58 protein-coding genes and 1 pseudogene (1 of these 59 running past the window's edge) are annotated in these 53676 nt (G+C 72.6%); 35 read left to right on the forward strand and 24 right to left on the reverse strand.

What is annotated here, in order from left to right:
* Positions 1 to 649 carry the 3' portion of a glycosyltransferase gene (locus SCATT_RS28090; protein WP_014152040.1) on the forward strand. Its footprint begins 575 nt before the window's first position, so the window shows 649 of its 1224 coding nt (coding positions 576-1224); its start codon lies off the left edge, out of view; the stop codon is at positions 647 to 649.
* Positions 650 to 1054: 405 nt separating this feature from the next.
* The gene (locus tag SCATT_RS28095) at positions 1055 to 1561 is read left to right on the forward strand and encodes a DUF4232 domain-containing protein (protein ID WP_014152038.1); all 507 of its coding nucleotides are present in this window, start codon (positions 1055 to 1057) and stop codon (positions 1559 to 1561) included.
* A 44-nt stretch (positions 1562 to 1605) separates the two neighbouring features.
* Here SCATT_RS28095 and SCATT_RS28100 read toward each other — a convergent pair whose 3' ends face one another.
* On the reverse strand, positions 1606 to 2556 hold the full coding sequence (locus SCATT_RS28100) for a LysR family transcriptional regulator (RefSeq protein ID WP_014152037.1): 951 nt from the start codon (positions 2554 to 2556) through the stop codon (positions 1606 to 1608).
* 97 nt (positions 2557 to 2653) lie between these two features.
* Between SCATT_RS28100 and SCATT_RS28105 the strand changes: the two genes are divergently transcribed.
* Positions 2654 to 3499: an alpha/beta fold hydrolase gene (locus tag SCATT_RS28105; RefSeq protein WP_014152036.1), complete on the forward strand. Its 846-nt coding sequence runs from the start codon at positions 2654 to 2656 to the stop codon at positions 3497 to 3499.
* Positions 3500 to 3530: 31 nt separating this feature from the next.
* Here the strand turns inward: SCATT_RS28105 and SCATT_RS28110 are convergent, their stop codons facing one another.
* The 3 genes from SCATT_RS28110 to SCATT_RS28120 all read right to left on the reverse strand — a co-directional run bounded on the left by SCATT_RS28110 (position 3531) and on the right by SCATT_RS28120 (position 5901).
* Positions 3531 to 4388 (reverse strand): helix-turn-helix transcriptional regulator, encoded by an 858-nt coding sequence (locus SCATT_RS28110; RefSeq protein WP_041823755.1) that lies wholly within the window; start codon positions 4386 to 4388, stop codon positions 3531 to 3533.
* 139 nt (positions 4389 to 4527) lie between these two features.
* On the reverse strand, positions 4528 to 5445 hold the full coding sequence (locus SCATT_RS28115; protein ID WP_014152034.1) for an NADP-dependent oxidoreductase: 918 nt from the start codon (positions 5443 to 5445) through the stop codon (positions 4528 to 4530).
* Between the two features lie 30 nt (positions 5446 to 5475).
* Entirely contained in the window at positions 5476 to 5901 is a 426-nt protein-coding gene (locus SCATT_RS28120) for an ester cyclase (protein ID WP_014152033.1), read from the reverse strand.
* Between the two features lie 231 nt (positions 5902 to 6132).
* Between SCATT_RS28120 and SCATT_RS28125 the strand changes: the two genes are divergently transcribed.
* From SCATT_RS28125 to SCATT_RS28135, 3 genes are all read left to right on the forward strand, one after another.
* Positions 6133 to 7251, forward strand: a complete 1119-nt coding sequence (locus SCATT_RS28125) for a serine hydrolase domain-containing protein (protein WP_014152032.1) — start codon at positions 6133 to 6135, stop codon at positions 7249 to 7251.
* A gap of 7 nt (positions 7252 to 7258) precedes the next feature.
* Positions 7259 to 8035: a MerR family transcriptional regulator gene (locus tag SCATT_RS28130; protein ID WP_014152031.1), complete on the forward strand. Its 777-nt coding sequence runs from the start codon at positions 7259 to 7261 to the stop codon at positions 8033 to 8035.
* 132 nt (positions 8036 to 8167) lie between these two features.
* Complete coding sequence (locus SCATT_RS28135; protein WP_014152030.1) at positions 8168 to 9409, forward strand: arylsulfotransferase family protein; 1242 nt, start codon at positions 8168 to 8170, stop codon at positions 9407 to 9409.
* A 32-nt stretch (positions 9410 to 9441) separates the two neighbouring features.
* Here the strand turns inward: SCATT_RS28135 and SCATT_RS28140 are convergent, their stop codons facing one another.
* Entirely contained in the window at positions 9442 to 10443 is a 1002-nt protein-coding gene (locus SCATT_RS28140; RefSeq protein ID WP_014152029.1) for a hypothetical protein, read from the reverse strand.
* Between the two features lie 112 nt (positions 10444 to 10555).
* Entirely contained in the window at positions 10556 to 11014 is a 459-nt protein-coding gene (locus tag SCATT_RS28145) for a hypothetical protein (protein WP_014152028.1), read from the reverse strand.
* A gap of 223 nt (positions 11015 to 11237) precedes the next feature.
* On the opposite strand from SCATT_RS28145, the gene SCATT_RS28150 reads away from it, so the two are divergent.
* Entirely contained in the window at positions 11238 to 12137 is a 900-nt protein-coding gene (locus tag SCATT_RS28150) for a helix-turn-helix domain-containing protein (protein ID WP_014152027.1), read from the forward strand.
* A gap of 33 nt (positions 12138 to 12170) precedes the next feature.
* Here SCATT_RS28150 and SCATT_RS28155 read toward each other — a convergent pair whose 3' ends face one another.
* Entirely contained in the window at positions 12171 to 13055 is an 885-nt protein-coding gene (locus tag SCATT_RS28155) for a sigma-70 family RNA polymerase sigma factor (protein ID WP_014152026.1), read from the reverse strand.
* Between the two features lie 218 nt (positions 13056 to 13273).
* Between SCATT_RS28155 and SCATT_RS28160 the strand changes: the two genes are divergently transcribed.
* Complete coding sequence (locus SCATT_RS28160; RefSeq protein ID WP_014152025.1) at positions 13274 to 13855, forward strand: SMI1/KNR4 family protein; 582 nt, start codon at positions 13274 to 13276, stop codon at positions 13853 to 13855.
* Positions 13856 to 13910: 55 nt separating this feature from the next.
* On the opposite strand, the gene SCATT_RS28165 is transcribed toward SCATT_RS28160, so the two are convergent.
* On the reverse strand, positions 13911 to 15176 hold the full coding sequence (locus SCATT_RS28165) for an MFS transporter (protein ID WP_014152024.1): 1266 nt from the start codon (positions 15174 to 15176) through the stop codon (positions 13911 to 13913).
* A 117-nt stretch (positions 15177 to 15293) separates the two neighbouring features.
* On the opposite strand from SCATT_RS28165, the gene SCATT_RS28170 reads away from it, so the two are divergent.
* Together SCATT_RS28170 and SCATT_RS28175 are read left to right on the forward strand one after the other, a co-directional pair.
* Positions 15294 to 15746 (forward strand): winged helix-turn-helix transcriptional regulator, encoded by a 453-nt coding sequence (locus SCATT_RS28170; protein WP_014152023.1) that lies wholly within the window; start codon positions 15294 to 15296, stop codon positions 15744 to 15746.
* Positions 15747 to 15828: 82 nt separating this feature from the next.
* Positions 15829 to 16239: a cytidine/deoxycytidylate deaminase family protein gene (locus SCATT_RS28175; RefSeq protein WP_041824204.1), complete on the forward strand. Its 411-nt coding sequence runs from the start codon at positions 15829 to 15831 to the stop codon at positions 16237 to 16239.
* Positions 16240 to 16262: 23 nt separating this feature from the next.
* Here the strand turns inward: SCATT_RS28175 and SCATT_RS28180 are convergent, their stop codons facing one another.
* Positions 16263 to 16736, reverse strand: coding sequence for a DUF6069 family protein (locus SCATT_RS28180; RefSeq protein WP_014152021.1), 474 nt, complete (start codon positions 16734 to 16736; stop codon positions 16263 to 16265).
* Between the two features lie 228 nt (positions 16737 to 16964).
* On the opposite strand from SCATT_RS28180, the gene SCATT_RS28185 reads away from it, so the two are divergent.
* The gene (locus SCATT_RS28185; RefSeq protein ID WP_239013383.1) at positions 16965 to 17351 is read left to right on the forward strand and encodes a GNAT family N-acetyltransferase; all 387 of its coding nucleotides are present in this window, start codon (positions 16965 to 16967) and stop codon (positions 17349 to 17351) included.
* A 42-nt stretch (positions 17352 to 17393) separates the two neighbouring features.
* A pseudogene (locus SCATT_RS39835) lies at positions 17394 to 17899 on the forward strand (hypothetical protein); the annotation flags it as partial.
* Positions 17900 to 18003: 104 nt separating this feature from the next.
* Here SCATT_RS39835 and SCATT_RS28195 read toward each other — a convergent pair.
* A complete protein-coding gene (locus tag SCATT_RS28195; protein WP_014152018.1) occupies positions 18004 to 18645 on the reverse strand; it encodes a hypothetical protein in 642 nt (213 codons plus the stop codon).
* 56 nt (positions 18646 to 18701) lie between these two features.
* Positions 18702 to 19178: a MarR family winged helix-turn-helix transcriptional regulator gene (locus SCATT_RS28200; RefSeq protein WP_014152017.1), complete on the reverse strand. Its 477-nt coding sequence runs from the start codon at positions 19176 to 19178 to the stop codon at positions 18702 to 18704.
* Positions 19179 to 19246: 68 nt separating this feature from the next.
* Between SCATT_RS28200 and SCATT_RS28205 the strand changes: the two genes are divergently transcribed.
* Complete coding sequence (locus SCATT_RS28205; protein WP_014152016.1) at positions 19247 to 20170, forward strand: alpha/beta hydrolase; 924 nt, start codon at positions 19247 to 19249, stop codon at positions 20168 to 20170.
* Positions 20171 to 20181: 11 nt separating this feature from the next.
* Here the strand turns inward: SCATT_RS28205 and SCATT_RS28210 are convergent, their stop codons facing one another.
* Positions 20182 to 20757, reverse strand: a complete 576-nt coding sequence (locus tag SCATT_RS28210) for a TetR/AcrR family transcriptional regulator (protein WP_014152015.1) — start codon at positions 20755 to 20757, stop codon at positions 20182 to 20184.
* 104 nt (positions 20758 to 20861) lie between these two features.
* Between SCATT_RS28210 and SCATT_RS28215 the strand changes: the two genes are divergently transcribed.
* The gene (locus SCATT_RS28215; protein ID WP_041824200.1) at positions 20862 to 21755 is read left to right on the forward strand and encodes an NADP-dependent oxidoreductase; all 894 of its coding nucleotides are present in this window, start codon (positions 20862 to 20864) and stop codon (positions 21753 to 21755) included.
* 13 nt (positions 21756 to 21768) lie between these two features.
* On the opposite strand, the gene SCATT_RS28220 is transcribed toward SCATT_RS28215, so the two are convergent.
* Positions 21769 to 23076 (reverse strand): APC family permease, encoded by a 1308-nt coding sequence (locus SCATT_RS28220; protein ID WP_014152013.1) that lies wholly within the window; start codon positions 23074 to 23076, stop codon positions 21769 to 21771.
* Between the two features lie 179 nt (positions 23077 to 23255).
* Between SCATT_RS28220 and SCATT_RS28225 the strand changes: the two genes are divergently transcribed.
* Together SCATT_RS28225 and SCATT_RS28230 are read left to right on the forward strand one after the other, a co-directional pair.
* The gene (locus tag SCATT_RS28225; RefSeq protein WP_014626714.1) at positions 23256 to 23852 is read left to right on the forward strand and encodes a helix-turn-helix domain-containing protein; all 597 of its coding nucleotides are present in this window, start codon (positions 23256 to 23258) and stop codon (positions 23850 to 23852) included.
* Between the two features lie 103 nt (positions 23853 to 23955).
* A complete protein-coding gene (locus SCATT_RS28230) occupies positions 23956 to 25647 on the forward strand; it encodes a proline--tRNA ligase (protein WP_014152011.1) in 1692 nt (563 codons plus the stop codon).
* Between the two features lie 4 nt (positions 25648 to 25651).
* Here the strand turns inward: SCATT_RS28230 and SCATT_RS38215 are convergent, their stop codons facing one another.
* Positions 25652 to 26014, reverse strand: a complete 363-nt coding sequence (locus SCATT_RS38215; RefSeq protein ID WP_014626715.1) for a hypothetical protein — start codon at positions 26012 to 26014, stop codon at positions 25652 to 25654.
* A 342-nt stretch (positions 26015 to 26356) separates the two neighbouring features.
* Positions 26357 to 26677, reverse strand: coding sequence for a GatB/YqeY domain-containing protein (locus tag SCATT_RS28240; RefSeq protein WP_014152009.1), 321 nt, complete (start codon positions 26675 to 26677; stop codon positions 26357 to 26359).
* A gap of 179 nt (positions 26678 to 26856) precedes the next feature.
* Here SCATT_RS28240 and SCATT_RS28245 point away from each other — a divergent pair, with 179 nt between their 5' ends.
* Positions 26857 to 27123, forward strand: coding sequence for a DUF6332 family protein (locus SCATT_RS28245; protein WP_014152008.1), 267 nt, complete (start codon positions 26857 to 26859; stop codon positions 27121 to 27123).
* Between the two features lie 17 nt (positions 27124 to 27140).
* On the opposite strand, the gene SCATT_RS28250 is transcribed toward SCATT_RS28245, so the two are convergent.
* The 4 genes from SCATT_RS28250 to SCATT_RS28265 form a co-directional block, all read right to left on the reverse strand.
* Entirely contained in the window at positions 27141 to 28049 is a 909-nt protein-coding gene (locus SCATT_RS28250; RefSeq protein ID WP_014152007.1) for an aminoglycoside phosphotransferase family protein, read from the reverse strand.
* 36 nt (positions 28050 to 28085) lie between these two features.
* Complete coding sequence (locus tag SCATT_RS28255; protein ID WP_014152006.1) at positions 28086 to 28643, reverse strand: hypothetical protein; 558 nt, start codon at positions 28641 to 28643, stop codon at positions 28086 to 28088.
* A gap of 196 nt (positions 28644 to 28839) precedes the next feature.
* Positions 28840 to 29283, reverse strand: coding sequence for a phosphatase domain-containing protein (locus SCATT_RS28260; RefSeq protein WP_014152005.1), 444 nt, complete (start codon positions 29281 to 29283; stop codon positions 28840 to 28842).
* Positions 29273 to 29959, reverse strand: a complete 687-nt coding sequence (locus tag SCATT_RS28265; protein WP_014152004.1) for a nucleotidyltransferase domain-containing protein — start codon at positions 29957 to 29959, stop codon at positions 29273 to 29275. The genes SCATT_RS28260 and SCATT_RS28265 overlap by 11 nt, the downstream gene beginning before the upstream one ends.
* Between SCATT_RS28265 and SCATT_RS40815 the strand changes: the two genes are divergently transcribed.
* From SCATT_RS40815 to SCATT_RS28280, 4 genes are read left to right on the forward strand one after another with little or no spacing between them, the layout of a single operon-like run.
* Entirely contained in the window at positions 29958 to 30425 is a 468-nt protein-coding gene (locus SCATT_RS40815; protein WP_265736680.1) for an alpha/beta hydrolase fold domain-containing protein, read from the forward strand. The genes SCATT_RS28265 and SCATT_RS40815 overlap by 2 nt on opposite strands.
* The gene (locus SCATT_RS28270) at positions 30406 to 30705 is read left to right on the forward strand and encodes a YciI-like protein (protein WP_014152002.1); all 300 of its coding nucleotides are present in this window, start codon (positions 30406 to 30408) and stop codon (positions 30703 to 30705) included. The genes SCATT_RS40815 and SCATT_RS28270 overlap by 20 nt, the downstream gene beginning before the upstream one ends.
* Before the next feature lie 60 nt (positions 30706 to 30765).
* Positions 30766 to 31704, forward strand: coding sequence for an alpha/beta hydrolase (locus SCATT_RS28275; RefSeq protein WP_014152001.1), 939 nt, complete (start codon positions 30766 to 30768; stop codon positions 31702 to 31704).
* A gap of 10 nt (positions 31705 to 31714) precedes the next feature.
* A complete protein-coding gene (locus SCATT_RS28280; RefSeq protein WP_014152000.1) occupies positions 31715 to 32434 on the forward strand; it encodes a helix-turn-helix transcriptional regulator in 720 nt (239 codons plus the stop codon).
* A gap of 55 nt (positions 32435 to 32489) precedes the next feature.
* Here SCATT_RS28280 and SCATT_RS28285 read toward each other — a convergent pair whose 3' ends face one another.
* Both SCATT_RS28285 and SCATT_RS28290 read right to left on the reverse strand, forming a co-directional pair.
* Entirely contained in the window at positions 32490 to 32900 is a 411-nt protein-coding gene (locus SCATT_RS28285) for a VOC family protein (protein ID WP_014151999.1), read from the reverse strand.
* 109 nt (positions 32901 to 33009) lie between these two features.
* Positions 33010 to 33633 carry a TetR/AcrR family transcriptional regulator gene (locus SCATT_RS28290; RefSeq protein ID WP_014151998.1) on the reverse strand — a complete coding sequence of 208 codons (624 nt, stop codon included), beginning with the start codon at positions 33631 to 33633 and terminating at the stop codon, positions 33010 to 33012.
* Positions 33634 to 33820: 187 nt separating this feature from the next.
* On the opposite strand from SCATT_RS28290, the gene SCATT_RS28295 reads away from it, so the two are divergent.
* From SCATT_RS28295 to SCATT_RS28315, 5 genes are all read left to right on the forward strand, one after another.
* A complete protein-coding gene (locus SCATT_RS28295; protein ID WP_231904999.1) occupies positions 33821 to 34675 on the forward strand; it encodes an alpha/beta fold hydrolase in 855 nt (284 codons plus the stop codon).
* Positions 34676 to 34773: 98 nt separating this feature from the next.
* Positions 34774 to 35046, forward strand: coding sequence for a hypothetical protein (locus SCATT_RS28300; protein WP_157894792.1), 273 nt, complete (start codon positions 34774 to 34776; stop codon positions 35044 to 35046).
* 21 nt (positions 35047 to 35067) lie between these two features.
* Complete coding sequence (locus tag SCATT_RS28305; RefSeq protein WP_014151995.1) at positions 35068 to 35640, forward strand: hypothetical protein; 573 nt, start codon at positions 35068 to 35070, stop codon at positions 35638 to 35640.
* 330 nt (positions 35641 to 35970) lie between these two features.
* The gene (locus SCATT_RS28310; RefSeq protein WP_014151994.1) at positions 35971 to 36420 is read left to right on the forward strand and encodes a DoxX family protein; all 450 of its coding nucleotides are present in this window, start codon (positions 35971 to 35973) and stop codon (positions 36418 to 36420) included.
* Positions 36421 to 36422: 2 nt separating this feature from the next.
* Positions 36423 to 36692, forward strand: a complete 270-nt coding sequence (locus SCATT_RS28315; RefSeq protein ID WP_014151993.1) for a PASTA domain-containing protein — start codon at positions 36423 to 36425, stop codon at positions 36690 to 36692.
* Between the two features lie 126 nt (positions 36693 to 36818).
* Here the strand turns inward: SCATT_RS28315 and SCATT_RS28320 are convergent, their stop codons facing one another.
* Positions 36819 to 37748 (reverse strand): pentapeptide repeat-containing protein, encoded by a 930-nt coding sequence (locus SCATT_RS28320; RefSeq protein ID WP_014151992.1) that lies wholly within the window; start codon positions 37746 to 37748, stop codon positions 36819 to 36821.
* A gap of 275 nt (positions 37749 to 38023) precedes the next feature.
* Here SCATT_RS28320 and SCATT_RS28325 point away from each other — a divergent pair, with 275 nt between their 5' ends.
* Positions 38024 to 39694 (forward strand): beta-1,3-glucanase family protein, encoded by a 1671-nt coding sequence (locus SCATT_RS28325; RefSeq protein WP_014151991.1) that lies wholly within the window; start codon positions 38024 to 38026, stop codon positions 39692 to 39694.
* 30 nt (positions 39695 to 39724) lie between these two features.
* Here the strand turns inward: SCATT_RS28325 and SCATT_RS28330 are convergent, their stop codons facing one another.
* Together SCATT_RS28330 and SCATT_RS28335 are read right to left on the reverse strand one after the other, a co-directional pair.
* Positions 39725 to 40150, reverse strand: coding sequence for an NADPH:quinone reductase (locus SCATT_RS28330; RefSeq protein WP_231905002.1), 426 nt, complete (start codon positions 40148 to 40150; stop codon positions 39725 to 39727).
* Between the two features lie 154 nt (positions 40151 to 40304).
* On the reverse strand, positions 40305 to 41027 hold the full coding sequence (locus SCATT_RS28335) for an alpha/beta hydrolase (protein ID WP_014151989.1): 723 nt from the start codon (positions 41025 to 41027) through the stop codon (positions 40305 to 40307).
* Positions 41028 to 41193: 166 nt separating this feature from the next.
* Between SCATT_RS28335 and SCATT_RS28340 the strand changes: the two genes are divergently transcribed.
* From SCATT_RS28340 to SCATT_RS28375, 8 genes are all read left to right on the forward strand, one after another.
* Positions 41194 to 42054 carry a helix-turn-helix domain-containing protein gene (locus SCATT_RS28340; RefSeq protein WP_014151988.1) on the forward strand — a complete coding sequence of 287 codons (861 nt, stop codon included), beginning with the start codon at positions 41194 to 41196 and terminating at the stop codon, positions 42052 to 42054.
* Positions 42055 to 42421: 367 nt separating this feature from the next.
* Positions 42422 to 46726 (forward strand): discoidin domain-containing protein, encoded by a 4305-nt coding sequence (locus tag SCATT_RS28345; protein WP_014151986.1) that lies wholly within the window; start codon positions 42422 to 42424, stop codon positions 46724 to 46726.
* 106 nt (positions 46727 to 46832) lie between these two features.
* A complete protein-coding gene (locus SCATT_RS28350) occupies positions 46833 to 47855 on the forward strand; it encodes a LacI family DNA-binding transcriptional regulator (RefSeq protein WP_041823746.1) in 1023 nt (340 codons plus the stop codon).
* A gap of 123 nt (positions 47856 to 47978) precedes the next feature.
* Positions 47979 to 49328: an ABC transporter substrate-binding protein gene (locus SCATT_RS28355; protein ID WP_014151984.1), complete on the forward strand. Its 1350-nt coding sequence runs from the start codon at positions 47979 to 47981 to the stop codon at positions 49326 to 49328.
* An 8-nt stretch (positions 49329 to 49336) separates the two neighbouring features.
* Entirely contained in the window at positions 49337 to 50314 is a 978-nt protein-coding gene (locus tag SCATT_RS28360) for a carbohydrate ABC transporter permease (protein ID WP_014151983.1), read from the forward strand.
* Positions 50311 to 51195, forward strand: coding sequence for a carbohydrate ABC transporter permease (locus SCATT_RS28365; RefSeq protein WP_014151982.1), 885 nt, complete (start codon positions 50311 to 50313; stop codon positions 51193 to 51195). The genes SCATT_RS28360 and SCATT_RS28365 overlap by 4 nt, the downstream gene beginning before the upstream one ends.
* A 154-nt stretch (positions 51196 to 51349) precedes the next feature.
* Positions 51350 to 52984, forward strand: a complete 1635-nt coding sequence (locus tag SCATT_RS28370; protein WP_014151981.1) for a glycoside hydrolase family 13 protein — start codon at positions 51350 to 51352, stop codon at positions 52982 to 52984.
* A 116-nt stretch (positions 52985 to 53100) separates the two neighbouring features.
* Positions 53101 to 53610, forward strand: coding sequence for a GNAT family N-acetyltransferase (locus SCATT_RS28375; protein WP_014151980.1), 510 nt, complete (start codon positions 53101 to 53103; stop codon positions 53608 to 53610).
* Positions 53611 to 53676: the final 66 nt, after the last annotated feature.

Consider the following 53676-nt stretch of genomic DNA (forward strand, 5'->3'; position numbering starts at 1 on the left):
CGGCCGGCCGTGGCTGGCGGCGGACGCGACGTTGTGTCCGTCGCGGGGCATGACGGATCTCGACGTCGTGCAGACCGGGGCGTGGATCCTGCCCGACGACCGTCCGCTCCCGGCGGGGCTGGCGGCGTTCCTCGACGCGGGGGCGCCGCCGGTGTACGTGGGCTTCGGCAGCATGGCCGCGCACGCCCCGGAGGGCATCGCCCGGGTGGCCGTCGAAGCGTGCCGGGCGCTCGGCCGCCGCGTCGTCCTGGCCCGTGGCTGGGCGGGGCTGTCCCCGGTCGACGACGGTGACGACTGCTTCGTGGTCGGGGAGGTCAACCAGCAGGCGCTGTTCCGCCGGGTGGCCGCCGTCGTGCACCACGGCGGGGCGGGCACCACGACGACGGCCGCCCGGGCCGGCGCGCCCCAGGTGGTGGTCCCCCGGATCGCGGACCAGCCGTATTGGGCCTCCCGGGCGGCCGAGTTGGGCATCGGCGCCGCCCACTACGACAGGACACCGACCGTCGGTTCCCTGTCCGCCGCGCTCGCCACGGCCCTGACCGACGAGACCCGCGCGCGGGCGAAGGCCGTGGCCGGCACCATCCGCCCCGACGGCGCGATGGTGGCCGCGAAGCTGCTCCTCGACGCGGCCGGCCGGAACGCCGGGTGACGGCGCCGGAGCCCGCGTCAGCGGCCCCGGCCGCGCGTGCTCAGGCCAGGACGTGCTCGTTCACATGGAGCCGGACGCCGACCAACTCCCTGGCAACCAACCAGTTGGATGACCGCGATGTGATTCCGGCATGAGCGCCACCAGCCGCTCGCAGGACACCCGCACCCGCTTGCCGGCGGCGGCCCGCGCCGAGTTCTGGGCACCGTCTCCGCCGACCCCGCCGACCTGCGCGCCCATCTCGTCGCCATGGCGAACGCCCTGAGCGGTGGCGGGAGTTGCGCGGCGGGCGGCCGGGGCGATCGTGACGGTCCTATGACATTGTCCGGGACGATCATGGGCACGCAAGGAGGTGACGAGGTCCGGCGGGAGAGCCCCGGGCCGTCGAGGAGAAACGGAGTGTCCGTGATGGGCATCACTCGGAAGACCGCCGTCATCGCCGCCGTCACCGTGCTGGCGGGCGCGACAGGGGCGGGGTTGGCGCAGGCGGCGCCGCCCACGGGCGGCCATCAGGCGCCCTCCGCCTGCCGTCCGGCGAACCACACCGCCAAGGTCACGGTCGACCGCCCCTCCGCCGGGCACCGCCACTACCGGGTCACCCTGACCGCGGCGCGCGGGTACGAGCCGTGCCAGCTGGCCGGGTCGCCGACCGGCGTGCGCTTCTACCACCACGGTGCGCTCGACGGGGTCACCGCCGGCCACTACGGTCAGCAGAACAAGAAGGTGACGTTCGGCCCGGGCCACCCGGTGCACTTCGACATCCAGGTGCCCAACTCGCCCGGCGGTGCCCGCGCCGAGCGGACGACCTTCACCCTCAAGGCTCCGGGCGGGGTGATCCCCGGTGAGTCCTCCGCCTCCGGCCCGCTCACCGTCGACTTCGGTACCGTCGTCGGCCCGGTCCAGCCGGGGGCCTGACCCCGCGCGGCACGGCGCTCGCGGGCACCTGGGTGCCGTCGGCCTCAGGTGCCCGCGAGCCGTGTGGGACGCGGGCGGATCCGGTGGTCGAGGGCGGCGCCGACGTCGGGGCAGTTGACGCGGACGGTGTCGAGGAACGCGCTCAGCACCGGGGAGTCGTCCCGGGCGGCGAAGGAGAGCACCAGATCGGGCAGGGACGTACGCGGGGTGACCTCGCAGAACCAGGTTCCCGGCCGCGGAGCCGCCAGCATCCGCGACGGTCCCAGACCGACGCCCACACCACAGGCGGCGAGGCCGATGATGGTGTGCACGTCCCGGGCGACGGTCGCGCCGGCCAGGGCGGTGGAGTCCCGGCCCAGCAAGGCGAGCAGTCCGGCGGCCACGGCGGGTTCGTCCTCACCCGCCGACACGATCAGCGGCTGCCGCCGCAACTGGCCGACACCGACCGACGGCCGGCCCGCGTAGGGGTGGGCGGTGCTCACGACGGCGACGAGGTGGTCGTGTCCGATCGGTACCGAGACGAGGTGTTCGGCACCGGCACCGCGTGGCGGGCCGAGGGTGACGGCCACGTCGAGTTCCCCGGCGACCAGGGCGGCGGTGCTGCGGCTGGTCGCCATTTCATGGAGTTCCAGCCGGACGTCGGGGTGTTCGCGACCGAACCGGCCCAGCACGGCCGGGAGGGGTTCGAGCAGCGCCGAGGCGATGAAGCCCAGCCGCAGACGGCCCGTCTCGCCGCGCGCGGCCCGGCCCGCGTCGACCGTGGCCGCCGCGATCTCGTCGAGCGCCCGGCGGGCCCGGGTGAGGAACGCCTCCCCCGCGGCCGTCGGGAACACCCCGTGCCGGGTGCGGTCGAAGAGCCGGGCGCCGACCTCGCGTTCCAGGTCGGCGATCTGCTTGGACAGCGGCGGCTGGGCGATCCCGAGGGCTCGGGCCGCCCGGCCGAAGTGCTGGTGTCCGGCGAGGGCGACCGCGTACCGCAGGTGGCGCGCTTCCATGGCCTGCCGCCTCCCCGGCGATATCCCCGATGTATCGCCGACCAGCTTCTCAGATCTCGCACTGGATGACATCTCCGTCACCGTGTGGGGTGGGGGCATGACCGAAACCCCTTTGTCCGGCAGCGTTTTCGTCCTCGTGCACGGCGCCTGGCACAGCTCCGCGCAGTGGGCGCCGACACAGCGCGCACTGGCCGCGCTCGGCGCGGCGAGCGTTGCCGTCGACCTGCCCGGGCACGGCTTCGACGCGCCGCTGCCCAGCGGATACCTGCGGCCCGGCCAGCCCGGCCTGTCGACCGAGAGGTCGCCGCTCGCCGCCGTGACGATGGACGACTGCGCCGAGGCCGTGCTGGACACGCTGCGCCGGTCGCGCCGTTACCGCGACGTCGTGCTCGTCTCGCACAGCGCGGGCGGCGGTCCGGCGTCGCTGGCCGCGGAGCGGGCGCCCGAACTGGTCGACCGGATCGTCTACGTGTCGGCGTTCGTGCCCGGCGGACGTCCGCGGTTCTTCGACTACCTCGGCGCGCCGGAGAACGCCACCGCGCTGGGCGGCGGCCTCACCCTCGGCGATCCCGAGGCGCTGGGCGCGGTGCGGATCAATCCGCTCTCCCCGGACCCCGGTTACGTCGAGGAGTTGCGGCGGACGCACTACCACGACACGCCCGCGGACCGCTTCGACCGCTGGCGTCACGCGCTCACCCCCGATCTGCCGTGGGCGGTCCCGACGACCCCGGTGACCCTGACCGCTCGGCGCTGGGGACGCCTCCGGCGGACGTATCTGCGCTGCGCCGATGACCGGGCGCTGGCCCCGGCCGCGCAGGATCTGATGGTCGCCGAAGCCGACCGGGCGTTCCCCGCCGACCCGTTCACCGTCCGGACCCTTCCCGGCAGCCACAGCCCGTTCGCGGCCCGGCCGGACGACCTCGCGGCGGCGCTGGTGGCGTGAGCCGGTGCCGGGTCCCCGACGGTGGCGCGGTTCAGCCGACGCGGTGGTCGCCGGTGGTGACCTCCTGGCTGCCCAGGACGTCGAGCAGCGCGAGCTTCTCGGCCGCGTCGCCGCCGACCGGTGCGGTGAACCACAGCAGGCGTTGGCTGCCGTCCTCGCTGAGCAGGCTGAGGCAGTCCAGTTCGAGGACGCCGAGTTCCGGGTGGATCAGGCGCTTGCGGTCGGCCCGGCGCACGGCGACCTCGTGGCGTGCCCACAGGTCGGCGAACTCCGCGCTCACCGACAGCAGTTCACCGACGAGACCGGTCACCTCCTCGTCCCCGCCGCGCCGGGCCGCCACGGCGCGAAGGTCGGCGACGAAGACCCGGGACTGGTGGTCGTGCTCGTCCGGGTGGTAGCGGGCGCGGGCCTGGGGATCGGTGAACCAGCGGTGGACGAAGCCGGCCTCGCGGCCCTTGGCCTCGCTGACCGGGCCGAGGAGCGCGGTGGCGAGGCGGTTCTGGACGAGGGTGGCGTGCAGGTCGGTGATGACCGCCGCGGGTGTGCCGGGCAGCCGTTCCAGCAGGTCGAGCATGCCCGGGTGGACGTGCGCGGAGAGGCTGTGCCGTGGCGGGACCGGGCGGCCGGCCAGGAAGTACAGATAGTTCCGCTCGTCCTCGGTGAGCCGGAGCGCGCGGGCCAGCGCCGCCACCATCTGTTCCGACGGCTGCGCGCCACGGCCCTGCTCGAGCTGGTTGTAGTAGTCGACCGACGCGCCGGCCAGCACGGCCACCTCGTCCCTGCGCAGTCCCGGGACCCGCCGCCGCGCCCCCACCGGCAACCCCACCTCACCGGGGCGGACGCGGTCACGCCGTGACCTGAGGAACTCACCGAACTCACGCACGTCCATACCTCCATATCTCGGCCATCGCCGCTCCGGGAGGCAGGCGGTGCCGTCGCCACCCTGAGCCGGAACCTGGTGGGCCGCGACGCCATCCGAAGTGCCGCCGGGACGGAGGGGCCCGCTCCGCCCGGCGGCCACCGTCCGCTTACGGCCGCACGACGACCTTGCCCTTGACCTGGCCCGTGGCGAGGTGGTCGAACGCCTCGGCGGCCTCGGCCAGCGGAACCGTCCGGCCGATGACGATCTCCAGCCCCGCGTCGGCTTCGGCGACGACCTTGGCGAGGCGGCCGGCGTCGGACCGGTGGAAGAGGAACTCGGCGCGGACCCCGCGTTCGGCGGCGCGCTCGGCGTCCGGCGGCACGTTGACGCCGATGAGCAGGCCGGACGGGCGCAGGACGGCGAGGGAGGCGGCCTCGGTGTCACCGCCGACCGGGTCGATGACCACGTCCGCGCCGGAGACCTCGGGGCGGAAGTCGGTGGTGGTGTAGTCGATCACCTGGTGGGCGCCGAGCCTGGCGGCGATCTCGGCGCCGGCCGGTGAGACGGTGGTGACGACGCGGGCGCCCGCCCTGCGCGCGAACTGGACGGCGAAGCCGCCGACGGCCCCGGCGCCGCCATGGACGAGCACCGTCTGCCCGGGCTTGACCTCCGCCGTCTCGACCACCGCCTGCCACGCGGTGCCCGCCGCGGTCGCCAGGCAGGCGGCGCGGTCGAGCGGGACCGTGACCGGGGCCGCGGCGAGGGCGGTGGCGGGGACGAGGGCGTACTCGGCGACGGCGCCGCCCACCGTGGGATCGGTGCGGGCGATCACCGCGTCCCCGGCGCTCCAGCCGGTCACCCGCGGCCCGGTCCGCTCGACGGTTCCGGCGAGGTCGGTGCCCACCACCGAGGGCAGGGTGACCGGGAAGAAGTCCCGCATCGAACCGGTGCCGATCTTGACGTCCAGCGGGTTGAGGGCGGCCCCGGCGACCCGGACCAGGACCTCGCCCGGCCCCGGTTCCGGCACCGGGATGTCGTGCAGGACCGGTCGGACGCCGTACGCGGTGTAACGCAGTGCCTTCATGGGTGTCGCTTCCTCCTGGTGTCTGGTGGTTCAGCGGGCGGGGTCGGCGTCGACCTGCCGGAACCAGTCGAGCCAGTCCTCCAGGTGCCAGGTGCGGACGATGCGTCCGGCGCGGACCTCGTGGAACTCGTGGATGCGGACGCCGACTTCGCGGCCGGTCGGCGCGACACCGAACATCTCGCCGGTGTGCACACCCCGCATCTGCCCGCGGACGGCGACGAAGCCGTCGCCGTCGGCGCCCCGCCCGTCGACGATCTGGTGCACCACGATGTGGAAGCCGTCGAACGCCTTGGTGATCCCCTCGATGAGCGGGGTGGCCCCGGCACGTCCCGGCGGCTGACCGGGGTCCGCCGGGATGTCGTCCCAGTCGTCGGCGACGATGCCGTCGAGCAGTTCTGGCCGGCCGCTGAACGCCTCGTAGAAGGTGCCGATCAGCTTGTCGATGGTGTCCGTCATGACCTGTCTCCTGCGGTGTTCCGGCGGCTGTGTCGCACCCTGCCTGGGAACACCACGGTGGCCTGGCACGGCCGGCCCGGGAAGGCGCGGTCGACCCTGGTGACGCCGGCACCACCTTGGCCGTCACGTGGCTGTGACCTGGAACACCGTTGAGGTTGACCTCGGGGCAGGGTGGAGGCTCGTCGCAGCGGCCCGGTACCGAACCGGGCACGGCAGACGTGGAGGAGCACCATGTCCATCCCCTTTTCCGTCCAGGGTCCGGACCGCCCGGAGTTGCGGCAGGCGATCGAGGAGATCGTCGCCTCCGGTTTCCTCGGGGTGCAGTTGCGGGTGAACGACGAGCGGGGCGAGTGGGTCGGCGGCGCGGGGGCACGCCGACTCGAGGGCGACACGGCACCGTTGACCGACGGCCACTTCCGCATCGGCAGCAGCACCAAGAGCTTCGTCGCCACCACGGTGCTCATGCTGGTGGCCGAAGGCAGGATCGGCCTGGACGCCCCGGCCGCCGACCACCTGCCCGGCTTCGGACTGGACCGGCGGATCACGGTCCGGATGCTGCTCCAGCACACCAGCGGTGTCTTCAACCACACCGGCGAGCTCCACGAGGACGGTACCTTCGCGCCCGGCGTCCCCTGGCGTGGCAAGGAATGGGTGGACAACCGGTTCCGCACCTACCTCCCCGACGAGCTGGTACGGCTGTCGTTGTCCAGGCCGGCGAGGTTCGCGCCGGGCACCGGCTGGAGTTACGCCAACACCAACTACGTTCTCGCCCGGATGGTGGTCGAGCAGGTCACCGGCGTTCCGTTCGCCGAGGAGCTGCGCCGGCTGGTCCTGGAGCCGCTGGGGATGACCGGCACCGTGGCACCGGGCACCTCACCGGAGGTCCCCGAGCCGCACCACCACGGCTACTACCGCTACGAGGACGCCGGGCGGGAGAGGACGGTCGACGTCACCCGTCACAACCCCTCCTGGGTTTCGGCCGGCGGCGACATGATCTCGACCACCCGGGATCTGCACACCTACTTCGCCGCGCTGATGGGCGGCAAGCTCCTGCCGGCCGCACTGCTCGCCGAGATGCGCACGCCCGATCCCCGCGCCGGCTACGGCCTGGGGGTGTTCGTCCAGGACACGGGGGCGCGCGGCGGCGTGATCTACCACCACAACGGCGCCACCATCGGCTCCGCGGCGCTGATGTACAGCTCACCCGACGGCGGCACGACCCTGACCGCCGGGCTGAACCACGTGGACGACGCCGACGTGTCCATAGCGGCGGCGTTCCACGGCGCCCAACAACGTCTGGTCGGCGCGGTGTTCGGCGGTGGCCACGCCGGGCCCGGGCACGAGGCATGATGAGCGGATGACCAACGGAGTCACGATCGGGCAGGCGGCGGCGTTCGTCGGCGTCACGGTGAAGACAGTGCGGCACTACCACAAGCTCGGCCTGGTAGAGGAGGCGGAACGGGACGGCTCCGGTTACCGGCGTTACGGATCGGCCGACCTGCTGCGTCTGGTGCGGGTACGGACGCTGGCCGCCGCCGGGGTGCCGCTGGCCGAGATCGGGTCCCTGCTCGACGCCGGCGCCGAGCGGTTCGCCGCCGCCCTCGCCGACGTCGAGCGGCGGCTGACCGACCGGATCGCGGAGTTGGCCGCGCGCCGCGACACGCTGCACCGGCTCGCCGAGGGCGACCGGGCCCTGCTGCCCGACCGGGCGTGCGCCGTCCTCGACCGGATGCCCGGCCTCGGCTTCGGCCCCGACTACGTCGCCGCGCAACGCGAAGCGCTGGTGCTGGCCCGGGCGCTGGTGCCGGAGGGGTTCGAGGGCTTCCTGACCCAGCTGGAGAACGGGCTCGACGACCCCGGTTTCGTGGACCTGGCCAAACGCGGCTGGGAGGCGGAGAGTTGGGACCCGGACGACCCGAGGATCGAGGAACTGGCGATCGCGATGGCCGACCACTACCTCGCCAACCCCGCGCTGCTGGGGGACCCCGCCAGCCTGCGGGCATGGGCCAGGGCCTCCGCCCAGTACCGGCTGATCAACCACCACCGCGCGGACCAGGCACCGGTCTCGGCCCGGCTGACCGCGCTCACCGAGGCCAGGCTCCGCGCCGCCGGCGTGCCCGCCCCCCGTCCATGAGGCCGGCCGGGACGGGCTGAAACGGATTGTTATGGCGCCGGTCACGCCGCCGAGACGTGGGTTAACAGTGGCTGCCTAGCGTGGGAGGGGCCCGCCGGTCACGGCGTCATGCCCTTCCCAGGAGGATCCCCGATGCCCAAGAGACTTCGGTCTGCCCGCGTACTGGTCACCGCTGTGGCCTCGATGGCCGCCGGTCTGCTGCCGGCCGCTTCCGCTTCGGCCGCTGCCGGTGCCGCCGCCCACGGTTCCGCCGCGGGGGCGCTGCCGCTCGCGCCGCTGAGCGTCACGGTCCAGCACGCCGATGCCCACCGCGGTGACCTGTTCGTCGCGCCCAACGGCGTTCCCGGGCGGTACGCGTCCGGGGTGGAGATCCTGAGCCCGGACGGCAGGCACGTCGTCTGGTCGCACACCCTGCCGCAGGGGACGCAGGCGGCGGACTTCCGGGCCCAGACCTACCACGGCGAGCCCGTACTGACCTGGTGGCAGGGGACCGGCCTGGGGGCGTTGGCCAGCGGCGTCGACGTCGTCTACGACCGGCACTACCGGAAGGTCGCCGAGGTGCGCGCCGGCAACGGCTACACGGCCGACGGCCACGAGTTCCTGATCACCCGTCACAACACCGCGTTGATCCTCGCCTACGCCAAGCGCACCGCCGATCTGCGGGCCATCGGCGGGCCCGCCGACCAGCAGGTGATCGACGGTGTGGTGCAGGAGATCGACATCCCCACCGGCAAGGTGCTCTTCCAGTGGAAGGCCGCCGACCACGTCCCGTACGCGCAGAGCAAGCAGCCGCTGCCGAAGTCGGCGACGTCCCCGTGGGACTGGTTCCACATCAACGCCGTCAAGGAGGACACCGACGGCAACCTGCTGATCGACGCCCGCAACACCTGGACGACGTACAAGGCGGACCGGCGCGGCGGCCGGGTGCTGTGGCAACTGGGCGGCAAACACAGCTCGTTCACGCTGCGCACGGCGTTTGGGCAGAAGCTCGACGACGCGGGCGAGTTCTTCGCCTGGCAGCACGATCCCGAGCCGCTGGGTGACGGCCGCTACACCGTCTTCGACAACGAGTCGGCGGGCGTGGCCAACACCGGCGCGGGAGCCGTGAGCGAACTGCCCTACAGCCGTGTCGTGACGTTCCGCCTCGATCCGCGCACCCACCGGGCGACCCTGCTGCGCACCGACGACCAGCCCACCGGCCTCAGCGCCACCTCACAGGGCAACGCCCAACCCCTGCCCGGCGGTCACACCCTGGTCGGCTGGGGTTCCCTCCCCTACCTCTCCGAGTTCTCGCCCACCGGCAAGCTCCTCTTCCACGCCCGCTTCCCCGAGGGTGTCAACACCTACCGCGCGTACCGCTTCGACTGGCGCTGAGTCCGCGTCCGCCCTGGCCGGAGGGGATGCGCTCAGCCGGTGTAGCGGGGGGCCAGTTCGCGCAGGGCCGCCGCCTCGCGGTCGAGGTCGGCGCGTACGCGGTCGAGGGCCGCCGCGTGGGCGTGGATCGCGGTGTTCTGGTAGTCGGACTCCACCGCGAACCACACGCCGACCAGGTCGGTGCGGGTCTTGCAGGTGACGTCGGCGGTGGCCTGGGCGATCTCGGCGTGGCCGGGGTGGCCGTCGCGCGGGGCGGGGAGGCCGGCGGCGGCCCGCAGGGGGTCGGTGACGTGGTAGCCGGCCGCGCGCATGCACGCCGACCAGGCGGTGAAGACGCGGGTCACCCGGGGGTCCGTGCGGGACGCCTGGAAGCTGTCCTGCTTGATGGTGGCCACCAGCCCGCCGGGGCCGGACTGCGGGCCCTGCGGGCTGGTGGTGTCGCCGCCGCCGAGTCGCCGGTCGGCGTCGCCCACGCAGCCGTGCGACGGCACCGTCCGGCCGCCCTCCCGGGTCACCACCGCGCCGGTGCCCGGGTCCACACCCAGCAGCACCCGCCGGGCCGCCGGGGTCAGGTCGGCCAGGCGCACCCCGGCCGCCGGGTCCGTGGCGGGGTGCGCCGGACGCGGCACCCGGTACCCCCACACCCGTACCGAGGCCGGGTCGGTGATCCCGTAGCGCCGGTAGGTCACGGTGTAGGCGGCCAGTTCGTCCGGGGTGGGGGCGGTGCGGGGCGGCGCCGGGTAGGCGAGGCCGAAGGCGTGCATGCAGTCGTGGATCAGCCCGCCGCGGACCCGGTCGTAGACCGCCGACACCGCCGGTGGCAGCAGATACACCTCGATCGGCAGGTGCAGCCGGCTCACCGGTGTGGCCGCCGGCGGGGTGGGCACCCCGGAGGGCGGCGGCCCCGGCACCGCCGTGCGGGCCGCGCAGCCGCCGAGCACCGCGATCAGCACGGCGGTGACGCCGGCCGTCCGCAGCGCCTTCGCCCCGCGCGGGCGGAACGTGTCGTGGCCGCCGGTGCGTGCCTCGCGCATCGCGCTCTCCTCTCGGCCGTACGGCCGTCGTCGCCGGAAGTACCCCGCACGGACCGGGCCGCGCGGGCGACCCGGCGGGCGGGTCGTCCACGCGGCTCCGGTACCGGGACCGTCAGCCCATGCCGGTGCCCGGGCAGTGGGTGTTGTCGTCGACCGAGATGGACGCCTCGTTGTTGCGCAGGAACGTCAGGTTGCCGCCCATCCACGGGCTGAGCCACTCCGAGTCGCCGGTGAAGTCGGTGGAGTACCAGATGCCGACGTTGCAGTTGGAGACGTCCTCGGCGGAGGCGGCGTTGTTGCGCACCACCTGACCGGCGCCGGCACCGTCGTTGGCGTACCGGTAGTTGCCGAGGTCGTGGATGTCCGCGTCGGCGTGCGGGTAGCCCAGCGAGGCCCCGGAGGCGTCGGGCGAGTAGTACAGGCAGAACCAGTTGACGGTGTTGCAACGGCCGCTGTACCAGGTGGAGATGTTGTCACTTCTCGCCTCGGCGGTGCCCGCCACGGCGCCGACCGCGAGGCCGACGGTGGCGGCCACCACGCCGAGCCGGGACGCGAGCTTCTTACCGGCCATCTGATGTCCTTCCACGAGGAACACTCGGTGCTGACGACGGTGATCCTGGGGCCTGCCCGCCCGCCGGTCTTGTACGAACGCGTCACCGCGACGGAGGTGGTTGGTCCGCTTCCGCTTCCGCTTTTGCGGAGGCGGCCGTTCCCGGTGCGGGACCCGTTCGCCACGCCCTACCATCACCGCGGCGTCCGTCCGGCGCCGTCGGTACGGGGGGTTGGGGGAACCGATGGACGCGCCTGCCCGGAGACCGCAGCGCACCGGGCAGCCGGAGGCGGAACTCGTCCGGTGCCCGCCCGCGGCACCGCTGCGCGGCCCGGTACTCGGCTACCGCGGGTTCCGCATCGGCGTCCGGCGTACCCGGCAGCGGCTGATGCTCCCGGACGGGATCGTGAAGCTGATGATCGGCTTCGGTGATCCGGTGCGCGTGGTGGACGCGGTCGACCCGCGGCAGGACGTGCGGGCGGTGTCGATGGCCAACCCCGTCCGGGTGCGGGCGGCGGTCGGCGAGCACACCGGATCCCTGCACGGGGTGACGGTGCTGCTCACCCCGCTCGCCGGTTACCGGCTGTTCCGGGTGCCCATGGCCGAGTGGTCGGACCTCGCGCTGGACCCCGCCGACCTGCTGGGGCCCGTGGTGGGCCAGCTCTCGGACCGGCTGGCCGAACTGCCGTGCTGGGCCGACCGGTTCGCCCTGCTGGACCGGGTGCTGGCGACCTGGCTGGCAGAGGGCCCGGTGCCGTCGCCGGAAGTCGTCCACGCCTGGCGGGAGTTACGGCGTACCGGCGGCCGGATCCGGGTGGAGGAGCTGGCGGCGGAGACCGGGTGGAGCCGGCGCACCCTGGAACGCCGGTTCCGCCAGCAGATCGGGCATCCGCCGAAGGCCGTGGCGCAGATCGTCCGGCTCCAGGGCGCGCTGCGGCTGCTGGAGGCCGGCGGCTCCTGCGCCCGGGCCGCCGCGGAGGCCGGCTACCACGACCAGGCGCACTTCGACCACACCTTCCGTGCCATGACCGGCCGCACGCCCGGGCAGTTCCGCCGCGCCCGGGCCCACGCGGATCCGGCCGACCCGTCGGACTTCGTACCGGACCAGGTGACCAGCGTGCTGCTCGCCGGTGCCCGGGGGTGATCCTGGGCTGGACGGCAGGCATCGGTCAGGCGGTCAGGCGGTCAGGCCGAGCCCGGCCAGGCGCTCCGGGTCGGTGAGGATGTCGAGCCCGGTGACGCGCCCGTCGCGGATGGTGAACGACATCACGGACAGCGGCCGGCCGTCGGCGAACGCGACGACCCCGGGGGTGCCGTTGACCAGCACCGGGCGCGCCTCCGCGGCGAAGCGGGCGAACATGATGGCCTGGGACGCCACATCGGCCGCGCCGCGCCGCAGGACGCTCGGCACGAGCGCGCCGCCGTCGGACCGCGCGACCACGTCGGGGTCGAGCACGGCCAGCAGCGCTTCGAAGTCACCGCCGCGGGAGGCGGTCAGGAAGGCGTCGACGACGCCGCGTTTGCGGACGTTGTCGGTGTCGGCGGCCGGGGTGGCGCCCTGGACGCGGCGGCGGGCGCGGCTGGCGAGCTGCCGGGTGGAGACCACGGTGCGGCCGAGGCCCGGGGCGATGTCGTCGAAGGGCACGTCGAACATGTCGTGCAGCACGAAGGCGACCCGCTCGGCCGGACCGAGGGTTTCCAGCACGACCATGAGGGCGATGCCCACCGAGTCGGCCACCAGGACCTCCTCCTCGGGGCCGACCCGGGCCGACGCGGTGACCACCGGGTCCGGCAGCCGCACCCATCCCTCCTGCTCGGGCATGGGGTCCTCGCGCCGCGAGGCACGCGAACGCAGCATGTCCAGGCAGACCCGGCCGACGACCGTGGTCAGCCAGGCGCCCAGGTTCCGCACCCCGCCCACGTCCGCGCGGTCGAGCTTGAACCACGCCTCCTGGACGGCGTCCTCGGCCTCCGCCAGCGACCCCAGCATCCGGTAGGCCACCGCCCGCAGCCCCGGCCGCTCCGCCTCGAAGCGCTCGGCCAGGGACGTCTCGTCGTTCACCAGTCATACCCCCGTCGTGGAATCCGTCGGACCGATGTCAGACGCTAGCCGATCACGGCTGCTCAGGCGCCGGTCACCCGCCGCGCACCGGTCGGTGGACACGCAGGCACCAAGCGGTGTCCGGACAGGCATGAAGACACCCGCACGCGTCCGGGCGGGTCGCGGACCGGTGCGAGGATTCCCCCATCCCCCGGCCGTTCTCCCCAAGGAGTCCACGCATGTCACCATCCTCTCCGTCGACGGTCGCCGAGTGGCGCGGGTTCCTCGAGGACTACAGCGCCAAGTTCCTCGCCTCGGACTACCTCCGGCAGGCCGAGGCGGACGGGCAGGCACCGTTTCCGGTGAGTGACACCCAGCGCGAGTCCGGCTGGCTGGGCCGCGAGCCGGCGACCGAGGAGGAAGTCCGGGCCGCCGAGGAACGGCTCGGGGTCCGGCTGCCGCCCGCGTACCGCAGCTTCCTGCTGACCAGCAACGGCTGGAACTCCATCGGCCCGGTCGATCTGCTCAAGGCCGACGAGATCGCCTGGTTCGCCGAACGCGAGGCGTGGCTCGTCGACGCCTGGTCCGAACCGGGCGAGGACTTCTTCATCGGTGACTTCGCGATGCTCGACCGCTGCCTGGTGATCGCCAACGACGACGGCGGCGGCGGTTGTTACTGGCTGCTCCACGCGGACGGCGCCCGGGGGAACGGTGAGTGGACCGCGTACGAGTGGTGGCCGGGCGACGGCGACGTTCCCCAGGGCTCCGTCTCCGGTGACTTCGCCGCGCTCGTCACGAGCACGGCGGAGAACATCACGTAGGGAGCGGCCGGGCACCGGTCCTCGGGGCGGGACGGGGACGGCCGACCGGTCGCCGTCATCTCGTTCCGTGTGACCAACGCCGCTGCGGGCCCACGGTGACCGCCCACAACAGCAGGGCGGCGCAGCTGAAGGCGGTTCCCAGCACGGACACCCCGGTCCACCCGGCCGCGGCGTACGCCAGTGAGGATCCGACGGCACCGAGGGCGCTGCCCGCCGAGTAGAAGACCATGTAGCCGCCGATGATCCTGCTTCCGGCGTCCGGGCGCACCGCGTAGATGAGGGACTGGTTGGTGACGTGCACGGCTTGGACGGCGAAGTCCAGCAGGAGCGCGCCGATCGCCAGCGCCCACAGCGAGTGCCCGGTGAACGCCAGCGGGAGCCATGACACCGCGAGCAGGACCAGCCCGGCGCCGGTGGTCCGCTGCGCGAGCCCTCGGTCGTTCCAGCGGCCGGCGATCCCGGCGGCCACGGCTCCGGCCGCTCCGGCGAGGCCGAACGCGCCGATCGCGGTGTGCGACAGCGACCACGGCGGGCCGCTGAGCGGCTGGACGACGCTGCTCCACAGGGTGCTGAAGGCCGCGAAGACCAGCAGTGCCAGCGCGCCCCGGATCCGCAGCAGCGGGTGGCGGGCGAACAGGGCGACGGTCGACCTCAGCAGCCGCCGGTACGGCAGCCCGGCCGCCCGCGGTTCCCCGGCCGGCAGGGCGCGGCGCAACAGTACGGCGAGGGTCGCGGTCACTACGGCCGACAGGAGGTAGACGCAGCGCCATCCGGCCAGGTCGGCCACGACCCCCGCGACCGTGCGGGCCAGCAGGATGCCGGTGATCACCCCGCTGGTGACCGCTCCGACCACCCGTCCGCGGAACGCCGGAGCCGTGAGCGAGGCTGCCGCGGCGACCATCGTCTGGGTGACGACGGCGAGCGCGCCGACCGCGGCGAGCGCGGAGAGCAGCGCGGCGGTCACGGGCGCCAGCCCGGCGGCGGTCAACGCGACGGCGAGCAGGGCGAGTTGGACGGTGATCAGCCGCCGCCGGCGCATCAGGTCGCCGAGCGGGACGAGCAGGATCAAGCCGGCCGCGTATCCGAGTTGGGTGATGGTGACGATCGAGCCGAGCAGGCCGGAGCCGAGCGAGAAGCGCTCGCCGAGCGTCACCAGCAGCGGCTGGGCGAAGTAGACGTTGGCCACCGCGCTGCCGCAGGCGACGGCGAAGAGCAGGACCAGTCGTGCGGGCGGCGGCCCCGGTGGTACGGGTGGCCCGGGCGGTACGGCCTCGGCGTCCGCGTCCGTCCGCTCCCCCGCCGTCGAGTGGTCGCTCGGCATACGGCACCCTCCCCAGTAGTGGTTGCATCTTGCTACCTGCTGGACCCTAGGCGAAGCCGGTAGTATGTTGCAACCAGTCATGCTGTGAGGAACGTGCCGACGGAGGAGGAGAGCCCGATGGTTGCCCGTACCCGGTTCGACGCCGACCCCTGCCCGGTCGCCCGGTCGATCGACGCCATCGGCGACTGGTGGTCGCTGCTGATCGTGCGGGACGCCTTCGACGGCAGCCGGCGCTTCGGCCAGTTCCAGCGGAGCCTGGGCATCGCCAAGAACATCCTCACCACCCGGCTGCGCGTCCTGGAGCAGGCCGGGGTGATGACCACCGCTCCGGCCTCCGACGGCAGCCCCTACCAGGAATACGTCCTCACCGAAAAGGGCCGCGCCCTCTTCCCCGTCATCGTCGCCCTCCGGCAATGGGGCGAGACCCACTGCTTCGCCCCCGGCGAACCCCACTCACGGCTGCTCGACCGTCACCACGGCCGCCCGCTGAGCCCGTTGGAGATCCACTCCGCCGACGGACGTCCGATCGGCCCGGACGACACGGTCGTCGAAAAGCTCGCCACCGGCTGACGCCACCGGCCTCGCCCATATCCGCTTGCGCGCCCCCGCCGACCGGGTCACCCTCGCCTCACACCCGACCGAGGCGGAGAAGATGACCACACAGCCCCACCACGTCGACCACGAACTCGTCCAGGCCGCGGCCCACGTCGCCCGCACCCGTTGCCGGGGCGACAACCACACCATGGCAGCCGCGGCCCGCGCCCGGGACGGCCGTGTCATCACCGCGGTGAACGCCTACCACTTCACCGGCGGCCCCTGCGCCGAACTGGTCCTCATCGGCACGGCGGCGGCCCAGGGCGCCTACGAGCTGGACACGATCGTCGCCGTCGGCGACCGTGACCGGGGCGTCGTACCCCCGTGCGGCCGGTGCCGCCAGGTCCTGCTCGACTACTTCCCCGCCATCGGCGTCATCGTCGGCACGGACGACCAGCTGCGGACCGTCCCCGTCACCGAGCTGCTGCCCGAGAGCTACGTGTGGGCGGACCACCAACTCGCCGACTGACCACCGCTGTTGTGCCGGTGCGTTCACACGACGGATCCGGCCGCGGCGGACAACAGTCCGGTGACGGCCGCCCCGACCGCCAGGTACACGGCGGCCGTCCCGAACTCGGCGGCGAGACCGAGCCCGTTGGCGAACGGCAGCAACATCATCGCGACCGTCACCAGCGAGGTGATGCAGACGAAGAAGCGGCGCGGCTCGGCGGTGGTCACCAGCAGCAGATGGAGCAGCCCGGTGGCCACCAGCGCCGCGCCGGCCGACACGGCGGCGAGGTAACCGGTGGTGGCATCGCCCCACGCACCCGCGTGCCGTGGCGCGAAGACGGCGACGCCGAACACCCCCCGCACCAGCAACGTGACGACGACCGCCGCCAACGCCGCAACCGCCGCCGTGGCGACCCCGGTCGCCCACAACCGCCCCGCCGCCACCGTCGGCCGACGCCCCGACTCCCGGCGTTCGTCGTACCCCGGATAACCACGGTAGTCAGCTGGGCCTGTCATGGCGTCACCTCGCGACATCTCGTCGGCCGGCCGGGCACCGGATGGGCTACTTCCCTGATGCCCGCCCGAGCCGTCTGGATGCGCCGACCGACACGACGATCACCCGCCGTACGCGGTCGTCCGGAATCCGTCGGTCGGCTTCTGCGCGTGGCCCGTTGTCGGCGCCCCGGAAGCGGCCCGGTCAGCGCCGGGCAGCAGGCAGGCAACGGGGCCTAACCTTCCCCGGTCATGTACCGGATCGAAGAGGCTTATCCCAGCGTTGACGAATACCGGCGGCTGCGGGCATCGGTGGGCTGGCGGTCCCCCTCCCCCGCCGATTGCCAGGTCGCTTTGGAGGCGACGGTGTTCTCCGTCGTGGCCCGCCACCGGGGCGAGGCGGTCGGTATGGCCCGGATCGTCGGCGACAAGGTCCTCTACCTGCTGATCGTCGATGTCGCCGTGCACCCCGACCACCAGGGACGCGGCCTGGGCCGCCGCATGATCGACGAGCTCACGCGGTGGACGTCCGCGAACGGGACGCGTTCCACGATGCTGGTGGCCGGCCCCGACGTCGTCCCCTTCTACGAGGCCCTCGGCTTCCGCCCCGACCCCGGCCGGCTCATGAAACGCCCCTGAACAACGGCCGGCCCCGCACCCGCCGCCCGCCCGCGAAACCCGCTCGCCCAGTTGGGCAGCGGTGTGGTGGATCTGCTGACCCTTCCGTCGTACGGCAACTACCGGCACGCGTACGCGCGTATGCTCGCCGCGCACGACGAGTTGATCGCCGCCACCGGGGATCGGAGTGCGTCGGCGGGCCGCAGCCGGAGGCGTTCCCGGTGCGGGAGAACCGTGCCGTGGTCAACGCCGCCCGCCTCGGCGCCGGCGCCGGTCTCCTGGTGGACACCGTGACCGATGTGCTCCGCGCGGCCTGTGCGCTCTCGGGCGGGGATGTGACCTTGACGGAGCCGACCCGGGTCCGGTCGTTGTCCCGGCCGGTGCGGCGCGCGTTGCTCACCGCGCTCGACGGGGTCGTCGCGGCCTCCCCCGCCAAGCTCGCCGACGTCGGCGCGCACCGTGAGGCGTTCAAGCGTCTCGGTGAACGCCTGCGCCCGCACGAGTACCCGCGTCTGCCGCACGCCGCCGATGTGTTCGCGGTCGCCAGGGGCGAGAAGCGGGCCCATTCCTCTCTGAATCCAGTCCGATCGCTCTCCTCGCCCCCTGCCGATGCCGCGGTGCCGTACGGTCCCGCGGCATCGGCACGTTTCCCGGGCCGTGCCCGCACTCGGACCTACACGTCCTCGGCGCGAACCATCCTGCCGAACCCGGCCGGCGTGTGCCGGGGCCACCGCCTGCCCGCCCGGTCGCTCGCGGCGGCCCGTAGCAACTCCAGCACCTGGCAGCCCGGGTACGCGCCGAACACCGGGAACTTCCACCGGTAGTGGTAGGACCAGTAGGTCACCGCCCTGTACTCGGTCAGCGTGAAGAACTCCGGGTTCCGCGTGACGAAGTCCCCGTAGAGCCGATACCCGGCAGACCGGCCGGAAGGCAGGTCGGCAAGGCCCTGCCTGATGACTTTCACGATCTGCACGACGTACTCGCCGACCAGCTGCACCACGAACGGCACCACCCACGGCTCGTCGCACGTGACGATGTGTTCCAGATGCCGCTGGCGGACCACTCCGTCGCCGTGCCGCGAGTACAGGCAGTGCAGGATCGCCCGTCGGGTCGCCGTCAGTGCGCGCACCACATCGACGGACGGCTCGTCCGGATGGATCCGGTAGGGAATGGCCACGGTCTCGTCGCCCACGACCACCGAAAACGGCGACGCCGGCGCGGAATCACTCTCAGGCATCACGGCCACCACCGCACGAACATCCTCGGCAAGCCACGCCGGGAACGCCGCGACCAACTCATCGTCGGCCATCGCCATGGATTCAGGCTGCTGCATGGCCGCATAGGGACCCCGCTCGCGCCCACTCCGTCCGGTCAGCCTGTGGGCAGGCCGATCTGGTCGCGTTCGAGTGCGGAGCGGAGGTCGGCGAGGGCCTGGGCGGCGGGCGGTCCCGTGGGGCTGTTGAGGGTGGCCGCGGTGAGTTCGCCGAGGGTCTCGGTGAAGGTTTCCTGTGCCGCCTCGACGAGTCGCAGGCCGTCGTCGGTGAGGTGCAGCAGGGATGAGCGGCGGTCGGCGGGGTTGGGGCGCCGTATGACCCAGCCGTGCTTCTCCAGGCGGTCGGCGCCCTTGCTGGTGGCTCCGATGCCGATGGCGAACTCGGTGGCGAGGTCGGCGACGCGGGAGCCGGGGTGGTCGCGCAGGAAGCGCAGGAACTCGAACTGCGAGGTGACGATCGCGTGCCGCTCGCGCAGACGGTCGTTGAGCGCGTTGTACAGGCGCGTCTCACAGCGGACGAGATCGGCGAAGAAGCCCGGGAGGTCGACCGGGCCACCGCTTGACGTGGATGCCATGGCATATATTCTAACTTACATGCCACGGAATATAGTTCGTTGGCATGCACTTGCTATGGAGGCGAACAATGAGCAGGCAGCAGCGCGCGAAGCTCGACGCGATGGTGCGGAAGCCGCAGCCCGAGGGTCCCCGGTCGGTGGAGGAGATCCGCGCCGGATTCCGGGCGTTGATGGCGCGGATGATCGTTCCGGCCGGGATCCGCACCCGGGACACGACGCTCGGCGAGCGGCCCGCGGTACTGGTCGAGCCGGCCGACGCGCCGAGGGCCGGGACGATCCTGTACTTCCACGGCGGGTCGTACGTGGCCGGTTCACCGTGGACGGCGATGTCGCTGACGGGGAACCTGGTGACCAGGACCGGGTTCAGGGCTCTCTCGCTGGACTACCGGCTCGCCCCCGAGCACCCGTTCCCGGCCGCGATCGACGACGCGCTCAGCGCCTACCGCGCGCTGCTCGACGGCGGTGAGGACCCTTCGGCGATCGCGTTCGCCGGAGATTCCGCCGGCGGCGGGCTCACCGTCACCACCTGCCTCGCCGCCCGTGACGCCGGGCTGCCGATGCCCGCCGCGATCGTGGCGTTCTCCCCCGGGCTCGACCTGACCCGGACCGGCGGGAGCATGGTCACCAAGGCGGGCATCGATCCGTTCTTCACGCGTGAGGGCATGGCACCCACCGGGGCGATGTACCTCGCCGGACGGGACCCGCGCCACCCGCTGCTCAGCCCGGCCACCCTCGCCGACCTGACCGGCTTCCCGCCGATACTCCTCCAGGTGGGCACCAACGAGGTGCTCCTGGACGACTCGACCCGCCTGGCCGCCCGCGCGCGGGACGCCGGGGTCGACGTCGTCCTGGACGTCACCGCCGACGTACCCCACGTCTTCCAGGCGTTCGCCGGCGTCCTGGACGAGGCCGACGAGGCGCTCGACCGCGCGGCGCTCTTCCTCGGCCAGCGCATCCGCCCCCGGGAGACGGCGCCCACCCGGCAACGGTGAACCCGGCGCGCCTATCGGCGGGTGGACTCCCAGGCCGCCTCGATCATCCGGAAGACCTCGTCCACGGCGGCCGGCGGATCGGCCGCCTCACGGGCCAGCGAGAAGGCGTCGATCACGAACCGCGCGATGGTCCGGCAGGCCGTTTCGGTCCGCGCCGGGCCGGGGTCGGCGGCGATGGCCTCCGCCAGCGACTCCGCGTGGCGCAGCCTCATCGACTCCTCGTACCCGCGCAGGGCGGACGATTCGTCGATCATGCGCCAGATCGGGGCGGCACCCTCCGCCGTGCAGTGACGCACCAGGGCGTGGATCTCGCGGCGCAGCGCGGGGATGAGCGGATCGTGCGGCGCCCGGTCGGTGACCGCGCGCGTGAGGCGTTGCTCGAAGTCCTCGTCCTGCTCGAAGACCAGCGCCTCCTTCGAGGCGAAGTGGGAGAAGACCGTGGTGACGGCGACATCGGCCTCGGCGGCCACGTCACGGATGCCCACCGCGTCGTACCCGCGGTCCAGGAAGAGCCGCAGGGCGGTGTCGGCGATCTTCTGGCGGGTCGCGGCCTTCTTGCGCTCCCGACGTCCGGGTGGGGCGGTCATGCGCTGATGCTACCAGGTAGGGAACCGGAGTCGTTTTGAAAGCAATGTTGTTTTGAAGTCGATTTTGTTTGGAAACCCTAACCGTTAGTGCTATGGTCGGCGGCATGAAGAGAGTGAGCTTCGCCGAGTTCGGCGGTCCTGACGTTCTGCGACTCGAAGACGCCGAGGAGCCCCACGCGGACCCCGGCCGGATACGCATCACCGTGCGGGCGGCGGGTGTGAACCCCGTCGACTGGAGGCTCCGGGAAGGCCAGGTGCTCGGGGCCCATCCGGTCGAGTTGCCCTTCGGGGTCGGGCAGGACGCCGCCGGGGTGGTGGACGAGGTCGGGGAGGGTGTGACAGGGGTCGAGGTCGGCGACCGCGTGTTCGGTGAAGGGGCGAGCACCTACGCCGAGTTCGCCGTGCTGTGGGCATGGGCCCGGATGCCCGATGAGCTGACGTTCGAAGAGGCGGCCGGGTACCCCTCCGTGGTGGAGACCGCGCTGCGCGTCATCCGCGAAGTCGGTGTGGAGCCCGGGCAGACACTGCTGGTCAGCGGTGCGTCCGGGGGCGTCGGCTCGGCGGTGCTCCAGATCGCCCGCGACCGCGGCATCACGGTGATCGGCACGGCCGGGGCGGCGAACCAGGAGTATCTGCGCGGCCTCGGTGCCGTCGCCACCACGTACGGCGACGGCTGGGTCGAGCGCGTGCGGCGACTCGGCCGTATCGACGCGGCGCTCGACCTGGCCGGCTCCGGTGTGATCCCCCAACTCGTCGAGCTGACCGGGGATCCGGGGAAGGTGGTCTCCATCGCCGACCTCGGCGCGCCGGAGTTCGGCGTCCGGTTCTCCGGCGTGGCCGGGAGCATGCCGGACGCCCTCGCCGAGGCCGTCCGCCTCATCTCACGCGGCAAGCTCCACATCCCGGTCGAGAAGGCGTACCCGCTCGCCGACGCCGCCGCCGCGCACATCGACAGCCGGGCCGGTCACACCCGTGGACGTCGCGTGCTGATCGTCTGAACCGTCCGCGCGCTCACCCGGCCGCCCCCGCCCGCCCGCGCCATCCCTGATACCCCCAGTGCACCACGGCGCCGACCGCCAGCCACACCAATCCGGTCGAGGCGCCACGCCCCCCGGTCGCCACCAGCATCGCCGCCCCGCAGGTGAACGCGAGCGGCAGGACGATCCGAGGGGCGGGGGTACGGAACGCGGGTGCCGGGCCCGACGCGGCACGGCGCAGCCTCACCAGGGACAGCAGCGGCGGGAAGAAGTGCAGCACGTACAGGAACCCTCCGGCGGTGGCGGCCAGTTGGACGCTGCCCAGCAGGGCGACACCGCCGAGGAGCAGCCCGTCGACGAGGACGGCGGGGCGCGGAACGCGTGAGTCGGGCCGCAATCTGCCGAGAGCGGCGGGAAGCAGTCCGTCGCGGGCCATCGCGAACAGCGCCCGGGACGTCACCATCACCAGGGCGTTCGCCGTGGCGGCCAACGTCAGCGCGGCGCACCCCAGCATGAGCCGACGGGCGGGCACACCTCCGAACCGGGCCGCCGCGTCCGCGAGCGGCGCCCCCGACCCCCGCAGGACCCCGGCCGGGGTGGTCCCGAACGCCGTGAAGGCAACGAGGAGGTAGAGGACGAGGACGCAGACGAGCGTCAGCAGGATCGCCAACGGCAGGTTGCGTTCCGGCCGGCGTATCTCCTCCCCCGCCGCGGCGACCATGTCGAAGCCGCCGAAGGCCAGGAAGACCACCGGGGTGGCCAGCAGGACCCCCACACCACCGTGCGGCGCGAACGGAACCAGCACCGCGGACCGGACATGCGGCAACCCCCAGCAGACGAACGTCAGGAAGCCGACGACCGCCACCGCGAAGACCACCGACTGGGCCCGGCCGGACAGCTTGGCGCCGACCAGGTTGACCAGGGTGCAGGCGGCCACCAGCGCGACGGCGCCCGCGGTCGTGGGCACCCCGGTGGCCGCGTGCAGATACTGGCCGAAGCCGATCGTGACGTAACCGGAGGCCAGCAGGTAGCCACCCCAGTAGATCCAGCCCATCGCGAAGCCCCACGTGGGGCCGAGCACCTGACGGGTGACGGCGTAGCCGCCGCCCGCGGCCGGGACGCGGCAGGCGAGTTCGGCGTAGGGCAGGGCGATCACCGCCGAGGCGGCGAAGGCCAGCACGAAGGCGATCAGCGATGCCGGCCCGGCCGCTCCCGCGGCGACCTCGACCAGCGTGAAGATGCCACCACCGACCGTGCCCCCGACACCGAGCGCGAGCGCCTCGCGCAGTCCCAACTCCCGCCGTAAGCCCCCGGCGGACCCGTCACGCACGGTGTTCGTCATCGGCTGCGCCTCCACGGATCGGACGGTGTTCCGGCGTGGACGGCATTCTGCGCGCGGCCCTCTTCGTTCGGCAAGCCGAACGATTGGCCTGATTCAGCGAACACACCCTATCGCTCCGTGGTGGCCACCGCCCGGCCGGTAAGGTGACCGGACCGCTCGTCGCGCCTTGAAGGAAGAGCATGGACCGGCAACCCGAACACGCTGGGAAGACGACGGACACGCCCCCCGCCACGCCTCCGTTGGACCGGATCGCCGCGGCCGTCCGGAAGGAACGCAACCGCGTCGGCCTGTCCCTGTCCGAACTGGCCAAGCGCGCCGGGATCGCCAAGTCCACCCTCTCCCAGCTGGAAGCGGGGGCGGGCAACCCCAATCTGGAGACATTGTGGGCGCTCAGCGTGACCCTCGGCGTTCCGTTCAGCCGCCTCGTCGACCTCTCCCCGCCCCGGGCCACGGTGGTGCGGCGCGGGGAAGGCACCGCGGTGACATCCGAACGCGCCGACTACGCGGCCATGTTGCTTTCCGCGTGCCCTCCCGGCGCCCGGCGCGACCTCTACCTGCTCCACGTCGAGCCCGGCCCGCCCCGGGAGTCCGAGCCCCACATGCCGGGCACCGTGGAACACGCCGTCATCTGCACCGGCGAGGCACTGATCGGCCCCAGCGAAGCCCCCGTCCACCTCGGCCCTGGTGACTACATCGCCTACCCCGGTGACGTCCCGCACATCTGCCGCGCGCTGTCACCTGGCACGTGCGTCGCGCTGACCATGGAATACGTGTAGCCCGTCGGCGGCACCGGAGTTCGGCCGGGCGGCCGGGCCCGTCTCACGCCGACTTCGGCTGGATATCCTCGGCATCCACCAAGTCGCCGCGAGGAGAGAGATCATGGTCCAGCTCATGTCCCGGATGCTGCTCAAGACGTTGCGGGACGCTCCGGCCGACGCCGAGACCGTCAGCCACCGGCTTCTGGTGCGCGCCGGGTACGTGCGGCGGTCGTCGGCCGGGGTGTGGACGTGGTTGCCGCTGGGCAAGCGGGTCCTGGAGAACGTCGCACGGGTCGTCCGGGAGGAGATGGACGCCATCGGCGGCCAGGAGGTGCTGCTCCCCGCCCTGCTGCCGCGTGAGCCGTACGAGGCGACCGGGCGCGCCGGGGAATACGGTGACCTGCTCTTCCAGCTCACCGACCGCAAGGGCAGCGCCTACGTCCTCGGGCCCACCCACGAGGAGATCTTCACCCAGGTGGTCAAGGACCAGGCCACCTCGTACAAGGATCTGCCGGTCATCCTGTACCAGATCCAGACCAAGTACCGGGACGAGGCCCGGCCGCGTTCGGGTGTGTTGCGTGGCCGTGAGTTCCAGATGAAGGACGCGTACTCCTTCGACACCGACGACGCCGGGCTCGCGGAGTCGTACCGGCTGCACCGTGAGGCGTACGTGAGGATCTTCACCCGGCTCGGCTTCGACTACCGCGTCGTCTCCGCGGTCTCCGGTGCCATGGGCGGCTCGGCCTCCGAGGAGTTCCTGGCCCCGGCCGCGGCGGGCGAGGACACCTTCGTGCAGTGCACGTCGTGCGCGTACGCGGCCAACACCGAGGCGGTCACCACCACCGTGCCGGCCGCCGACCCCGCCGCGCACGGGCCGCTGGAGGAGTTGGACACCTCCGACACCCCCACCATCGACACGCTCGCCGCCCATCTCGGCGTTCCGGCCTCCGCGACCTTGAAGAACCTGCTGGTCAAGGTGGACGGTGAGATCACCGCCGTGGGTGTGCCCGGTGACCGTGAGGTGGACCTCGGCAAGCTGGCGGAGCATCTGGCACCGGCCACCGTGGAGTTGGTCACCGCGGAGGACTTCACCGGACGCCCCGACCTCGTCCGCGGCTACATCGGCCCGCAGCGGCGTTCCTTCCCCTACCTCGCCGACCCCCGGATCGCCCCAGGCACGGCGTGGATCACCGGTGCCAACAAGCCCGGCAAGCACGCCCGCGACGTGGTGTGCGGCCGGGACTTCACCGTCGACCGGTACCTGGACGTGGTGGTGGTCGAGCCGGGCGATCCGTGCCCGTCGTGCGGTGCCGGTCTGGAGATCGGGCGGGCCATCGAGATCGGCCACATTTTCCAGCTCGGCCGCAAGTACGCCGACGCCTTCGGCCTGGACGTGCTCGGCAAGGACGGCAAGCCGGTGCGGGTCACCATGGGCTCGTACGGCATCGGCATCTCCCGCGCCGTGGCCGCCCTCGCCGAGCAGACCGCCGACGAGCGCGGCCTGTGCTGGCCCCGCGAGGTGGCCCCGGCCGACGTCCACGTGGTCGCCGCCGGGAAGGCCGGCCAGACCGAACTGGCGCTGGAGATCGCCGCCAAGCTCGAAGCCGCCGGCGCCCGCGTCCTCGTCGACGACCGCGCCGGGGTCTCCCCCGGCGTCAAGTTCACCGACGCCGAACTCATCGGCGTCCCCACCATCATGGTCGTCGGCCGCCGGGCCGCCGAGGGCGTGGTGGAACTCAAGGACCGGCGCACCGGTGAACGCACCGAACTCCCCGCCGACCAGGCCGTGGTGCGGCTGACCGAGAACCTGTAGGCCGTCAATGGCCGCCGCTGGGGACCTCGCAGCCGTCGTGGTCGGGGTAGCCGCCGAACGCGTCCGCACGGGTGGCATCGCGGAGCATCGTGCCTTCCACGCACAGCGGTGAGGGGTCGGCCTCGACGAGGAAACCGACCCCGGTGCCGTCCTGGTACGACCGCACCTTGCCTTCGGGGTAGCCCAGGCCGACGAGGGCTTTACGGGTGTCCTCGGGGACGAAGTCACCCCGCTTGCGCAGCGGTTCCAGTGCGTTCCTCACACGGCTGACGGCCGCGAGTCCTTCGCAGCGTTGCCGGCCGTAGAGGTCGAAGGGCACCTTGAAACCGTTGTTCTCGGCGTAGTGGTCCCCCGGCGCCGGCGTCACCGGTGCGACCGTCGGCCGCGTCGGCGTCGGTGTCGGGGTTTCGCCGGGGCACGGGAAGTTCGTCGGCGTGCCCGGTGTCGATATCCCGCTCGGTACGGGATGTGGACTCCGGTACGCCCCCGCGACGTCTCCCGCCCGCTGCGTCCCACACCCGGTCGCCAGCGCCGCCACCACCGCCAGCGGCACCATCCCGCGCCCGAACCCCGCCAGTTTGATTACCCTCATGCCCCCGATTCTCCCGGGCGGGCCGGAGGCGCGTCATGCCATTTCACGACAGCCGCTGCGGGGGGGGACTGCTCGCACCGACGAGCACGGTGAACCGGTCACGCCGGACCGCACTCGCTACGGCGTGGCACGGCCGTCGAGGAAGCCCACCAGCACGGAGGCCTCGGCGCGGAGGCGGGCGGCCCGGTCGGCGTGGGCGGGGGTGGTCAACTGGGCGGCGGCTTCGAGTCGTTCGGTGGCTTCGGCCCGCACGATGTCTGCCACGGTGCTTTCGGTCAGTTCGCGTCGCACCGCCTCGGTGGTGCCGGCGCCGAGCGGTGAGTGTTCGAGGGCCCCGCCGCGCATCCGGTCGTCGTCCACGGGGACCGCCTCGGCGTTGTCGAGCGCGGCGAGTGTGGAACGCAGCGCGCTGACCGCTGCCTTGTCGCGGGCGCGCATCGCTTCCGGGAGGGCTTGACGCATACGAACACGAAGGGACATGGCGGGAGCCTATGGCCGTGTCGGTGACCGCACAACGGGTAATCCCGGGCGGCGGCGTCGGCGCCGACCGCTCGTTCGGTGGCCGGAAGCCTGCTGTGGTGGCGGCGGGGGGTGGCCGGTGGTGTGATGCTCCCCTCATGGAGAAGGGAAGCGGTCCGAGGGACCAGCGGGAGCGGGACGCGGTCACCGTTGAGATCGGGTACGCGCTCGCCAGCGCGGCGTTCCTCGGTGTTGTGGTGTTCGTCGTCTTCGTCGGGCCCGCGATGGTGTGGCACCTGCCCCGGTGGGCGGAGGGCGTCCTGGTGGTCGCGGGAGCGGTGACCGCGGGGGTGCTGGCCGTGGTGCGGGTGGTGCACGTCCTGCGGCGACACGCGCGCGCCGTGGGTCGCCCCGGTGGCGGCTGACCGGGGCGACCCGGCCGTCACCTCGTGGTGAGGCGTCGCAGTGCGGCCTGGGCGGGCGGGCCCCAGGTGGGTTTGCCTCCGGGGCGGCCGTGGACGCCGGCGTGGCCGATGTGGAGGGCGGCGAGGGCGCGCAGCACCGCCCAGCCGCGGGCGCGGCGGAGGGTGGCGGGGTCCGGGCTCGGCCGGTACGCCTGGTGGAAGCGGTCGAGGGCGCCGTCCGGCAGCAGGGTCCAGGCGGCGGCGAGGTCGCAGGCCGGGTCGCCGGCGAAGAGGGCGCCGAAGTCGATCACGCCGGAGAAAGTGCCGTTCGTGGTCAGGACGTTGGCCGGATGCAGGTCGCCGTGGAGCCAGAGGCGTGGGCCTGTCCACTCGGGCGCGGCGGCGGCGTCCTCCCAGACCGCGCGGACGGCGTCCGGGTCGCGGATCAGCCCGAGTTCGGTGGCCGAGGCGAGCGCCGAGGTGAAGTACGCGGCGGTGTCGGCCAGCGGGCCGCCCCGGTCCCGGCTCGCGGGTGCCTCGTCGGGGGCGGGGTGGTGGAGGGCGGTCAGGAAGGCGGCCAGGGTGACGGCCGCCCGCGTGGGGTGCGTCGCGGGGGCTCGGTCGGCGGGTTCGCCCGGCACCCAGGTGGTGACGAGCCAGGGTCGCGGGAACCGTTCGGAGGGTTCACCGAGGCGCTGCGGAACGGTGATCCGCAGGGGGAGGCGCGGGGCGAGGAGGGGCACCCAGGTGTGTTCCTTGCGCAGCAGTTCGTCCGCGGACCGCGTCGCCCAGGGCAACCGGACGGCGAGGTCGTCGCCGAGCCGCCACACCTGGTTGTCCCAGCCGAGGGCGCCGAGCTTCAGGGGGCGGTCCGCCAGGTCCGGGTGCTGCTCGCGCAGCAGATCCCGGATCAGGTCCGCCGTGATGTCCGTTCGGGTGGCTGTCATGTCGGGCAACGGTAGCGGTCCGGTTGCTCGGGCCCGTCAGACGTACACGTCGGGGCGGGGCGCCGGAACGGCGGGGGCGGCGGGGCGGGAGCGGGCGACGAGGAGCCGCGCGCGGACGACGATCGTGCCGAGGCGGACGACGACTTCGCCGAAGGCCATCAGGATCAGGGCCACCACCCATGCCTGGCCGCTGGTGATGTGGTGCGTGGCGGAGAAGCGGGCGACGTGGGCGGCGCCGGAGGGGTGCGAGGACCATACGGCGAACGCCAGCCGGAAGCCCATGCTGACCACCCACAGCGCGGCGGCCCCGAGGGTGGCCCTGACCCGCACGTGGCCGCCGGCGCGGCGGACCCGGGTGAGCAGACCGCCGAAGAGGCCGAAGGCGATCCCGGTGGCGGCGAAGACCACGGCGAGCGCGACGTCGTTGCCGTCGGTGGGTATGTGGCGCAGGTAGGACGAGGCGGCCCAGCCGATGACGGCCAGCGGCAGCAGGATCGTGCGGGCGGTCAGGCGCTCCTCGCGCATCTGACGGAAGACGAGGAGGAGAAGGGCGATGTCGATGATCCAGTCGGTGATCGTCATGTCGTAGAGCATCACCCCTCCCGCCCCGCGTTCCCTGGGCCCCCGGGTGGAGCGCGGGGTGGAACCTCGTCTCCACCCGGGGTACGAGAACGGCGCCCGCCGCATCCGGCTCCGGCCTTGTGAGCGCTCACACCGCACCGGGCCCGGCCCGGCGGCGGCACGCCACCACCACGTACCGCGCCCCCGGACCCCACGGTCAACGGCCGTTTCAGGCAGTGGTGTCCCAGCCCGGCACGACCTCGACGCCGATCCCCTCCTCACGCCACAGCCGGATCACCTCGGGGTTGTCGTCGTAGGCCATGACCGGGCGGTAGCGGCGGCGGATGCTCGCCAGGATGTCGCGTTTGACTGCGTAGTCGGGACGGTGGTCCTGTCGGCCGCGCATCCACATGGCCTCGGACGGCACTCCGTGCAGGGCGAGCCACCAAGCGGTGTGGTGCCGGTAGCGGGCGGAGCGCGCGGTGACGACGAGGACCGCGCGGCCAGCGGCGTGGTGGGCCCGGGCGGCGTCGACGACCCAGGCGTGCGGCGGGCAGTCGACGGAGGCGGTGTGGAAGGCGTGGAAGGAGCCGGGGCCGTCGATCAGGTGCCGGATGCGGCGGACGTCGCACAGGGTGCCGTCCATGTCGAAGATCACGGCCTCAGGCAGCACGACGGGCCCGCGGAGCGTAGAAGGCGGCCCGGACCCGGCGCAGCCACGCCTCGACGGCGGCCTCGTCCGGCGCGGCCGGGAGGACGCCGGGCGCGCCGAACCGGTCCTCGGCGCGGGAGAGGAGCACCAGCGCCCGGTCCGGCTCGGTGACGATCCACTCGGCCATGGCGCGGACGGCGTCGGGGTCGGCGAGGCGGATCGTCAGGTGGCCGGTGGCGTGCAGTTCCTCGCCCTGCCGGAGCAGCCGGACCAGGTGGCGGGCGTGCTTGAGCATGCGCTCGCGGGTGTCCGCGCGGTGCGTTCCGTCGCCGCGGGCGCGGAGTTTGCGGAATTGCCGGGTGGCGTATCCGAGGTAGGCGTCGCGGACGGCTGCCGTGGACGCGAACGCCCGGCGCATGCCGACGAGTTCGTCACCGAGCGGGGTGCGTATCTCGTAGGTGTCCAGCCACAGCAGTTCGGTGAGCGTCGGGTTGCCTTTGAGGGCGAGGCGGCAGAACTTGGCGGCTTCGTGGAGGGTGGTGTCCGGGCCGGTGGTGACGTGGGATTCGGCGGGGCGGTGCAGGCCGTGCAGTTCCTCGGTGGGTGCGGCGAACATGCCGAGGCGGTCGATGTCGGATCCGGCGTGGGCGAGGCCGTAGGCGGTGGAGCCGACCGTGCCGGACAGCAGGATGTTCATGGGTGCCCCTGTGGGTACGAGGTGGTGTCGTCAGGGTGCCCGATGGAGTCCGGGTTGGCCAGCGAGTTCCCGGGGGCGCCGGTCACCCCGTGTCCTGGGGTGTGTCCTGGCCGAAGGTGTGTGCAAGGAAGCGGCGCAGGACGGGGTCGGCGAAGCGCCGGATCGCGACCCGCTGCGCGACGAAGGCAACCGGTACGCGATGCGTCTGCCGGCCGCCGGTGTACCGGTCGAGTTACGCCCCGTGCCGGGGATGTTCCACGTCTTCGACCACGTGGCACCGGACGCCGGGATGGCCGCCGCCCTCGTCCGGGCGTTGTGCAGGCACCGTCGGGAACCGGCGTCACCGCGACGGGCCCGCGCGCCGTTCGGTACGTTGGCCCGCGTGGGAAAACCTGGACGCGTGGTGTCGCGTTCCGGGCCGGAGCGTCGAGTCGCAGGAGGATGGCATGGCGTACTACGTCCTTGAATACTCGCTCGTGGACGACTACGTGGAACGACGCGCGCCGTTGCGCGAGGAACACCTCGGACTCGCCCGTGCCGCGCGTGAGCGGGGCGATCTCGTGCTGGCGGGTGCGCTGGCCGAGCCGGTCGACCGCGCGTTGCTGGTGTGGCGGACCGACGACCCGTCCGTGGTCGAGGACTTCGCGCGGCACGACCCGTACGTGCGGGAGGGGCTGGTCACGCGGTGGACCGTCCGCCCGTGGAGCGTCGTCGGCTGGGCCCCGGACGGGACGGCGGAAGTGTGACGCGGGTCTCCCGGAAAGGGTGACACGACGCTGTCGCGGACGGCTGCGATCGTTGCCGGCATGACGATCACAGATGAGGACTGTCTCGCCGAGACGCTGGCGTTCAACGAGCGGTTCGAGGCCGCCGCCGCGAGCCGGCCGCTACGTGAAGTGGCGCCGCGCTCGGCCGGGTTGGCGGCGGCCCGGCGCAACCGGCTCGGTGGCGACACACCACCGGTGAGGCTCCCGCACGGCCGTGACCGCGTCGTCGCGGGAGGGGTGGGGATACGGGTCTTCGTACCGGACCACGTCGACGGGGTGTATCTGCACATCCACGGGGGCGGCTGGATGGTCGGTTCGGCGGACGGGCAGGACGAGAGGTTGTGGCAGCTGGCCGAGCGGGCCCGGCTGGCCGTGGTCAGCGTGGAGTACCGGCTCGCGCCGGAGCACCCGTTCCCCGCCGGACCGGACGACTGCGAGGCGGTCGCACAGTGGCTGGTGGAGCACGCCGCCGCCGAGTTCGGGACCGAACGGCTGCTGATCGGCGGCGAGTCGGCCGGTGCCCACCTGAGTGTCGTGACCTTGCTGCGCCTGCGTGACCGGCATGGCGTCACCGGCGCGTTCCGGGCGGCCAACCTGGTCTTCGGCCCCTACGACCTGTCGATGACGCCGAGTCAGCGGTCGTTCGGCTCCCGGCGGCTGCTGAGCAACACCGACTCGTTGCGACGGGCGTACGAGCTGTTCACGCCGGGTATGGACGCGGAGCGGCGGCGCGGTCCCGAGGTCTCACCGCTCTTCGCCGACCTGGCCGGTATGCCGCCGGCCCGGATCGTCGTCGGTACCGAGGATCCGCTGCTGGACGACTCGTTGTTCCTGGCCCAACGGTGGCGGGCGGCCGGCGCCGAGGTGCGTCTCGGTGTCGTCGCCGGCGCGATGCACGGCTTCACGTTGTTCCCGCTGACCGTCGCGGAGCGGGAACGGCGGCGGGAGCGGGAGTTCCTGTCCGGCGCGGGGCGGTAGCCTCACCGGTATGAACCGCACTGCCCGGCTCTACGCGCTGGTGGAGGAGTTGCGCGCGGCGGCGCCGCGTCCGTTGACGGTCGGGGTGCTCGCCGCGCGCTTCGAGGTGAGTACGCGTACGGTCCAGCGTGATCTGCGGGCCCTGATGGAGAGCGGCGTGCCGGTGCGCATCACGCCGGGGCGTGGTGGGGGCTGGTCGATCGACCCGCGGATGACGCTGCCGCCGATCCGGTTCACCGCCGACGAGGCGGCGGCGCTGGCCGCCGCGCTCGCCGCGGCCGGTGCCTCCACCCCGTACGCGGGCGCGGCGCGCACCGCGGCCCAGAAGATCGCGGTCTCGATGTCCGGCCCCGCCTCGGCGGCGGCGCGGGAACTCGCCGCGCGGATCGTCACGTTGCCGTCGCCGGTGGACACGACGGTCCGCGCCGCGGTGGAGCAGGCTCTCACCGCCGGCACGGTCCTGCGGTTGTCCTATCTCGACGCGGCCGGACGCCGGAGCGACCGCGTGGTGGAACCGGCCGGGCTGCTCACCGTCGACGGGCGGTGGTACCTCATCGCCTGGTGCCGCACGCGGCAGGCCGGCCGTGGCTTCCGGCTGGACCGCGTCACGGCGGCGGTCCCGACCACGGACCGGGCCGGCCGCCACGACCTGGCCGAACTGTTGCGCGGCTCGGCCGCGGCCGGCGCCGTTCCGCCCACGACGCTGGCCGCGCTGGCGTCCCCGTCCTGAAGGAACGGGGGTCGGTGCGCCGGTGGCGTCGGGGCGGGAGCGGCGGCCGGACGGTTCAGCGGAGTTCCTGGATGCGGACGAGGTTGCCCGCCGGGTCGCGGAAGGCGCAGTCACGGACGCCGTAGGGCTGCTCGGTCGGTTCCTGGACGACCTCGGCGTCGGCTGCCTGCACCTTCTCGAAGGTGTCGTCGAGGTTCCGGGTGGCCAGCAGGATCCAGCCGTATGTGCCCTTGGCCATCATCTCCCGGATGGTGCGGCGCTCGTCCTCGGTGATCCCGGGGTCGACGGCCGGCGGCGCCAGCAGGATGGAGGTGTCGGGCTGACCGGCCGGGCCTACGGTGATCCAGCGCATCGTGCCCTGTCCGACGTCGTTGCGGACCTCGAAGCCGAGCACGTCGCGGTAGAAGGCGACGGACGCCTCCGGGTCGTCGTGCGGGAGGAAACTGGTGTGAATGGTGATGTCCATGCCGGTCAGCGTAGGTGTGCCCGGGTGACCCGCGCTTCTTGAATCCTGACCGATCCGGCCGTGTGTCCCGGGCACGCGGTCGGTCTTCGCGGGGCGGGGACCACCGGCGTCAGGGGGCGCCGTCGGCGTGGAAGAGCCGGTCCAGGTGGTGCCGTACGACGGCGGCGGCGGACTCGGGGGTGCGCCGGCCCACCAGGATGGCGGTGCCCAGCCCCGCCGAGAGGGCGAGCAGGCTGATCGCCTCCGTCCGGGTGTCGGTGTCGGGGGCGACGAGGCGGGCCTCCCGCGCCTGCGCGAGCAGGGCGTCGAGGGCGTCCTCGGCGGCGTCGGGGGCGTCGGGGGCGTCGGCGAAGGGCTGCGCGGCAAGCGCCTCGTCCGTCACGGAGAGCACCGCGTACGAGGTGTAGACGAGGTGGAAGGTGCGGCTCTCCGCGTCGGTGGGGAGCGATTCCATCAGCAGCGCCTCGATCACGGCACGGGGGCCGGGGGCGTCCCCGGCGGCCCGGACCCGGGCGGCGGTGCGTTCGCCGAACGCTGCGGCCAGCCGCTCCAGCCCGTACAGGAGCAGCTTCTCCTTGGTCTGGAAGTAGTACTGCACCAGCCGCAGGGAGACGCCCGCCTCGGCTGCCACGTCCCGCATCCCGACGTTGTGCAGGCCGCGCCGCCCGGCGACCCGGACGAGCGCCTCGGCGATCTCGTTGCGCCGTTCCTCATGGTCCACCCGCTTCGGCATCGTCCCGCGTCTCCGCCCTCGGTCCTCCCGGCCCGTCGGCCGCCGGTTTTCATGATACGCCGGTATCACCATCATGGTACGGTCGTATCACGAACGCAGTTCTCCCACGGAGGTGTCAACCGTGTCCGAGACACCGACCCGCCGGCGCGTCCCCGCAAGGGACGTCGGCCGCTACGTGAACTAGGCGCTGCGCGACCGGTACTTCCGGGCCTGCGACGCGGTCTACGCCCTGGGCCCGGCCCCGCGCGCGGAGCACGACGTGGAGACCGTCTTCGGGACCACGCACGTCTACGAGTGGGGCCCCACGCACCCTGCGGACGAAACCCGGATCCCGGTGGTGCTCGTCCACGGCTCCGGCTCCAACTCCTCGATGTGGTACCCGAACGTGGCCGCCCTGCGCACCCGGGGCCCGGTCTACGCGCTCGACACCCCCGGCGACCCGGGGCGCAGCGTCCACCGCGTCCCCATGCACCGGCCCGAGCGCGCCGCGCGGTGGATGGACGAGGCCCTTGCCGCCCTCGGGCTCGACCGGGTCCACCTCATCGGCTCCTCCTACGGCGGCTGGCTCACCCTCAACCAGGCGCACCGGCGTCCCGGCAGGTTGGCCTCGGTGACCCTGCTCGGCCCCGGGGGGCTGGAGAAGGTGGGGCTCCGGTTCTTCGTCTGGATCTTCGTCAGCCTCTTCGCGACGTCCGCCCCGAAGCCGCTGCGCCGCCATCTGGCCGCCTGGCTGGACCAACCCGTCCTCGTCATCCCCGAGTTGCGCGCGATGATCCGGACCGGCGTCCGCGCGTTCCGCATCCGCCGGCCGGCCCCGCTGCCGCTGACCGACGACGAGCTGCGCACCATACACACCCCGCTCCATCTGCTGATGGGCAGGCGGAGCCTCCTCGTCCACCCGAAACGGCAACTGGCACGGGTGCCGTCCCTGGTGCCCGGCGCCCGCGTGGAGATCGTCCCCGCCACCGGCCACGGGCCGCAGATCGACCACGCCGACGCCGTCAACGAGCGGATGCTCGACTTCATCGGCTCCGTCGACTGAACGCGTGGGGGGACGGCGGCACCCGAACTCCCTTCCCGACGACGGGAGTTAACTGAACCGGCGGACCGATCGCCGCACCGGCTGTCATGCTCGACCACATGACGAGCGCAGCCACGCCACGCGGCACCGGAGCCGTCCGCGAAGGCCGGTCCGGCACGACACGTGCGGTCTCCGTGCTCGCCGGGTTGCTGGCCGTGGGGGTGGTCACGGCGGGTTGCGCGGACGCGTCCGGGTACGGGTCCGCCCGGCACCCGGCGGTGATCGGCAGCCCGGCCCTGCTGGAACGGGACGCGCGCACGCTGATCCTCCGGTGGACCGCGGACCACTTCGACAACTGCGCCGATCAGGCCGTGGCGATCGCGACGGTCTAGGCGCGCCGCATCCTGCTGAGCGTGACACCGCAACCCAGGACACCCGCGCCCGAGGTCTGCGCGCTGGCGATCGCGAACGGCGGCACGACCACCCTGCGGCTCACGGCGCCCATCGGCGACCGCACCCTGGCGGACGCGCACACCGGCCGCCCGATCGCCCTGCTCGACGACCGCGCACTGGAACAGGTCGGCCACCTCCCCCGCGGATACCGGCCGGACCCCCACGAGCCGGTGCGGCTCACCGTGAGCACACATCCCCACAGCGACACGCGGGCAGCCCTGCCCGAGGTGGACCACCTTTTCATCATCGGCACCGGTGAGGACCGGCTGCTGACGACCTCACAGACCCGGGACCAGGTGAACCCACGGGAATTCGGCATGTCGCCCGTCGGCACCGTCACCGTCCACGGCCGGCCGGCCACCGTCTGGCAGGACACCTCCGCGAACGGCGGACCCGCCTCCATGCGCCTGCTGCTCTGGCGGGAGGGCGGCTGGACGCTGAAGGTCGAGAACTCCGGCCCGGTCAAGGGAGGCGACGCGCTCCCCGCGGCCGAGCTGCGCGAGGTCGCCGAAGGGATGGGTGTCCGGGGCTGACGGGCCACGGCAGCGTTCGTCTTCGCTCCCGTGACCCTCAAGTGCCGTTGAGGTCGCCGGCCTCGGCGGCAACGGCGGCCCTCCCGACCGACCGGACGGCACGGCCGCGTTCACAGAATCCTCAGAGGCCCCGGGGGTGGCCGATCCGGGGGCAGGGCACGATGATGGGCGCTGCCGCGCCGGAGCCGTCGGGTGCGGCACGGCTGTGCGCGGGTCCGGAACGCCTCCGGGCCGGTACCGCGCCGGCCGGCACGTCGTGTGGAGCACTTCCCCCCTCCGGCGGGACGCACCACCCCGCGCGGCCCGCCGCCGTCAGCTCAGGAGTCCCCCATGACCTCCAAGCTCAACGACCATGCCGAGCAGGCCGGACCACACGTGCTGGGTCTGCTGCGGATCGTCACCGCCCTGCTCTTCTGCTGCCACGGCGCCGCGTCGATCTTCGGCGTCCTCGGCGGAGCCCACGGCGGCCACTCCCTGCCGGCCGGCCAGTGGCCGGGCTGGTGGGCGGCGCTGATCCAACTCGTCGGCGGCGCCTTCGTCCTGCTGGGCCTGGGCACCCGCGTCGCCGCGCTGCTGTGTTCGGGCTCCATGGCGTACGCCTACTTCACCGTCCACCAGGCACACGCCCTGTTCCCCATCCAGAACGGCGGCGAGCCCGCCGTGCTCTACTGCTGGATCTTCCTCGCCGTCGCGGTCACCGGCCCCGGCAGCCTCGCCCTCGACACGCTGCTGCGCCAACCCCGCCGCGAACACCGCCGGTTGGCACTGGGCGCCCGCTGAGCATGTCCTGGCCGGGACCCGCCAACGCCGACGAGGTGACGGTCCCCGACATCGTCGGGCTGACCGTCACCCGCGCCCGGGCCGTCGCGTGGGAGGCGGGCCTGGTCGTCACCACCGACGACCCGGACGGCCCGCCGGTCCGGGCCCTCACCTGGCAGGGGGTCTGGGTGGTCACCGCCCAGCACCCCGCCCCGGGCTCCCGGATGCGCCGCCGCGGCTCCCTCGTGATCTTCTTCGAGAAGCCGCCCGGCGGCGACCCCGGGCACGAGTAGCCGTCCCGTCCCCGCCCCAACGGCTCTGCTTTGATTGCCGCATGACGGAGAAGACGGGGACGCCGCCGCGGCACGTACACGGTCGTCACGCGAAACGGCGGGCGGCGGCCGCGCCTGACCCCTCGGCTACCAGTGCGCGGGGCGGCTGAGGGCGTCGGGGAGTCTGGTGGTGGCGTCGCCCCGGGCGGCGTTGACCTGGGCCTGGGTGAGGAAGACGGCGCCGGTGAGGTCGGCGCCGCGCAGGTCGGCGTTGCGCAGGTCGGCGCCGATGAGGTCGGCCAGGCGGAGGTCTGCCTTCTTCAGGTCGGCGGCGACGAGGAGGGCGCCGCGCAGGCAGGCGCCGCGCAGGTTGGCGCCGGCCAGTCGGGCGCCGGCCAGGTCGGCGCCACGGTGGTTGCGGGTGCGTCCCTGGACCTGGGCCCGTACCAGTTCGCTCACGCGCAGCAGCAGCTCGTTGACGTCACCACGCAGCGCCGCCATGTCGAGTTCCCGCAGCGATTCCGCGCTGCCTTCGGTGAGGGCCTCGACGCGTCCCAGGGCGCGGCGCAGGTCGCGGTGGACGGGGCGGGCGGCGGGCAGGGCGAGGGCCTCGGCGAGGTACCAGAGTATTTCGTGCAGCTGCCGCATCACCGGGAAGACGGCGAACATCGGGCCCGCGTCCGCCGGTGACCGCCGCCAGTCGGTGCCGCCGAAGGTGACCTGCGAGACCTTCTGCCCGGCGCCGAAGCAGTCGAAGACGGTGCAACCGGGGAAGCCCTTCTCCCGCAGCCCGGCGTGGATGCCGCAGCGGAAGTCCGCCTGGAGGTTGGCGCACGGGGTGCCGGCGTCCTTGTCGACCGCGAAGTCGGCGGAACGGGAGAAGGGCAGCGCGACACAGCACAGGCCGAAGCAGCTGGAACAGTCGGCGCGCAGGTCGTCCCGGCCGTCGCGGAACGGACGCCCGCCGCCCGAGGGCCGCCGGCGCGGACCACGGTCGCGGTCGGCGGGACGCCGCGCGTCACGGTGCGTACGCCTGCGGGCGTCACCGGCATCAGGGGTTCCGGGGTTCTGGGCCAACGTACGCGCTCTCCTGTGACGGGACGAGCACGTATCCGACGTGCCCGGGGACCGTCCCATTCTCGCAGACGGCGTACGGGCCGCCGGAGGCCGTCCGCCCGGCCGCTTCGTTCAGGAAGTCAAGGGAGAACGCGGATCGCAGCGGTCGATCGCTCCAAGTCTCACCCCTTGACTCGTGCTCATGACAAGACTCATATTGGGCGTCACTGGAGCAGGCACGGCGGCGATCCCCACCGCCAACCCCCACAAATCCCCTGCTCAGACAGGACGTTCGCATGCTTTCGCGTCGCAGGCTCCTCACCGCCGCGGGGACGGCCACCGCCGCCCTCCTCGGCTCACCGCTTCTACTTCCGGAACGTGCCGCGCGCGCCCAGGCCGCGCCGGCGCTCCCCCTGACACTGCTCAACGCCTCCGGCAACGGCACCGCCTACGCCTACATCACCGCCACCGACACCGCGGGCCGGCTCGGGTTCGTCGGCGCCGACGGTGTCTTCCACGCGCTGCCCAACCCGTCGTCCGTACTGACCCCGGTGCCCGACTACGCGATCCCGCTCGGCCCTTCGGGCGGATCCGGGGTGTCGCTGGTGCTCACCGGCTACCTCACCGGGGGCCGGGTCTGGTTCTCCATCGGCGACAAGATCCGGTTCTTCGCCAACCCCGGCCCGCCCGGCGGCGCTCCGGGCCTGGTCGAGCCGGGGTTCACCAGTGCGGACCCCAACTGGTCGACGCACTGGAGCTTTTGCGAGTTCACCTACAACGCGGCCAATCTGTACGCCAACATCAGCTACGTCGATCTGGTCGCCTCCCCCATCTCGATGCGGTCCACCGGCGCGGCCGGCGACCAGTCGGTCAGCCCGCTGCCGCCCGGGGCACCGGAAGCCATCGCCTCGGGGCTGGCGGCACAGCACGCGGCCGACGGGGCGCCCTGGGACCAACTGGTGGTCCGCGACACCTCCGGCGCGCTGCTGCGGGTGCTGGCGCCGACGCACTCCCCGGCGTCCTTCGGCACGTACTTCGCCCCGTACGTGGACGCGGTCTGGTCGCACTTCCAGAACACACCACTGACCGTCGACACGCAGAACCCCGCCTTCGGCGCCTTCACCGGCACCGTCTCCGGTGACGTCCTGACCTTCGCCGGGCTCGACACCCACGGCGTGCCGTTCACCAAACCGGGCACGAACGACATCTTCAGCTGCGCCAGCGGCCCGTTGTACAACTCCGGCGGCGACGCGCGCGGGGCGGTGGCGGCACGTCTGTCGGCCGCGCTCAACCGCGGCACGCTGCTGCTGGACGGCGGCGGACAGCAGCCCAGCGGGGTGGGCCCGGCGCAGTACTACCAGAACGCGATCACCAACCATTACGCGCGCCTGGTGCACGCCAACGCCGGCGTCGGCTACGCCTTCCCCTACGACGACGTGGGCCCGACCGGGACCCCGCCGGTGGACGGCCACCTCCAGGACCCGGCCCCCACGTCCTGGACGATCACCCTCGGCGGCACCTCCGGCGGCGGCGGATCCGGTGGCGCCTCCACCACCAGCGCCTACACCACGATTCCGGCCTCCTCGTTCAGCTCGCGCAACGGCACGCAGACCGAGAACTGCCAGGACACCGGAGGCGGCCTGGACGTGGGCTGGATCCACGCCGGCTGCTGGCTCGGCTACCGCCGGATCGACTTCGGCGGCACCACCCCGCGGCAGTTCATCGCCCGGGTCGCCTCCGGCGCGGCGGCCGGCGTCAGCGGCGGCATCGAACTGCGCCTGGACGGCCCGACCGGCACCAAGGTCGCCGAGATCGACGTCGGCGACACCGGGGGCTGGCAGTCCTGGCGCACCGTCCCCATCAACCTCACCGGCGCCGCCACCGGGGTGCACGACGTCTACCTGACCTTCATCGGCTCGGCCTCCGACTTCGTCAACCTCCACTGGTTCACCTTCTCCGCGACCTGACCCCGCACCCCCCGGGCCCGGGACGGCGGCTCAGGCCGGCAAGGCGATCGCCTCGGCCCGGGCCCGGCGCAGCCACACGGCGTGGGTGGCCTCGTCGACGTCGATGACGGTACGGACGACGACCTGCCGTACGTCGGTGACGGTACGGCAGGACGCACGCGGTCCACACGCGGTGCAGCGGGTCGCCGGACTCGGCCCGGCCCGAGGGACGAGGGCCGGGCCCCGGCCGCAGCCGAGGCGAGGCGGGGCCCGACCGTGGGGGACGAAGACCAGGGCGTCGAGCGTGGCGACCTCCGCCCGACGGCGTGCCACCAGCGGATCGGCGGCTGCCGCGGCCGGGCCCACCGTCGCCGTCCCGCCGGCCTCCGGCAGCGGCGGGAAGCCCTCGGCGTACAGGTCGTGCGCGAAGACCTCGCAGCCGCCGTCGCGCAACTGTCCCACCACGGCGTCGGACACGGCGTGGTGGAAGCTCCCCGGCCGTGGGTGCGCCAGATGGACCCCTGCCCGCATACCAGTCCCCCGTCGGCGTCGGCAGGGCCGACCGGTGATCGGCCCAGGCGGAGCTTACGCAGCCGGACCGCGCCCGCCAGGGGCACCGCGGACGGGCCGGTCAGCCCAGCTTGAGCAGGAGCGCGGCGAGTTCGTCCGGCGCGGTGACCATGGCGTCGTGGCCGGTCGCCAGTTCCCACACCTGTGCCGGGGTGCCGTTGGGCTGCGTCGCGGGGACGGGCCGGCGCGGGAAGCCCTCCGGCCTGACAGTGCAGTGGATGTGGGTGCGCGGGATCGCGTCGACGGCCGGGTTGTCCAGCCGTACCGGTTGCTGGAGGCAGCGCACCGGCTGGTCGGAGAGCATCGAGCGCAGCCAGGCGGCGTCCGCGGGGTCGGTGACCCCGAACAGCCCGGCGGGCGGCGGCAGTTCGGGCAGCGGCGGCACCAGCCAGCCCGGTTCACAGTTCACGGCGCGGTCGATGACCCCCTGGGTGACCGGCATCACGTCGACGGCGCTCTCCCCGTGCTCGGGGACCATGGCCTCGAGGTAGACCAGGTGTCCGACGCGGTCCGGGACGTCGTTGGCCGCGGAGGAGATGACCAGTCCGGCGTAGCTGTGGCCGACGAGCACCACCTCATCGAGGTCTTCGCCGGTGATGAGCCCGACGACGTCGTCGACGTGGGTGTCGAGCCCCACCTCGGGGCCGCGCAGGTGTTTCCTCTCGCCGAGTCCGGTCAGTGACGGGGCGAACACCCGGTGGCCGGCGGACTCCAGCAACGGAACGACGCGGTCCCAGCACGGTCCGCTGTGCCAGGCCCCGTGGACCAGGAGATAGGTCGACATGGTTGTGCTCCTCGTGCGTGTCGGGGGAGGTACGGAGGGCCACGGCGCGGCCCCGCTCGTCCCGCCGACCACGCTGCCGTCCGGGCTCCGCCGCAGCCAGCGCCCCGGCGATCCTGGGGGTGAGGGGACCAGGCAGCCGCGCGGGCGCGCTGACTACAGTGGGGGGATGGCCGACGAACCGAACCAGCTGGGCGATTACGTACGCGCCCGCCGCGCGCTCGTCACCCCGCAGGAGGCCGGTATCCCCGTCACGGGCGTGCGCCGGGTGCCGGGGCTGCGCCGGGAGGAGGTCGCGATGCTCGCCGGCATCAGCGCCGACTACTACCTGCGTCTGGAACAGGGCCGCGACCGCAACCCGTCGGTGCAGGTCCTGGAATCCATCGCCCGCGTCCTGCGGCTCGACGAGGACGCGACGGCGTACCTGCTGCGGCTCGGCGCCGCCAGGCCCTGGGGGCAGCGGCGCCGGCCCCGCGAGGAGACCGTCCCGGCGGGCGTCGCCAAGCTCGTCGCCGCCCTGCCGTTCCCCGCCTTCGTCGAGGGCCGCTACCTCGACATCCTCGCCGCCAACGCCTTGGCAACCGCGCTGTCCCCGCGTCTCGTCGTCGGCAACAACCGCCTGCGGGACGCCTTCCTCGACCCCGCCGAGCGGACCCTCCACCCCGACTGGGAGAGCGCCACGGCGAACATGGTCGCCGGGTTCCGCGAGTCGGTCGGCACCGACACGGACGACCCCCGGTTCATCGAGCTGGTCGGCGAACTCTCCCTCGCCAGCCCCCTGTTCAGCCGCCTGTGGGCCCGCCACGACGTGGACGCCTGCGAGGGCGCCGCGATCCGCGTCGACCACCCGCAGATCGGTCCGGTACGACTCAACCGGGAGCGGCTGGGCGTCGGCGCCACGGCGAGCGGCAAACTCGTCGTCTACCACCCCGACCCGGGCACCGACAGCGCCGAAAGACTCGCGCTCCTCGCCGCCACCCTCCCGCCCCCGACCGCCCCGTCGGCCACACCCGCGGCTTCGCGGCACTGACGCTGCGGCCGTTCCGGGCGCGGACGGCTCAGCGCCTTCGCGCAATAACCCGCTGAAGCAACGCAACTTCCCCGCAGCCACCGCTGAGCAGCCGGGCTCAACGGGCTCTCCGCGCCCGGGCGTTGGCATCGCGACACCACACCGTCACACCGGCGGCGCCTACCGGCGGGTACCAGTCAGCAGTTCGCTCCCGGGCATGGACGCCGTTCCGGGGTTCTGCAACACTCTGCCCACAGGTACGCAAATTCTTGATAGTACCGCGATGGATCCATGGACCAGCGTGCAACTCCGCGGCCCAGTCCCGCAGGTTTCCGGTCTTCGAGTAGCACGCCCGATCCTCCAGACCCCCACGAGACAGAGGGACCCCATGAGATCGCAGCGCTCCATCCCGCGCCTGGTGGCGGGGGTGATCGCGGCCGGCCTGCTGCTGCTCGGCGGGCCGGCCGGCCCCGCCGTCGCCGCGCGCCCCGCCGCGCCGGCGGCGCCACCACCACCCACCACGCCGCACCCGGGCGGCAGGTCCGCCTCGGCCAGCACCTCCGACGGCGGGCACACCGCCGCCCGCCTCGCCGACGGCGACGCCACGACGTACTGGCAGAGCAAGGCCGGCTCCCTTCCGCAGTGGGCCCAGCTCGACCTGGGCCGCACCACCCGCGTCGACCAGGTGAAGCTCAAGATGCCCGCCTCCTGGTCCGCCCGCACCGAGACGCTGTCGCTGCAGGCAAGTGCCGACGGCGTCTCCTTCGCCACGGTGACCGGCTCGAAGGCGTACACCTTCACACCCTCCTCCGGCAACACCGTGACGATCTCCTTCCCGGCCACCCTCGCCCGCTTCGTCCGGGCCGAGGTGACCGCGAACTCCGCCGCCAGGTCCGCCCAGTTGTCCGAGATGACCGTCCACCCGGCCGACGCCTCCACGGTCGATCTGGCCGCCGGGAAGCCGACCGCGGAGTCCGGCCACGCCGACGTCTACCCCTCGGCCAACGCGGTCGACGGCGACGCGAACACCTACTGGGAGAGCACCGACAACGCCTTCCCGCAGTGGCTGCGCGTCGACCTCGGCAGCGCGGTGGCCGTCAACCGCGTGGTGCTCAAGCTGCCGCCGTCCACCGCCTGGGCGACCCGCACCCAGACCCTGTCCGTGCAGGGCAGCACCGACGGGAACACCTTCTCCGACCTCGTCGCCTCCGCCGGATACACCTTCGACCCGGCCACCGGCAACACCGTGACCATCGACTTCAACCAGGCCACCACCCGCTACGTCCGGCTGTACTTCACCGCCAACACCGGCTGGCCGGCCGGGCAGGTCTCCGAGTTCGAGGTGTACGGGCCGGCCTCCGGCGACACCACCGCGCCGACCGCGCCCACCGGCCTGGCGTACACCCAGCCCGCCCCCGGACAGATCACCCTCACCTGGCACGCGTCGACCGACAACGTCGGCGTCACCGGCTACGACGTCTACGCCAACGGCACCCTGCGCTCCTCGGTCGCCGGCGACGTGCTCACCTACACCGACAACCGCCCCGACACCGACACCGTCACCTACTACGTCAAGGCGAGGGACGCGGCCGGCAACCAGTCCCCGGCCAGCAACAGCGTCACCCGCACCGGGACCTCCGGCGACACCCAGCCGCCGACCCCACCGGGCAACCTGGCGTACACCCAGCCCGCCCCCGGACAGATCAAGCTGACCTGGACCGCGGCCTCCGACAACGTCGGCGTCACCGGCTACGAGGTCTTCGCCGACGGCAGCCAGATCGCCACCACCGCCGGCGACGTGCTCACCTACACCGACAACCGCCCCGACTCCGACACCGTCACCTACTTCGTCAGGGCGAAGGACGCGGCCGGCAACGAGTCCGGCAACAGCAACACCGTCACCCGTACCGGCACCACCCCGACCGGCACCAACATGGCGCTCGGCAAGCCGATCAGCGCCTCCTCCACGGTGCAGAACTACGTGGCCGCCAACGCCGACGACGGTGATGTCACCACCTACTGGGAAGGCACCGGCACCAGTTCGCTGACCGTACGGCTCGGTTCCAACGTGGACACCAGCTCGGTCGTGGTCAAGCTCAACCCCAGCATGAACTGGGGCCCGCGCACCCAGACCATCGAGGTGCAGGGCCGGGAGCAGAGCGCCTCCGACTTCACCCAGCTGGTCGCGCCCAAGAGCTATGCCTTCAGCCCGGCCACCGGCAACCTGGTGTCCATCCCGGTCTCCGCGCGCGTCGCCGACGTACGGCTGGTGTTCAGCGCCAACTCCGGTGCGGGCGGCGGCCAGGCGGCCGAGCTGGAAGTCATCGGCGTGCCCGGCCCCAACCCGGATCTGACCATCAGCGCGCTGACCGCCTCCCCCGCCACGCCGGTGGAGACCGATCCGGTCACGCTGAAGGCGACGGTGAAGAACATCGGCACCCGTGACTCGGGCGCCACCGACGTCAACTTCTACCTCGGGACCACCAAGGCCGGCACCGCGAAGCTGGGCGCCCTGGCGGCCGGCGCCTCCACCACCGTCTCGGCCGATGTCGGCGCGCTCGGCGCGGGCAGCTACCAACTGACCGCCAAGGTCGACGAGTCCAACGTGGTCATCGAGCAGAACGAGAGCAACAACAGTTACACCAGCCCCGACCCGCTGGTGGTCAAGCCGGTGGCCTCCTCCGACCTGGTCGCCTCCCCGGTGGCCTGGTCGCCGGGGAACCCCTCGGCGGGGCAGGCCGTCACCTTCTCGGTGGCCGTCAAGAACCAGGGCACCGTCGCCTCGGCGGGCGGCAGCCACGGCATCACCCTCACCGTCACCGACGCCACGACCGGCACCGTGGTCAAGACGCTCACCGGCGGCTACGACGGCACCATAGCGGCCGGCGCCACCACCTCCCCGGTGGCCCTGGGCAGCTGGACGGCGGCGAACGGCAAGTACACCGTCAAGACGGTCATCGCCGCGGACGCCAACGAACTGCCGGTCAAGCAGGGCAACAACACCTCCACCCAACCGCTCTTCGTCGGCCGCGGCGCCGACATGCCCTACGACTCCTACGAGGCCGAGGACGGGGTGCTCGGCGGCGGCGCGACGGTGCTCGGACCCAACCGGACCATCGGCGACCCCGCCGGTGAGGCGTCCGGCCGCGAGGCGGTGCGCTTGGCGTCCACCGGGGACTCCGTCTCCTTCACCACCCGGGCCGCCACCAACACCCTGGTCGTCCGCTTCAACATCCCGGACGGGCCGGACACCTCGCTCGACGTGTACGTCGACGGCGCCTTCCTCAAGGCGATCCCGCTCACCGCCAAGTACGCCTGGCTCTACGGCGACGAGGCGAGCCCCGGCAACAACCCCGGTGCCGGCAGCCCACGGCACATCTACGACGAGGCCAACCTGTTGCTGGGGTCCACCGTCCCGGCCGGCCACACCGTCACGCTGCGCAAGGACGCGGGCAACTCGGCGGCGTACTACAACATCGACTACATCGACCTGGAGCAGGCCACCCCGGTGCCCGACCCGGACCCGGCCACGTACGTGGTGCCGGCCGGCTTCACCCAGCAGGACGTGCAGGCGGCGCTGGACACCGCACGGCAGGACACCACCAAGCTCGGCGTCTACCTGCCCGCCGGTGACTACCAGACCACCAACAAGTTCACCGTCTACGGCCGACCCATCAAGGTGATCGGCGCCGGGCCCTGGTTCACCCGGTTCCTCACCCCGCAGGGCCAGGAGAACACCGACGCCGGCTTCACCGTACCGGCCACGGCGGGCGGCTCCACGTTCACCGGGTTCGCCTTCTTCGGCAACTACACCAGCCGCATCGACGGCCCCGGCAAGGTCTTCGACCTCAGCGGGGTGGCCAAGCTCACCATCGACAACCTGTGGATCGAGCACACCGTCTGCGGGGTGTGGGCGTCCAACGTCGACGACTCCACCTTCACCGGCCTGCGGATCCGCGACACCTTCGCGGACGGCATCAACCTCACCAACGGCAGCACCGGCAACCTGATCGCCGACGACGAGGCCCGGTCCACCGGGGACGACAGCTTCGCGCTCTTCCCGGCCATCGACAACAACAACGAGCAGGAGACCGGCAACACCTTCCGCAACCTCAGCGTCCGGACCACCTGGCGGGCGGCGGGCCTGGCGGTCTACGGCGGTGGCGGCAACACCTTCAGCAACCTCTACATCGCCGACACCCTCACCTACTCCGGCATCACCATCGGCTCGCTGCGGTTCGGCGGCATCCCCGCCCTGGGCTTCGAGTCCTCGCCGAAGACAACGTTCGACAACATCTCCCTGGTCCGGGACGGCGGCCACTTCTGGGGCTCGCAGACCTTCCCGGCGCTGTGGCTGTACTCCGCGGAGTACGCCTTCCAGGGCATCAGGATCAGCGACACCGACATCACCGACCCCACCTACTCCGGGATCATGTTCCAGACCAAGTGGAACGGGTCCACCCCGCTCAACCCGATCACGGACACGGCGTTCACCGACATCACCGTCAAGGGCGCCCGCAGGAGCGGTGACGCCTACGACGCCAAGTCCGGCTTCGGACTGTGGGCCAACCCGCAGCCGGAACCGGGCCAGGGTCCGGCGGTCGGCTCGGTGACCTTCAACGGTCTGCACGAGAGCGACAACGCGGTCGACATCGAGAACACCACGTCCACCTTCACCATCAACGTCAGCTGACCCACGGCGGCGTGCCCGCGGTCCGCCCCGGACCGCGGGCACGCACCGGTGCGTGATCGCATCTGCCCAGTAAGCCGCTTGCAAGTTTTGCGATAGCCTTGCGTATATGACGCGACGACTTGCTCAAGTGGCCAAGAAGGTCGGGGTCAGCGAGGCCACGGTCAGCCGGGTGCTCAACGGCAAACCGGGGGTCTCCGAGGCGACCCGCCAGTCCGTTCTCACCGCCTTGGACGTCCTCGGTTACGAGCGTCCCACCCAGTTGCGCGGGGAGCGCGCCCGCCTCGTCGGGCTGGTCCTGCCCGAGTTGCAGAACCCCATCTTCCCGGCGTTCGCGGAGGTCATCGGCGGCGCGCTGGCGCAGCAGGGGTTCACGCCGGTGCTGTGCACGCAGACCAGGGGCGGGATCTCCGAGTCCGACTACGTCGAGTTGCTGTTGCAGCAGCAGGTGTCGGGGGTGGTCTTCGCGGGCGGTCTGTACGCCCAGGCCGACGCGGCCCACGACCACTACCGGCTGCTCGCCGAGCGGAAGGTGCCGGTGGTGCTGATCAACGCGGCCATCGACCACCTCGGATTCCCCGCGGTCTCCTGCGACGACTCCGTCGCCGTGGAGCAGGCGTGGCGGCACCTGGTCTCGCTGGGGCACGAGCGCATCGGGCTGGTGCTCGGCCCGGAGGACCACATCCCGTCCCAGCGCAAGCTCACCACGGTCCGGCAGGTGGCCGCGGCGGCCGGCCGCGAGCTGGCCGGGGAGCACGTGGCGCGGGCGCTGTTCTCGCTGGAGGGCGGCCAGGCGGCCACCGCCCGGCTGCTGGAGCGCGGGGTGACCGGCATCATCTGCGCCAGCGACCCGTTGGCGCTCGGCGCGGTGCGCGCGGCCCGGCGGCGCGGCCTCGCCGTCCCCGGCGAGGTGTCGGTGGTCGGCTTCGACGACTCGATGTTCATGAACTGCACCGAGCCGCCGCTGACCACGGTCCGGCAGCCCATCGAGGCGATGGGCCGGGCCGCGGTGGAGATGCTCACCGTCCAGATCGACGGCGGGTCGGTCACCGCCGAAGAGCTGCTGTTCGAGCCGGAGTTGGTGGTCCGCGGTTCCACCGGTCCCGCGCCTCGCGACGCCGGCGGCCGATAACTGTCGAATATTTGCGGGATCAACACGAGATATTGCACCGACCCGTCGTTGGTGGTTGAGTGAACGCCGTCACACAGCGCGCTGCTGTGGGCGTCCACGCACCTGCCCACGAGGGGTCGACCAATGAGAAGTCCCGGGTTCCGCACGTGCACCGCCGTCATCGCCACCGCCCTCACGCTCACCGGGCTCAGCGCCTGCAATTCCGGCAGCGCCGAGGGTTCCGGCGGCAAGACCCGCATCACGGTCAACTGCTGGCCCCAGCCGAGCGCCCGGATCGACCACAAGCGGTTCGCCGAGGACGTCGCCACCTTCGAAAAGGTCAACCCGGACATCGACGTCGTCGCCCACGACGCCTTCCCGTGCGAGGACCCGAAGACCTTCGACGCCAAGCTGGCCGGCGGGCAGATGGAGGACGTCTTCTACACCTACTTCACCGACACCCGCCACGTCGTCGACATCGACCAGGCCGCCGACATCACCTCCTACGTCAAGGACCTCAAGGGCTACCAGGACATCCAGAAGCAACTGCGTGACGTCTACACCGTCGACGGCAAGGTCTACGGGGTGCCACGCACCAACTACTCGATGGGTCTGCTCTACAACCGCAAGCTCTTCCAGCGGGCCGGCCTCGACCCCGACAAGCCCCCGGCCACCTGGGCGGACGTGCGGGCGGCGGCCAAGAGGATCGCGGCCCTGGGCAACGGCACCGTCGGGTACGCCGAATACAGCGCGCAGAACCAGGGCGGCTGGCACTTCACCGCCGAGATCTACTCCCAGGGCGGCAGCGTCGTCAGCGCGGACGGCAAGAAGGCGGCGGTCGCCGGCCCCGAAGGCAGAGCGGTCCTGCAAAACCTCAAGGACATGCGGTGGACCGACAACTCCATGGGGTCCCGGCAGCTGCTGATCATCAACGACGCCCTCCAAATGATGGGTTCCGGCAAGCTCGGCATGTACATCGCCGCTCCGGACAACGTCCCCAGGATCGTCAAGGAGGCCGGCGGCGACTACAAGGACCTGGCGTTCGCGCCGATGCCCGGCGGCAAGGCGACCCTGATCGGCGGCGACGGCTACATGTTCAACAAGCACGACACCCCTGCCCAGATCAAGGCCGGCCTCAAGTGGCTGGAGTGGACCTTCCTCACCCCGGGCAACGGCTTCCTCAACAACTACCAGCGCCTGGCGAAGGACGGCTCCCCGGTCGGCCTGCCCGAGCCCCGGCTCTTCACCGGTGCCACCGACGCCAAGGACCAGGAGCTGAAGAAGAAGTACGCCAACGTCCCGGTGGCCAACTACCGTTCCTTCACCGAGGGCGACCAGAAGCTCGCGATGAAGCTGGAGCCGCCGAAGGCACAGCAGATCTACGCGGTCCTCGACGGCGCGGTCTCCGCGGTGCTCACCAACAAGGACGCCGACATCGACGCCCTCCTCAAGGACGCCTCCGGCAAGATCGACGGCATCCTCTCCCGGGGCTGACGTCCGCGATGAAGACCGCACGACGCCCCTCCCCCGCTTCCGCTCCGCCGCCGGCCACCGCGCCGCTCGCCGCCCCGGCGGCCCCCGCGGCGCGTCCCGCCGTCCGCGCCCCGCTGCGCCGCAGGCTCACCGACCAGTTGAGGGCGTACGGCTTCCTCCTCGGCGGCCTGCTCTGCTTCGCGCTCTTCTCCTGGTACCCGGCGATCCGCGCGGTGGTCATCGCCTTCCAGAAGTACACCCCGGGCTCGGCGCCGCGCTGGGTGGGCACCGCCAACTTCACCCACGTCTTCGCCGACCCCGAGTTCGCCGCGGCCTGGCGCAACACACTCGTCTTCTCGCTGCTCGCCCTGGTCATCGGCTTCGCCGTCCCGTTCGTCATGGCGGTGGTCCTCAACGAACTCCGGCACGCCAGAGCCTTCTTCAGGGTGGTGGTGTACCTGCCGGTGATGATCCCTCCGGTGGTCAGCGCGCTGCTGTGGAAGTGGTTCTACGACCCCGGGTCCGGGCTCGCCAACGAGGCGCTGCGCTTCGTGCACCTGCCCACCTCCAACTGGACCAACGGCTCCGGCACCGCCCTGGTCTCCCTGGTCCTCGTCGCCACCTGGGCCAACATGGGCGGCACGGTGCTGATCTACCTGGCCGCGCTCCAGGGGATCCCCGGCGAGCTGTACGAGGCGGCGGAGCTGGACGGCGCGAGCGTGTGGCAGCGCCTGCGGCACGTCACCGTCCCGCAGACCCGCTTCATCATCCTGATGCTGCTCCTGCTCCAGATCATCGCCACCATGCAGGTCTTCACCGAGCCCTTCGTGATCACCGGCGGCGGCCCGGAGAACTCCACGATCACCGTGCTGTACCTGATCTACAAGTACGCCTTCCTCTACAACGACTTCGGCGGTGCCTGCGCGCTCAGCGTGCTGCTGCTCGCCCTGCTCGGTGTCTTCTCCGCCTTCTACCTGCGGCTGACCCGTTCCGGGGAGGACCGATGACCGACCGTGCCGTACGCACTCTCGTCTCGCCGCTCACGCTGGCCCGGCCGCGCGGCAAGGCGGTGTACTGGACGGTGTTCGGCGCCGTGGTGCTGCTGTTCGCCCTCGCCTTCCTCTTCCCCGTCTACTGGATGGTCTCCGGTGCCATGAAGTCGCCGGAGGAGCTGGTCCGCACGCCGCCGACGCTGCTGCCGCACCACTGGCACCTGTCCGGGTACACCGACGCGTGGAGCCTGATGCAGTTGCCCACGCACCTGCTGGACACCGTGGTGCAGGCGGCCGGCGCCTGGCTGTTGCAGCTGGTCTTCTGCACCTTGGCGGCGTACGCGCTGTCCAAGCTGAAGCCGGCCTTCGGCAAGGTGGTCCTCGGCGGCATCCTCGCCACCTTGATGGTGCCGGCCCAGGCGCTGGTGGTGCCGAAGTACCTGACCGTTGCCGACCTGCCGGTCCTCCACGTCAACCTGCTCAACGACCCGCTGGCGATCTGGCTGCCCGCGGTGGCCAACGCCTTCAACCTCTACCTCCTCAAGCGGTTCTTCGACCAGATCCCGCGCGACGTGCTGGAAGCGGCCGAGATCGACGGCGCCGGGAAGCTGCGTACCCTGTGGTCGATCGTGCTGCCGATGTCCCGGCCGGTGCTCGGGGTGGTGTCGATCTTCGCCCTGGTCGCGGTGTGGCAGGACTTCCTGTGGCCGCTGATGGTCTTCTCCGACACCGCGAAGCAGCCGATCAGCGTGGCGCTGGTCCAGCTGTCGCAGAACGTGCCGCTGACCGTGCTGATCGGGGCGATGGTGATCGCCAGTGTCCCGATGGTCGTGATGTTCCTGGTCTTCCAGCGGCACATCATCGCCGGCATCGGAGCCGGCAGCACCAAGGGCTGACCCACCGCCCTTCCCGACCGCCGCCGCCCCGGCCCGACACCCCGCTCCGGGGCGGCGGCGCACCATCCGTCACCGTTGCGCGCGCGTACGGCCCCGGCGCCGTGAAGTCCCGCGCCGGGAAACCCCCGCGCCCGCGCTGGAAAGGAACCCGCCCATGGAAGGCAGCGCCCTGTCCGCCGACGAGAACTGGTGGCGATCGGCCGCCATCTACCAGGTGTACGTCCGCAGCTTCGCCGACGGCGACGGCGACGGCACCGGAGACCTGGCGGGCGTGCGCGCCCGGCTGGCGTATCTCGCAGACCTGGGCGTCGAGGCCCTGTGGTTCAACCCCTGGTACCTGTCGCCGCTGGTCGACGGCGGTTACGACGTCACGGACTACCGCGTCGTCGACCCCGCCTTCGGGACGCTGGCGGAGGCCGAGAAGCTCATCGCGGAGGCGAGCACGCTGGGCATCCGCACCATTATCGACATCGTCCCCAACCACGTCTCCGACCAGCATTCGTGGTTCCGGGCGGCCCTCGCCGCCGGCCCCGGCAGCCCGGAGCGCGAACTGTTCCACTTCCGTCCCGGCCGCGGCGCCCACGGCGAACTGCCGCCCAACAACTGGCCGTCGCAGTTCTCGCCGTCCGCCTCCACCTGGACCCGGGTCGAGGACGGCGAGTGGTACCTCCACCTGTTCGCCCCCCAGCAGCCCGACCTCAACTGGGCCCACCCCGCGGTCCGCCGGGAACACGAGGACGTGCTGCGCTTCTGGTTCTCCCGCGGCGTGGCCGGGGTGCGGATCGACTCCGCCGCGCTGCTCGCCAAGGACCCCGCGCTCCCCGACCACGACCCGGGCTCCCCCGGACCGTGCCCGTACATCGACCGCGACGAGCTGCACGACGTCTACCGCTCCTGGCGGGCCGTCGCCGACGAGTACGGGGCGGTGCTCATCGGCGAGCTGTGGCTGCCGGATCCGGCGCGCTTCGCCCGTTACCTGCGCCCGGACGAACTCCACACCGCCTTCAACTTCGACTTCCTCACCCGTCGTTGGGACGCCGACGAGCTGCGCGTGTCCATCGACACCACCCTCGCCGAGCACGCCCCGGTCGGGGCCCCGGCCACCTGGGTGCTCAGCAACCACGACGTCACCCGCACCGTGACCCGCTACGGGCGCGCGGACACCGGCTTCGACTTCGCGGACAAGCGCTTCGGCACGCCGACCGATCTGCCGACCGGCACCCGCCGGGCCCGGGCCGCCGCCCTGCTCACCCTGGCGCTGCCCGGCTCGGTCTACCTGTACCAGGGGGAGGAACTGGGGCTGCCCGAGGCCGACATCCCGCTCGACCGCATCCAGGACCCGATGCACTACCGTTCCGGCGGGACCGATCCCGGCCGGGACGGCTGCCGGGTACCGCTGCCCTGGACGGCCGCCGCGCCGCACGCCGGGTTCGGGACGTCCCCGGACGCCGAGCCGTGGCTGCCGCAGCCGGCCGGCTGGGCCGACTACGCGGCCGACCGCCAGGCGGCCGACCCCGGCTCGATGCTCTCGCTGTACCGCGAGGCGCTGCGGCTGCGCCGGTCCGGGCCCGGTTTCGGCGACGGCCCCCTGCGCTGGCTGCCCGCACCGCCCGGCGTGCTGTGCTTCGCCCGCGCCGACACCCTGGTCTGCGTGGTCAACCTCACCGACCGCCCCGTGGACCTCCCCGACCACACCGCCGTCCTGCTGACCAGCGCCCCGCTGGACGGGACCGGACGGCTCCCCCGGGACACGGCGGCCTGGCTGTCGGCGTCGCCCGCCGGCGGGTGAGGCGGCGGTCGCGGCGGCACGGAACCGGCCGGCCCCGACGGTCCCTCGCCGCGATCGGCCGGGCCGTCGCCCCTGGTGCCGGGGTGGTTGTCGGACCCCCGCCCTACGATGCGGGCATGGACATCGTGGACGCGCGGGTGGCGCTGGTTCCCTGGGGGCAGGACGATCTGTGGCTGCTGCGGAGGACCAACAGCCCGCAGATGACGGCGCACTTGGGCGGTCCGGAGACGGAGGAGCGGCTCGTCGCACGGCACGGGCGGTATCTGCGGTTGGACGCCGGGCGGATGTACCGGGTCACGCTGGCGGACAGCGGGGACACCGTGGGTTCGATCGGTTTCTGGGAGAGGCGGTGGCACGGCGGGACGGTGTGGGAGACCGGGTGGGGGGTGCTGCCGGAGTTCCAGGGGCGGGGGCTGGCGGTACGGGCGGCGCGTGCGCTCGTGACGGCGGCGAGAGACGCGGGCGGCCCGCGCTGTCTGCACGCGTTCCCCCGGGTGGACCACCGCGCGTCCAACGCGGTCTGCCGCAAGGCCGGCTTCGAACTGCTCGGTGCGGTGGAGTTCGAGTACCCCAAGGGCCACTGGCTGACGTCGAACGACTGGCGCGTCGACCTCGGCGAGGGCTGACGCCCCGAGGGCCGGACACGGACTCGCCTCCTCGGCACCGAACGCGACACCCGCCGACTCGTCGCG

The organism is Streptantibioticus cattleyicolor NRRL 8057 = DSM 46488 (assembly GCF_000240165.1).
Lineage (GTDB): Bacteria > Actinomycetota > Actinomycetes > Streptomycetales > Streptomycetaceae > Streptantibioticus > Streptantibioticus cattleyicolor.

What these genes read in the sequence shown, in the direction of transcription:
- SCATT_RS28265 (WP_014152004.1), bottom strand. Translation starts at nt 29,959, where the DNA reads ATGAACATCCTGCTGTCCGGCACGGTCGGCTCCACCGCCTACGGCCTC.
- SCATT_RS28355 (WP_014151984.1), top strand. Translation starts at nt 47,979, where the DNA reads ATGAGAAGTCCCGGGTTCCGCACGTGCACCGCCGTCATCGCCACCGCC.
- SCATT_RS28325 (WP_014151991.1), top strand. Translation starts at nt 38,024, where the DNA reads ATGCTTTCGCGTCGCAGGCTCCTCACCGCCGCGGGGACGGCCACCGCC.
- SCATT_RS28210 (WP_014152015.1), bottom strand. Translation starts at nt 20,757, where the DNA reads ATGACCGCCCCACCCGGACGTCGGGAGCGCAAGAAGGCCGCGACCCGC.
- SCATT_RS28125 (WP_014152032.1), top strand. Translation starts at nt 6,133, where the DNA reads ATGTCCATCCCCTTTTCCGTCCAGGGTCCGGACCGCCCGGAGTTGCGG.
- SCATT_RS28375 (WP_014151980.1), top strand. Translation starts at nt 53,101, where the DNA reads ATGGACATCGTGGACGCGCGGGTGGCGCTGGTTCCCTGGGGGCAGGAC.
- SCATT_RS40815 (WP_265736680.1), top strand. Translation starts at nt 29,958, where the DNA reads ATGGGTGCCCCTGTGGGTACGAGGTGGTGTCGTCAGGGTGCCCGATGG.
- SCATT_RS28120 (WP_014152033.1), bottom strand. Translation starts at nt 5,901, where the DNA reads ATGACGGACACCATCGACAAGCTGATCGGCACCTTCTACGAGGCGTTC.
- SCATT_RS28105 (WP_014152036.1), top strand. Translation starts at nt 2,654, where the DNA reads ATGACCGAAACCCCTTTGTCCGGCAGCGTTTTCGTCCTCGTGCACGGC.
- SCATT_RS28245 (WP_014152008.1), top strand. Translation starts at nt 26,857, where the DNA reads ATGGAGAAGGGAAGCGGTCCGAGGGACCAGCGGGAGCGGGACGCGGTC.
- SCATT_RS28175 (WP_041824204.1), top strand. Translation starts at nt 15,829, where the DNA reads ATGACCACACAGCCCCACCACGTCGACCACGAACTCGTCCAGGCCGCG.
- SCATT_RS28345 (WP_014151986.1), top strand. Translation starts at nt 42,422, where the DNA reads ATGAGATCGCAGCGCTCCATCCCGCGCCTGGTGGCGGGGGTGATCGCG.
- SCATT_RS28150 (WP_014152027.1), top strand. Translation starts at nt 11,238, where the DNA reads ATGGACGCGCCTGCCCGGAGACCGCAGCGCACCGGGCAGCCGGAGGCG.
- SCATT_RS28160 (WP_014152025.1), top strand. Translation starts at nt 13,274, where the DNA reads ATGTCACCATCCTCTCCGTCGACGGTCGCCGAGTGGCGCGGGTTCCTC.
- SCATT_RS28165 (WP_014152024.1), bottom strand. Translation starts at nt 15,176, where the DNA reads ATGCCGAGCGACCACTCGACGGCGGGGGAGCGGACGGACGCGGACGCC.
- SCATT_RS28185 (WP_239013383.1), top strand. Translation starts at nt 16,965, where the DNA reads ATGTACCGGATCGAAGAGGCTTATCCCAGCGTTGACGAATACCGGCGG.
- SCATT_RS28270 (WP_014152002.1), top strand. Translation starts at nt 30,406, where the DNA reads ATGGCGTACTACGTCCTTGAATACTCGCTCGTGGACGACTACGTGGAA.
- SCATT_RS28205 (WP_014152016.1), top strand. Translation starts at nt 19,247, where the DNA reads ATGAGCAGGCAGCAGCGCGCGAAGCTCGACGCGATGGTGCGGAAGCCG.
- SCATT_RS28300 (WP_157894792.1), top strand. Translation starts at nt 34,774, where the DNA reads ATGACGAGCGCAGCCACGCCACGCGGCACCGGAGCCGTCCGCGAAGGC.
- SCATT_RS28195 (WP_014152018.1), bottom strand. Translation starts at nt 18,645, where the DNA reads ATGGCGATGGCCGACGATGAGTTGGTCGCGGCGTTCCCGGCGTGGCTT.
- SCATT_RS28110 (WP_041823755.1), bottom strand. Translation starts at nt 4,388, where the DNA reads ATGGACGTGCGTGAGTTCGGTGAGTTCCTCAGGTCACGGCGTGACCGC.
- SCATT_RS28215 (WP_041824200.1), top strand. Translation starts at nt 20,862, where the DNA reads ATGAAGAGAGTGAGCTTCGCCGAGTTCGGCGGTCCTGACGTTCTGCGA.
- SCATT_RS28115 (WP_014152034.1), bottom strand. Translation starts at nt 5,445, where the DNA reads ATGAAGGCACTGCGTTACACCGCGTACGGCGTCCGACCGGTCCTGCAC.
- SCATT_RS28290 (WP_014151998.1), bottom strand. Translation starts at nt 33,633, where the DNA reads ATGCCGAAGCGGGTGGACCATGAGGAACGGCGCAACGAGATCGCCGAG.
- SCATT_RS28170 (WP_014152023.1), top strand. Translation starts at nt 15,294, where the DNA reads ATGGTTGCCCGTACCCGGTTCGACGCCGACCCCTGCCCGGTCGCCCGG.
- SCATT_RS28360 (WP_014151983.1), top strand. Translation starts at nt 49,337, where the DNA reads ATGAAGACCGCACGACGCCCCTCCCCCGCTTCCGCTCCGCCGCCGGCC.
- SCATT_RS28225 (WP_014626714.1), top strand. Translation starts at nt 23,256, where the DNA reads ATGGACCGGCAACCCGAACACGCTGGGAAGACGACGGACACGCCCCCC.
- SCATT_RS28275 (WP_014152001.1), top strand. Translation starts at nt 30,766, where the DNA reads ATGACGATCACAGATGAGGACTGTCTCGCCGAGACGCTGGCGTTCAAC.
- SCATT_RS28220 (WP_014152013.1), bottom strand. Translation starts at nt 23,076, where the DNA reads ATGACGAACACCGTGCGTGACGGGTCCGCCGGGGGCTTACGGCGGGAG.
- SCATT_RS28365 (WP_014151982.1), top strand. Translation starts at nt 50,311, where the DNA reads ATGACCGACCGTGCCGTACGCACTCTCGTCTCGCCGCTCACGCTGGCC.
- SCATT_RS28315 (WP_014151993.1), top strand. Translation starts at nt 36,423, where the DNA reads ATGTCCTGGCCGGGACCCGCCAACGCCGACGAGGTGACGGTCCCCGAC.
- SCATT_RS28145 (WP_014152028.1), bottom strand. Translation starts at nt 11,014, where the DNA reads ATGGCCGGTAAGAAGCTCGCGTCCCGGCTCGGCGTGGTGGCCGCCACC.
- SCATT_RS28230 (WP_014152011.1), top strand. Translation starts at nt 23,956, where the DNA reads ATGGTCCAGCTCATGTCCCGGATGCTGCTCAAGACGTTGCGGGACGCT.
- SCATT_RS28370 (WP_014151981.1), top strand. Translation starts at nt 51,350, where the DNA reads ATGGAAGGCAGCGCCCTGTCCGCCGACGAGAACTGGTGGCGATCGGCC.
- SCATT_RS28310 (WP_014151994.1), top strand. Translation starts at nt 35,971, where the DNA reads ATGACCTCCAAGCTCAACGACCATGCCGAGCAGGCCGGACCACACGTG.
- SCATT_RS28135 (WP_014152030.1), top strand. Translation starts at nt 8,168, where the DNA reads ATGCCCAAGAGACTTCGGTCTGCCCGCGTACTGGTCACCGCTGTGGCC.
- SCATT_RS28335 (WP_014151989.1), bottom strand. Translation starts at nt 41,027, where the DNA reads ATGTCGACCTATCTCCTGGTCCACGGGGCCTGGCACAGCGGACCGTGC.
- SCATT_RS28280 (WP_014152000.1), top strand. Translation starts at nt 31,715, where the DNA reads ATGAACCGCACTGCCCGGCTCTACGCGCTGGTGGAGGAGTTGCGCGCG.
- SCATT_RS28200 (WP_014152017.1), bottom strand. Translation starts at nt 19,178, where the DNA reads ATGGCATCCACGTCAAGCGGTGGCCCGGTCGACCTCCCGGGCTTCTTC.
- SCATT_RS28180 (WP_014152021.1), bottom strand. Translation starts at nt 16,736, where the DNA reads ATGACAGGCCCAGCTGACTACCGTGGTTATCCGGGGTACGACGAACGC.
- SCATT_RS28340 (WP_014151988.1), top strand. Translation starts at nt 41,194, where the DNA reads ATGGCCGACGAACCGAACCAGCTGGGCGATTACGTACGCGCCCGCCGC.
- SCATT_RS28350 (WP_041823746.1), top strand. Translation starts at nt 46,833, where the DNA reads ATGACGCGACGACTTGCTCAAGTGGCCAAGAAGGTCGGGGTCAGCGAG.
- SCATT_RS28140 (WP_014152029.1), bottom strand. Translation starts at nt 10,443, where the DNA reads ATGCGCGAGGCACGCACCGGCGGCCACGACACGTTCCGCCCGCGCGGG.
- SCATT_RS28130 (WP_014152031.1), top strand. Translation starts at nt 7,259, where the DNA reads ATGACCAACGGAGTCACGATCGGGCAGGCGGCGGCGTTCGTCGGCGTC.
- SCATT_RS28285 (WP_014151999.1), bottom strand. Translation starts at nt 32,900, where the DNA reads ATGGACATCACCATTCACACCAGTTTCCTCCCGCACGACGACCCGGAG.
- SCATT_RS28255 (WP_014152006.1), bottom strand. Translation starts at nt 28,643, where the DNA reads ATGCTCTACGACATGACGATCACCGACTGGATCATCGACATCGCCCTT.
- SCATT_RS28250 (WP_014152007.1), bottom strand. Translation starts at nt 28,049, where the DNA reads ATGACAGCCACCCGAACGGACATCACGGCGGACCTGATCCGGGATCTG.
- SCATT_RS28095 (WP_014152038.1), top strand. Translation starts at nt 1,055, where the DNA reads ATGGGCATCACTCGGAAGACCGCCGTCATCGCCGCCGTCACCGTGCTG.
- SCATT_RS28240 (WP_014152009.1), bottom strand. Translation starts at nt 26,677, where the DNA reads ATGCGCGCCCGCGACAAGGCAGCGGTCAGCGCGCTGCGTTCCACACTC.
- SCATT_RS28100 (WP_014152037.1), bottom strand. Translation starts at nt 2,556, where the DNA reads ATGGAAGCGCGCCACCTGCGGTACGCGGTCGCCCTCGCCGGACACCAG.